At 71.5% G+C, this 54,150-nt stretch carries 63 protein-coding genes and 1 tRNA gene (2 of these 64 only partly in view); 37 read left to right on the top strand and 27 right to left on the bottom strand.

The annotated features are described in order from the left end of the window. Nucleotides 1-347: the 3' portion of a phosphomannose isomerase type II C-terminal cupin domain gene (locus EXU32_RS13835; RefSeq protein WP_130630428.1), read on the top strand. It extends 19 nt beyond the left edge of the window; only the last 347 of its 366 coding nucleotides appear in the window; its start codon lies off the left edge, out of view; its stop codon occupies nt 345-347. Here EXU32_RS13835 and EXU32_RS13830 read toward each other — a convergent pair. Beyond that, on the bottom strand, nt 335-1,156 hold the full coding sequence (locus EXU32_RS13830; RefSeq protein ID WP_130630427.1) for a class I SAM-dependent methyltransferase: 822 nt from the start codon (nt 1,154-1,156) through the stop codon (nt 335-337). The genes EXU32_RS13835 and EXU32_RS13830 overlap by 13 nt on opposite strands. 39 nt (nt 1,157-1,195) lie before the next feature. On the opposite strand from EXU32_RS13830, the gene EXU32_RS13825 reads away from it, so the two are divergent. From EXU32_RS13825 to EXU32_RS13810, 4 genes are read left to right on the top strand one after another with little or no spacing between them, the layout of a single operon-like run. Then, nucleotides 1,196-1,969 (top strand): hypothetical protein, encoded by a 774-nt coding sequence (locus EXU32_RS13825; protein WP_130630426.1) that lies wholly within the window; start codon nt 1,196-1,198, stop codon nt 1,967-1,969. Then, the gene (gene mshA / locus EXU32_RS13820; protein ID WP_242612795.1) at nt 1,966-3,255 is read left to right on the top strand and encodes a D-inositol-3-phosphate glycosyltransferase; all 1,290 of its coding nucleotides are present in this window, start codon (nt 1,966-1,968) and stop codon (nt 3,253-3,255) included. Before EXU32_RS13825 ends, mshA begins: the two co-directional genes overlap by 4 nt. After that, a complete protein-coding gene (locus EXU32_RS13815) occupies nt 3,255-3,806 on the top strand; it encodes a YbjN domain-containing protein (protein ID WP_130630425.1) in 552 nt (183 codons plus the stop codon). The genes mshA and EXU32_RS13815 overlap by 1 nt, the downstream gene beginning before the upstream one ends. Nucleotides 3,807-3,828: 22 nt before the next feature. Beyond that, the gene (locus EXU32_RS13810) at nt 3,829-4,560 is read left to right on the top strand and encodes a phosphoglyceromutase (protein WP_130630424.1); all 732 of its coding nucleotides are present in this window, start codon (nt 3,829-3,831) and stop codon (nt 4,558-4,560) included. Between the two features lie 79 nt (nt 4,561-4,639). Here the strand turns inward: EXU32_RS13810 and phoU are convergent, their stop codons facing one another. Continuing rightward, complete coding sequence (gene phoU, locus EXU32_RS13805) at nt 4,640-5,314, bottom strand: phosphate signaling complex protein PhoU (RefSeq protein WP_130630423.1); 675 nt, start codon at nt 5,312-5,314, stop codon at nt 4,640-4,642. A 154-nt stretch (nt 5,315-5,468) separates the two neighbouring features. On the opposite strand from phoU, the gene EXU32_RS13800 reads away from it, so the two are divergent. Beyond that, nucleotides 5,469-6,656 (top strand): sensor histidine kinase, encoded by a 1,188-nt coding sequence (locus tag EXU32_RS13800; protein ID WP_130630422.1) that lies wholly within the window; start codon nt 5,469-5,471, stop codon nt 6,654-6,656. Beyond that, on the top strand, nt 6,653-7,333 hold the full coding sequence (locus EXU32_RS13795) for a response regulator transcription factor (RefSeq protein ID WP_130630421.1): 681 nt from the start codon (nt 6,653-6,655) through the stop codon (nt 7,331-7,333). Before EXU32_RS13800 ends, EXU32_RS13795 begins: the two co-directional genes overlap by 4 nt. Nucleotides 7,334-7,407: 74 nt before the next feature. Here the strand turns inward: EXU32_RS13795 and EXU32_RS13790 are convergent, their stop codons facing one another. Next, nucleotides 7,408-7,923, bottom strand: coding sequence for a hypothetical protein (locus EXU32_RS13790; RefSeq protein ID WP_130630420.1), 516 nt, complete (start codon nt 7,921-7,923; stop codon nt 7,408-7,410). A gap of 155 nt (nt 7,924-8,078) precedes the next feature. On the opposite strand from EXU32_RS13790, the gene EXU32_RS13785 reads away from it, so the two are divergent. Both EXU32_RS13785 and ispD read left to right on the top strand, forming a co-directional pair. Further along, nucleotides 8,079-8,561, top strand: coding sequence for a CarD family transcriptional regulator (locus tag EXU32_RS13785; protein WP_130630419.1), 483 nt, complete (start codon nt 8,079-8,081; stop codon nt 8,559-8,561). Between the two features lie 55 nt (nt 8,562-8,616). After that, a complete protein-coding gene (gene ispD, locus EXU32_RS13780) occupies nt 8,617-9,288 on the top strand; it encodes a 2-C-methyl-D-erythritol 4-phosphate cytidylyltransferase (protein WP_130630418.1) in 672 nt (223 codons plus the stop codon). A gap of 89 nt (nt 9,289-9,377) precedes the next feature. Here ispD and EXU32_RS13775 read toward each other — a convergent pair whose 3' ends face one another. Continuing rightward, entirely contained in the window at nt 9,378-10,463 is a 1,086-nt protein-coding gene (locus EXU32_RS13775) for an NAD(P)-binding domain-containing protein (protein WP_242612794.1), read from the bottom strand. A gap of 21 nt (nt 10,464-10,484) precedes the next feature. On the opposite strand from EXU32_RS13775, the gene ispF reads away from it, so the two are divergent. Then, nucleotides 10,485-10,994 carry a 2-C-methyl-D-erythritol 2,4-cyclodiphosphate synthase gene (gene ispF, locus EXU32_RS13770; protein WP_130630417.1) on the top strand — a complete coding sequence of 170 codons (510 nt, stop codon included), beginning with the start codon at nt 10,485-10,487 and terminating at the stop codon, nt 10,992-10,994. A 3-nt stretch (nt 10,995-10,997) separates the two neighbouring features. Here ispF and EXU32_RS13765 read toward each other — a convergent pair whose 3' ends face one another. Genes EXU32_RS13765 through EXU32_RS13755 form a run of 3 tightly spaced genes read right to left on the bottom strand, consistent with a single transcriptional unit; the run spans nt 10,998 to nt 12,359 of the window. Beyond that, on the bottom strand, nt 10,998-11,696 hold the full coding sequence (locus tag EXU32_RS13765; protein ID WP_130630416.1) for a type 1 glutamine amidotransferase: 699 nt from the start codon (nt 11,694-11,696) through the stop codon (nt 10,998-11,000). After that, nucleotides 11,693-12,016, bottom strand: coding sequence for a hypothetical protein (locus EXU32_RS13760; protein WP_130630415.1), 324 nt, complete (start codon nt 12,014-12,016; stop codon nt 11,693-11,695). The genes EXU32_RS13765 and EXU32_RS13760 overlap by 4 nt, the downstream gene beginning before the upstream one ends. A gap of 25 nt (nt 12,017-12,041) precedes the next feature. After that, a complete protein-coding gene (locus EXU32_RS13755; protein ID WP_130630414.1) occupies nt 12,042-12,359 on the bottom strand; it encodes a transcriptional regulator in 318 nt (105 codons plus the stop codon). Between the two features lie 169 nt (nt 12,360-12,528). Between EXU32_RS13755 and EXU32_RS13750 the strand changes: the two genes are divergently transcribed. From EXU32_RS13750 to rlmB, 4 genes are all read left to right on the top strand, one after another. Further along, on the top strand, nt 12,529-13,617 hold the full coding sequence (locus EXU32_RS13750) for an S-(hydroxymethyl)mycothiol dehydrogenase (RefSeq protein ID WP_130630413.1): 1,089 nt from the start codon (nt 12,529-12,531) through the stop codon (nt 13,615-13,617). Beyond that, complete coding sequence (locus EXU32_RS13745) at nt 13,614-14,243, top strand: MBL fold metallo-hydrolase (RefSeq protein ID WP_130630412.1); 630 nt, start codon at nt 13,614-13,616, stop codon at nt 14,241-14,243. Before EXU32_RS13750 ends, EXU32_RS13745 begins: the two co-directional genes overlap by 4 nt. Before the next feature lie 112 nt (nt 14,244-14,355). Continuing rightward, nucleotides 14,356-15,789: a cysteine--tRNA ligase gene (gene cysS / locus EXU32_RS13740; RefSeq protein WP_130630411.1), complete on the top strand. Its 1,434-nt coding sequence runs from the start codon at nt 14,356-14,358 to the stop codon at nt 15,787-15,789. Beyond that, nucleotides 15,789-16,736, top strand: a complete 948-nt coding sequence (rlmB, locus tag EXU32_RS13735; RefSeq protein ID WP_130630410.1) for a 23S rRNA (guanosine(2251)-2'-O)-methyltransferase RlmB — start codon at nt 15,789-15,791, stop codon at nt 16,734-16,736. Before cysS ends, rlmB begins: the two co-directional genes overlap by 1 nt. 115 nt (nt 16,737-16,851) lie before the next feature. Here the strand turns inward: rlmB and EXU32_RS13730 are convergent, their stop codons facing one another. The 4 genes from EXU32_RS13730 to EXU32_RS13715 are packed head-to-tail and all read right to left on the bottom strand — an operon-like array spanning nt 16,852 to nt 20,916. Beyond that, entirely contained in the window at nt 16,852-17,430 is a 579-nt protein-coding gene (locus tag EXU32_RS13730; protein WP_130630409.1) for an RDD family protein, read from the bottom strand. Continuing rightward, nucleotides 17,427-18,674, bottom strand: a complete 1,248-nt coding sequence (locus tag EXU32_RS13725; protein WP_130630408.1) for a DUF4032 domain-containing protein — start codon at nt 18,672-18,674, stop codon at nt 17,427-17,429. The genes EXU32_RS13730 and EXU32_RS13725 overlap by 4 nt, the downstream gene beginning before the upstream one ends. Before the next feature lie 50 nt (nt 18,675-18,724). Beyond that, nucleotides 18,725-19,477, bottom strand: coding sequence for a trehalose-phosphatase (otsB, locus tag EXU32_RS13720; RefSeq protein WP_130630407.1), 753 nt, complete (start codon nt 19,475-19,477; stop codon nt 18,725-18,727). 2 nt (nt 19,478-19,479) lie between these two features. Further along, nucleotides 19,480-20,916 (bottom strand): alpha,alpha-trehalose-phosphate synthase (UDP-forming), encoded by a 1,437-nt coding sequence (locus EXU32_RS13715; RefSeq protein WP_130630406.1) that lies wholly within the window; start codon nt 20,914-20,916, stop codon nt 19,480-19,482. A gap of 86 nt (nt 20,917-21,002) precedes the next feature. Between EXU32_RS13715 and EXU32_RS13710 the strand changes: the two genes are divergently transcribed. The 7 genes from EXU32_RS13710 (at nt 21,003) to EXU32_RS13680 (ending at nt 27,646) form a co-directional block, all read left to right on the top strand. Continuing rightward, nucleotides 21,003-21,431 carry a CBS domain-containing protein gene (locus tag EXU32_RS13710; protein WP_130630405.1) on the top strand — a complete coding sequence of 143 codons (429 nt, stop codon included), beginning with the start codon at nt 21,003-21,005 and terminating at the stop codon, nt 21,429-21,431. 70 nt (nt 21,432-21,501) lie between these two features. Beyond that, the gene (locus EXU32_RS13705; protein WP_130630404.1) at nt 21,502-23,256 is read left to right on the top strand and encodes a serine/threonine-protein kinase; all 1,755 of its coding nucleotides are present in this window, start codon (nt 21,502-21,504) and stop codon (nt 23,254-23,256) included. Then, entirely contained in the window at nt 23,253-24,902 is a 1,650-nt protein-coding gene (locus EXU32_RS13700; RefSeq protein WP_130630403.1) for a threonine/serine ThrE exporter family protein, read from the top strand. Before EXU32_RS13705 ends, EXU32_RS13700 begins: the two co-directional genes overlap by 4 nt. A gap of 167 nt (nt 24,903-25,069) precedes the next feature. Continuing rightward, nucleotides 25,070-25,840, top strand: coding sequence for a transglycosylase family protein (locus EXU32_RS13695; RefSeq protein ID WP_347400278.1), 771 nt, complete (start codon nt 25,070-25,072; stop codon nt 25,838-25,840). Nucleotides 25,841-26,095: 255 nt separating this feature from the next. After that, nucleotides 26,096-26,821, top strand: a complete 726-nt coding sequence (locus EXU32_RS13690) for a transglycosylase family protein (RefSeq protein ID WP_130630401.1) — start codon at nt 26,096-26,098, stop codon at nt 26,819-26,821. Nucleotides 26,822-26,895: 74 nt separating this feature from the next. Next, nucleotides 26,896-26,968, top strand: a tRNA-Thr gene (locus EXU32_RS13685). A 240-nt stretch (nt 26,969-27,208) separates the two neighbouring features. Next, nucleotides 27,209-27,646, top strand: coding sequence for a hypothetical protein (locus tag EXU32_RS13680; RefSeq protein WP_130630400.1), 438 nt, complete (start codon nt 27,209-27,211; stop codon nt 27,644-27,646). A gap of 40 nt (nt 27,647-27,686) precedes the next feature. Here the strand turns inward: EXU32_RS13680 and EXU32_RS17220 are convergent, their stop codons facing one another. Then, on the bottom strand, nt 27,687-27,845 hold the full coding sequence (locus tag EXU32_RS17220; RefSeq protein ID WP_165399682.1) for a hypothetical protein: 159 nt from the start codon (nt 27,843-27,845) through the stop codon (nt 27,687-27,689). A 308-nt stretch (nt 27,846-28,153) separates the two neighbouring features. Here EXU32_RS17220 and EXU32_RS13675 point away from each other — a divergent pair, with 308 nt between their 5' ends. Further along, complete coding sequence (locus tag EXU32_RS13675; RefSeq protein ID WP_130630399.1) at nt 28,154-28,345, top strand: type II toxin-antitoxin system HicA family toxin; 192 nt, start codon at nt 28,154-28,156, stop codon at nt 28,343-28,345. Next, complete coding sequence (locus EXU32_RS13670; RefSeq protein WP_207233804.1) at nt 28,342-28,716, top strand: XRE family transcriptional regulator; 375 nt, start codon at nt 28,342-28,344, stop codon at nt 28,714-28,716. Before EXU32_RS13675 ends, EXU32_RS13670 begins: the two co-directional genes overlap by 4 nt. A 212-nt stretch (nt 28,717-28,928) precedes the next feature. On the opposite strand, the gene EXU32_RS13665 is transcribed toward EXU32_RS13670, so the two are convergent. From EXU32_RS13665 to EXU32_RS13655, 3 genes are all read right to left on the bottom strand, one after another. Further along, nucleotides 28,929-29,951 (bottom strand): hypothetical protein, encoded by a 1,023-nt coding sequence (locus EXU32_RS13665; RefSeq protein WP_130630397.1) that lies wholly within the window; start codon nt 29,949-29,951, stop codon nt 28,929-28,931. Next, nucleotides 29,948-30,463: a SigE family RNA polymerase sigma factor gene (locus tag EXU32_RS13660; protein ID WP_130630396.1), complete on the bottom strand. Its 516-nt coding sequence runs from the start codon at nt 30,461-30,463 to the stop codon at nt 29,948-29,950. Before EXU32_RS13660 ends, EXU32_RS13665 begins: the two co-directional genes overlap by 4 nt. A 127-nt stretch (nt 30,464-30,590) precedes the next feature. Then, nucleotides 30,591-31,007 (bottom strand): transporter substrate-binding domain-containing protein, encoded by a 417-nt coding sequence (locus tag EXU32_RS13655; protein ID WP_165399681.1) that lies wholly within the window; start codon nt 31,005-31,007, stop codon nt 30,591-30,593. 70 nt (nt 31,008-31,077) lie between these two features. Between EXU32_RS13655 and EXU32_RS13650 the strand changes: the two genes are divergently transcribed. From EXU32_RS13650 to EXU32_RS13640, 3 genes are read left to right on the top strand one after another with little or no spacing between them, the layout of a single operon-like run. Then, complete coding sequence (locus EXU32_RS13650; RefSeq protein WP_130630394.1) at nt 31,078-32,034, top strand: glucosyl-3-phosphoglycerate synthase; 957 nt, start codon at nt 31,078-31,080, stop codon at nt 32,032-32,034. Next, nucleotides 32,031-32,891, top strand: a complete 861-nt coding sequence (folP, locus tag EXU32_RS13645; protein WP_130630393.1) for a dihydropteroate synthase — start codon at nt 32,031-32,033, stop codon at nt 32,889-32,891. The genes EXU32_RS13650 and folP overlap by 4 nt, the downstream gene beginning before the upstream one ends. Next, nucleotides 32,888-33,550 carry a hypothetical protein gene (locus EXU32_RS13640; RefSeq protein ID WP_130630392.1) on the top strand — a complete coding sequence of 221 codons (663 nt, stop codon included), beginning with the start codon at nt 32,888-32,890 and terminating at the stop codon, nt 33,548-33,550. The genes folP and EXU32_RS13640 overlap by 4 nt, the downstream gene beginning before the upstream one ends. Nucleotides 33,551-33,622: 72 nt before the next feature. On the opposite strand, the gene EXU32_RS13635 is transcribed toward EXU32_RS13640, so the two are convergent. From EXU32_RS13635 to EXU32_RS13620, 4 genes are all read right to left on the bottom strand, one after another. Further along, the gene (locus tag EXU32_RS13635) at nt 33,623-34,000 is read right to left on the bottom strand and encodes a GntR family transcriptional regulator (protein ID WP_130630391.1); all 378 of its coding nucleotides are present in this window, start codon (nt 33,998-34,000) and stop codon (nt 33,623-33,625) included. Continuing rightward, nucleotides 33,997-34,923: a hypothetical protein gene (locus EXU32_RS13630; RefSeq protein ID WP_130630390.1), complete on the bottom strand. Its 927-nt coding sequence runs from the start codon at nt 34,921-34,923 to the stop codon at nt 33,997-33,999. The genes EXU32_RS13635 and EXU32_RS13630 overlap by 4 nt, the downstream gene beginning before the upstream one ends. A gap of 82 nt (nt 34,924-35,005) precedes the next feature. Continuing rightward, on the bottom strand, nt 35,006-35,500 hold the full coding sequence (locus EXU32_RS13625) for a GNAT family N-acetyltransferase (protein WP_242612793.1): 495 nt from the start codon (nt 35,498-35,500) through the stop codon (nt 35,006-35,008). Further along, a complete protein-coding gene (locus EXU32_RS13620; RefSeq protein ID WP_165399680.1) occupies nt 35,497-36,570 on the bottom strand; it encodes a thermonuclease family protein in 1,074 nt (357 codons plus the stop codon). Before EXU32_RS13620 ends, EXU32_RS13625 begins: the two co-directional genes overlap by 4 nt. A gap of 119 nt (nt 36,571-36,689) precedes the next feature. Here EXU32_RS13620 and EXU32_RS13615 point away from each other — a divergent pair, with 119 nt between their 5' ends. Continuing rightward, a complete protein-coding gene (locus EXU32_RS13615) occupies nt 36,690-38,030 on the top strand; it encodes an MFS transporter (RefSeq protein ID WP_130630388.1) in 1,341 nt (446 codons plus the stop codon). 9 nt (nt 38,031-38,039) lie between these two features. Here EXU32_RS13615 and EXU32_RS13610 read toward each other — a convergent pair whose 3' ends face one another. Further along, the gene (locus EXU32_RS13610; protein WP_130630387.1) at nt 38,040-39,200 is read right to left on the bottom strand and encodes an acyl-CoA dehydrogenase family protein; all 1,161 of its coding nucleotides are present in this window, start codon (nt 39,198-39,200) and stop codon (nt 38,040-38,042) included. A gap of 148 nt (nt 39,201-39,348) precedes the next feature. Here EXU32_RS13610 and EXU32_RS13605 point away from each other — a divergent pair, with 148 nt between their 5' ends. Together EXU32_RS13605 and EXU32_RS13600 are read left to right on the top strand one after the other, a co-directional pair. Further along, nucleotides 39,349-39,963, top strand: a complete 615-nt coding sequence (locus EXU32_RS13605) for a PepSY domain-containing protein (protein WP_130630386.1) — start codon at nt 39,349-39,351, stop codon at nt 39,961-39,963. 20 nt (nt 39,964-39,983) lie between these two features. Then, a complete protein-coding gene (locus tag EXU32_RS13600; protein ID WP_130630385.1) occupies nt 39,984-41,117 on the top strand; it encodes an LCP family protein in 1,134 nt (377 codons plus the stop codon). On the opposite strand, the gene EXU32_RS13595 is transcribed toward EXU32_RS13600, so the two are convergent. The 7 genes from EXU32_RS13595 to EXU32_RS13565 all read right to left on the bottom strand — a co-directional run bounded on the left by EXU32_RS13595 (nt 41,110) and on the right by EXU32_RS13565 (nt 45,959). Continuing rightward, nucleotides 41,110-42,156 (bottom strand): sulfate/molybdate ABC transporter ATP-binding protein, encoded by a 1,047-nt coding sequence (locus EXU32_RS13595; RefSeq protein ID WP_130630384.1) that lies wholly within the window; start codon nt 42,154-42,156, stop codon nt 41,110-41,112. The two genes, EXU32_RS13600 and EXU32_RS13595, sit on opposite strands and share 8 nt — an antisense overlap. After that, entirely contained in the window at nt 42,153-42,929 is a 777-nt protein-coding gene (locus tag EXU32_RS13590; protein ID WP_130630383.1) for an ABC transporter permease, read from the bottom strand. Before EXU32_RS13590 ends, EXU32_RS13595 begins: the two co-directional genes overlap by 4 nt. Continuing rightward, the gene (modA, locus tag EXU32_RS13585) at nt 42,926-43,678 is read right to left on the bottom strand and encodes a molybdate ABC transporter substrate-binding protein (RefSeq protein WP_130630382.1); all 753 of its coding nucleotides are present in this window, start codon (nt 43,676-43,678) and stop codon (nt 42,926-42,928) included. Before modA ends, EXU32_RS13590 begins: the two co-directional genes overlap by 4 nt. After that, on the bottom strand, nt 43,675-44,076 hold the full coding sequence (locus tag EXU32_RS13580) for a TOBE domain-containing protein (RefSeq protein WP_130630381.1): 402 nt from the start codon (nt 44,074-44,076) through the stop codon (nt 43,675-43,677). The genes modA and EXU32_RS13580 overlap by 4 nt, the downstream gene beginning before the upstream one ends. Nucleotides 44,077-44,167: 91 nt before the next feature. Next, the gene (locus EXU32_RS13575; protein WP_431603029.1) at nt 44,168-44,977 is read right to left on the bottom strand and encodes an SGNH/GDSL hydrolase family protein; all 810 of its coding nucleotides are present in this window, start codon (nt 44,975-44,977) and stop codon (nt 44,168-44,170) included. Then, nucleotides 44,974-45,651 carry a uracil-DNA glycosylase gene (locus EXU32_RS13570; RefSeq protein WP_130630380.1) on the bottom strand — a complete coding sequence of 226 codons (678 nt, stop codon included), beginning with the start codon at nt 45,649-45,651 and terminating at the stop codon, nt 44,974-44,976. Before EXU32_RS13570 ends, EXU32_RS13575 begins: the two co-directional genes overlap by 4 nt. A 74-nt stretch (nt 45,652-45,725) precedes the next feature. Then, nucleotides 45,726-45,959, bottom strand: coding sequence for a three-helix bundle dimerization domain-containing protein (locus EXU32_RS13565; RefSeq protein WP_130630379.1), 234 nt, complete (start codon nt 45,957-45,959; stop codon nt 45,726-45,728). Nucleotides 45,960-46,135: 176 nt separating this feature from the next. Between EXU32_RS13565 and EXU32_RS13560 the strand changes: the two genes are divergently transcribed. From EXU32_RS13560 to EXU32_RS13525, 8 genes are all read left to right on the top strand, one after another. Further along, nucleotides 46,136-47,494, top strand: a complete 1,359-nt coding sequence (locus EXU32_RS13560) for a pyridoxal phosphate-dependent decarboxylase family protein (protein ID WP_130630378.1) — start codon at nt 46,136-46,138, stop codon at nt 47,492-47,494. Nucleotides 47,495-47,890: 396 nt separating this feature from the next. Then, nucleotides 47,891-48,190, top strand: a complete 300-nt coding sequence (locus EXU32_RS13555) for a DUF3263 domain-containing protein (RefSeq protein ID WP_130630377.1) — start codon at nt 47,891-47,893, stop codon at nt 48,188-48,190. 147 nt (nt 48,191-48,337) lie between these two features. Beyond that, a complete protein-coding gene (locus EXU32_RS13550) occupies nt 48,338-48,802 on the top strand; it encodes a hypothetical protein (protein ID WP_130630376.1) in 465 nt (154 codons plus the stop codon). Between the two features lie 184 nt (nt 48,803-48,986). Further along, the gene (gene groL, locus EXU32_RS13545; RefSeq protein WP_130630375.1) at nt 48,987-50,621 is read left to right on the top strand and encodes a chaperonin GroEL; all 1,635 of its coding nucleotides are present in this window, start codon (nt 48,987-48,989) and stop codon (nt 50,619-50,621) included. A gap of 78 nt (nt 50,622-50,699) precedes the next feature. Continuing rightward, complete coding sequence (locus tag EXU32_RS13540) at nt 50,700-51,572, top strand: AAA family ATPase (RefSeq protein WP_130630374.1); 873 nt, start codon at nt 50,700-50,702, stop codon at nt 51,570-51,572. Beyond that, entirely contained in the window at nt 51,569-52,732 is a 1,164-nt protein-coding gene (locus EXU32_RS13535) for a vWA domain-containing protein (protein WP_130630373.1), read from the top strand. The genes EXU32_RS13540 and EXU32_RS13535 overlap by 4 nt, the downstream gene beginning before the upstream one ends. Then, nucleotides 52,725-53,855, top strand: coding sequence for an XdhC family protein (locus EXU32_RS13530; protein ID WP_130630372.1), 1,131 nt, complete (start codon nt 52,725-52,727; stop codon nt 53,853-53,855). Before EXU32_RS13535 ends, EXU32_RS13530 begins: the two co-directional genes overlap by 8 nt. A gap of 80 nt (nt 53,856-53,935) precedes the next feature. After that, a protein-coding gene (locus EXU32_RS13525) for a (2Fe-2S)-binding protein (RefSeq protein WP_130630371.1) crosses the window boundary here: on the top strand, nt 53,936-54,150 show its 5' portion. It continues 295 nt past the right edge of the window; only the first 215 of its 510 coding nucleotides appear in the window; the start codon lies at nt 53,936-53,938; its stop codon lies beyond the right edge, outside the window.

The raw sequence follows: 54,150 nt of genomic DNA, 5'->3' as shown, positions 1-54,150 counted from the left end.
CCCGTGAGGGCATGTTCGTCTCGAACCGTCCGTGGGGCGGCTTCGAGCAGTTCACCCTCAACGAGCCGACGACCGTCAAGATCATCACGGTCGACCCGGGCCACCGGCTGTCGCTGCAGACCCACGAGCGCCGGGCGGAGTTCTGGCAGGTCCTCGACGGCCCGATCGACGTGACCGTCGGTGACGAGACGTGGAGCGCCCAGCCGGGCGAGCGGGTGTGGGTCGAGCAGGGCGCCGTGCACCGCATGGGCAACTCCACCGACCGTCCCGGCCGCGTCCTCGAGATCGGCTACGGCACCTTCGACGAGGACGACATCGTCCGGCTCGAGGACGACTACCAGCGCTGAGCCAGCGGACCGCTGCGGGGCGCGACGACGCTCCACGGCACGGTCAGCTCACCCAGCCGCCAGCGCTCCGCCCTGCCGATGACGGCGACCTGCGTGGCCACCTCGCCGAATGCCGCGACCGCCTGCTGGCGGGCCCCGTACGGCGCGAAGGGGGTGGCCCGCCGCCACGCGTCGTCCAGGAGCCGGAGCAGGTCGTGGACCGGCTCACCCGGGACATTGCGGTGGATGAGCGCCTTGGGCAGGCGCTCGGCCACGACGGAGGGCAGGCGGGAGGCGTCGAGGTCGCGCAGCCGCCACGAGAGGGTCAGGGTCTGCGGCCCGTGGGCGTCCAGCGTGAGCCAGCTGCCGAGCCGGCCCAGCTCGTCGCAGGTGCCCTCGACGAGGACGCCGTGCTCCTCGAGACGCCCGGTCATCCGCCGCCACGGCTCCTCGACCTCGGCCTCGTCGTACTGGCGCAGGACGTTGAAGGCGCGGATCACCCGCGCCGCTCGCCCCTGCGGCAGGGGGACCTCGAAGCCGCCGAGCGCGAAGTCGACCCCCGGCCGGGCCCAGGCCTGAGCGGTCGCGACCCGCTCCGGGTCGATCTCCAGGCCGGTGACGTGGACGTCGGGCCGCACCGCGCGCACCCGGTCGGCCCACTCGACCGTGGTCACCCCGGAGGCGCCGTGGCCGAGATCGACGAGGTGCGGCAGCTCCCCCTTCGTCAGGCGGTCGCGGTGGGTCGCCACGAGCCACCGGTCGCATCGGCGCAGGCGGTTGGGGTTGGTCGTCCCTCGGGTGATGTTGCCGAGGGGGCGCGGGCTGGGCACCCCGGCAGCGTAGGTCCTGCCGCGAACTAGGCTGGCACCGTGTGGCGCACTGACCGACGGGTGAGCTGGAGCATGGTGTCCCTGCTCCTCTCGCTGACCGGTGCCCTGGTGCTGGCCGCGATCATCTGGGTGCCCCCGGCGCTCGGCCGCGACTCCGGCATCCGCCCGGTGCAGCCCGGTCTGCTCGTCGTCGCCCCCGAGGCGCGGGGCGTCGTCACGCTGGGGGCCGGCCGCGCGGTCCAGCTGGACGAGACGGGCCTGCGCGTGACCAACGGCTCGACCCTGCTCTTCCGCACCGTGCGAGGCGGATCGCCCATGTCCGCGCTCCTCGGCGAGGTCGAGGGCAGCGGCGGCGACCGCGTCGAGCAGATCTCGGCCGTCATGAGCAACCTCGACATCGACCGGTTGTCGATCAAGCCCGGTGAGGTCACCTGGTCGGGTCGCCTCACCAGCTCCGAAGGGAGCCTGCCCGCCACGATCGTCGTGCGTCTCGAGGGGGCCCGCCTGGTCGTGACCGCCGAGGCGAAGGGAGCCGACGCCGTCGTCGTGCACTCGGCCCAGGAGCTGGGCACCCGTGGCCGTGCGCCCGGTCTGCCCGACCGGCTGCTGCGCAAGCGCGCGTGGTGGGTCGGTGGCGGCGCCCCGCCGGTGACCGACGCCTACACGACGGAGCTGGGTGTCATCGTGGGGGTTGGGCCGCAGGGCAGCCACCGCGGGGTCGACCTGCGACGGATGGGCCACACCGACCTGCACGCGTGGTCCCCGAGAGAGACTGTGACGATGACGAGCTATCGCAGGACGGTGCAGGAGTGATCGAGCAGCGCATCCGACGGGTGGCGATGATCAGCGTGCACACCTCACCGCTGGCGCAGCCCGGCACCGGTGACGCCGGAGGGCTCAACGTCTACGTCGTCGAGTCGGCCCGCGAGATGGCCCGCCGGGGCATCGAGGTGGAGATCTTCACCCGACGTACCGCGGCGGACCTGCCCGACGTCGTCGAGCTCTTCCCCGGTGTCCTGGTGCGGCACATCGACGCGGGCCCCTACGAGGGCCTGGTCAAGGAGGACCTGCCGGGGCAGCTGTGCGCCTTCGCCGCCGGCGTCATGCGCGAGATCGCCCGCGTCCCGGCCGGGCACTACGACGTCGCCCACTCGCACTACTGGCTCTCCGGGCAGGTGGGCTGGTTGGTCGCCGAGCGGTGGCAGGTCCCGCTCGTGCACACGATGCACACCATGGCCCGGGTCAAGAACCGCCAGCTTGCCCAGGACGACGTCCCCGAGCCGCCCGGTCGGGAGATCGGTGAGGCCCAGGTCGTCGAGATCGCCGACCGGCTCATCGCCAACACCGACCAGGAGGCCTTCGAGCTCGTCGAGTACTACGACGCGGACCCGGGCACGGTCGTCGTCGTCCCCCCGGGCGTGGACCTCGAGCGCTTCGTCCCGGGCGACCGGTCCGCGGCCCGGGCGAGCGTGGGCCTGCCCGACGACGCCGTGGTGCTGCTCTTCGTCGGGCGGATCCAGCCGCTCAAGGCCCCGGACGTCCTCGTCCGGGCGGCCGCGCGCCTGCTCGAGCGTCGGCCCGAGCTGCGCGACCGGCTCGTGGTCGCCGTCCTGGGTGGCGCCTCCGGTCGCGGTCTGGCCGCGCCCGACCGGCTCGGGCAGCTGGGGGAGGAACTCGGGGTGGCCGACGTGCTGCACCTGGCCGCCCCGGTGTCCCGCACCGAGCTGGCCGACTGGTACCGCGCCGCCGACATCGTCACCGTCCCGTCCTACACCGAGTCCTTCGGCCTCGTGGCCGTGGAGGCGCAGGCGTCCGGCGCGGTCGTCCTCGCCGCCGAGGTCGGTGGCCTGCCGACCGCCGTCGGCGACGCGGGGGTCCTCGTCCAGGGGCACGATCCCGACGTCTGGGCCGACGAGCTCCTCGCCGTGCTCGACGACCCCGCGCGCGCGGACGACCTGCGGGCACGGGCCCGCCGCCACGCCGAGGGGTTCGGGTGGTCCGCGACCGTGGACCGTCTGCTCGACGTCTACACCGGTGCGGTCGCCGACCGCGCCGGCCTGACCGATCCCACCGCCCGCCAACCCATGGAGGTGGCTTGATGACCGACCGGACCGACCGGACCGACCGGACCGACCGGACCGAGACGACGCGTGCCCTCGAGGTGGTGACCCGCGTGGTCACCGAGGCCGAGCTCGAGCACGAGCTCGGCGCCCGCGACGGCGAGCTCGTCGTCACCCTGCCGGGGGAGAAGAAGCTCAAGACGGTGGTCTCGCTCGTCGTGGGCGACAAGGCCCTGTCGGTGTCGGCCTTCGTCATCCGCAACGCGGACGAGAACCACGAGGAGTTCTACCGCCACCTGCTGCGGCGCAACCTGCGCATGCCGCTGCTGTCCTACTCCGTCGACGCCTCGGGTGACGTCTACGTCGGGGGGAGGATCCCCCTTCGTGCCGTGACCGACGACGTCGTCGACCAGGTGCTGGGGGTCGTCCTCGACGCGGCCGACGCGCCCTTCAACGAGCTGCTGCTGCTGGGCTTCCGCTCCTCGATGCACAAGGAGTGGGACTGGCGCGTCTCGCGGGGCGAGTCCCTGCGCAACCTCGAGGCCTTCCGCTCGGTGCTCGAGCGGCCGGGCGACCAGCCCGCCGAGTGAGTGCCGTCGTTATCCTGTGCCCATGTCGACACTGATCCTGCTCCGTCACGGCCGCTCCGACTGGAACGAGAAGAACCTCTTCACCGGGTGGGTCGACGTCGACCTCATCGACAAGGGCCGTGCCGAGGCGGTGCGCGGTGGTGAGCTGATCAAGGAGTCCGGGCTCCTGCCGGATGTCGTGCACACCTCGCTGCTGCGCCGCGCGATCACCACCGCCAACATCGCGCTCGACACCGCCGACCGCCACTGGATCCCGGTGCGCCGCGACTGGCGGCTCAACGAGCGCCACTACGGAGCGCTGCAGGGCCTGGACAAGGCCACGACCCGGGACACCTACGGCGAGGAGCAGTTCATGCTCTGGCGCCGCAGCTTCGACACCCCGCCGCCGGCCATCGAGCCGGACGACGAGTACGCCCAGACCGACGACCCGCGGTACGCCGGCATCGAGGTCCCGCGCACCGAGTGCCTCAAGGACGTCATCGAGCGGCTGATGCCCTACTGGGAGGGGCCCATCCGCGAGGACCTCGCGGCCGGCCGCACGGTGCTGGTGACCGCACACGGCAACTCGCTGCGCGCGCTCGTCAAGCACCTCGACGGGATCAGCGACGAGGACATCACGGGGCTCAACATCCCGACCGGCATGCCGCTCGTCTACGACCTCGGCGAGGACTTCATGCCGACCCGCCCGGCGGTCTACCTCGACCCGGAGGCCGCTGCCGCAGAGGCGTCCGCGGTCGCCAACCAGGGCAAGTAGTCCACGTCCGACATCCCGCGCCCACGCAGCAGGCCCGCCGACATCGCGTCGACGGGCCTGCTGCGTGGACGGGCGCCGCTCAGCGGAGGTCGGTGTCCTCGTGGGGCTCCATCGAGCCGGCCTCGCCGGTGACGAGGAAGACGACGCGGCGAGCGACCGTCACCGCGTGGTCGCCGAAGCGCTCGAAGTAGCGGCTGAGCAGCGCGACGTCGACGGCGCTCGTCGTCCCGTGCTGCCACGAGCCCTCGGCGAGCGTGGTGAACATCTCCCGGTGGAGCGCGTCCAGCTCGTCGTCGATCTGCTCGATGTCGCGGGCCGCGTCGAGGTCCTGGGTGGTGATGACCTCGACGATGTGGTCGATGATCCGCCCAGCGATCCCGCCCATCCGCTCGAAGGTCGCGCTCAGGTCCTCGGGGACGGCGTGCTCGGGGTAGCGCATGCGCGCGATTTGGGCGACGTGCCGGGCGAGGTCACCCATGCGCTCGAGGTCACCCGACATGCGCATCGACGCGACGACGGTGCGCAGGTCGCTGGCCACGGGTGCCTGACGGGCCAGCAGGTCGATCGAACGGGCGTCGATGTCGTTGCGCCGCAGGTCGATCGCCTGGTCCTGCTCGATGACGCGGTCGGCCAGCTGGACGTCGGCCTCGAGGAGTGCCGTCGTGGCCTGCCGGATGGCGGTGCTGACGAGCTCGGCGATCGAGACGAGATCGGTGGCGACCTGCTCGAGCTCGTCGTGGAAAATCTGACGCATGGCGCCCCCTTCGGTGGTGGTCGGGCTGAGTCCCAGCGCAGTCAACGCGACCCTTGTGAACACCTTGCAGAGCACAGGTGAACATCGCGGGACCGCGCCGTCGTAGGTGCATCCCGGTCCCAGCATGCCTCGTGGGAGAAGTACTCTCGGTGACGTGCAGCCAACGACCGCGGCAATTCTCGGTGGCGCCGCCGGTCTGCTCATCGGCTTCCTCGTGTGGGCGGCAATCGCCATGAGCGACCGGGAGCGCGCCGTCCCACCCGAGCCCGAACCCGAGATCCCTCGTGGTGTCGGTGACGTCCTGGCGGTACTGAGGTCCTCAGGGGTCGTGCTCGATCGCGACGGTGGCGTCGTCACGACCTCACCCGCAGCCATCACCTACGGCCTCGTGCGCGGCTCCCGCCTCGTCGAGCCCGAGCTGTTGCGCATGGTCGCGCAGGTCGTCCGTGACGGGGTGATCCGCGAGACCCACCTCGAGCTGTCCCGGCCCGGGATCTCGTCCGTCATCTACGTCGCCGCGCGGATCGCTCCGCTCGGCGCCAAGCACCTGCTCCTGCTCGTCGACGACCAGACCCAGGGGCGCCGCGTCGAGGAGACCCGACGTGACTTCGTCGCCAACGTCAGCCACGAGCTCAAGACGCCCGTCGGGGGCATCTCCCTGCTCGCCGAGGCCGTCATGGACGCCAAGGACGACCCCGAGGCCGTCGACCGCTTCGCGCGTCGGATGCAGGGCGAGGCCGTCCGCCTGTCGAGCCTGATCAAGGAGATCGTCGAGCTCTCCCGGCTGCAGGGCACCCCCGTGCTCCAGGACCCGCAGATCGTCGAGGTCGAGGACGTCGTGGCGCTGGCGCTGGAGCACCTGCGCATCGCGGCCGAGGCGAAGAACATCACGCTGACCGACAAGGTCGCCGAGGACCTCTACGTGCGCGGCGACGAGGACATGCTCATCACCGCGGTGCGCAACCTCGTCGGCAACGCCATCTCCTACTCCGACCCCGACACGGCGGTCGGGGTCGGGGCGCGACTGCACGAGGGCACCGTCGAGATCGCCGTGACCGACCAGGGCCCGGGCATCCCCGAGCACGAGCAGACACGCATCTTCGAGCGCTTCTACCGTCTGGACATGGCCCGCTCCCGGTCGACCGGGGGGACCGGGCTCGGCCTGTCGATCGTCAAGCACATCTGCGCCAACCACGGCGGCGACGTCCAGGTGTGGAGCGACGGCGCCCACGGCTCCACCTTCACCATCCGCCTGCCCGTCGCGGTCGACCCGCTGGAGCCCGACGGCCCCATGACCACCATCCCCGCCATCCCCGTCACCCCCAAGGAGTCCCGCTCATGACCCGCATCCTCGTGGTCGAGGACGAGGTGTCCTTCTCCGACCCGTTGTCCTACCTGCTCAACAAGGAGGGGTACGACGTCGCCGTCGCCGAGACCGGCCCCGACGCCATCACCGCCTTCGACGCGGACGGCGCGGACCTCGTCCTGCTCGACCTCATGCTCCCCGGGCTGTCGGGCATCGACGTCTGCCGGGCGATCCGCCAGCGCTCCAACGTCCCGGTCATCATGCTCACGGCCAAGGACGGCGAGATCGACAAGGTCGTGGGGCTGGAGATCGGCGCGGACGACTACGTCACCAAGCCCTACAGCTCGCGTGAGCTCCTGGCGCGCATCAAGGCGGTGCTGCGCCGCAACAGTGAGCCGGAGGAGCTGCTCCCGGCCACCATCGAGGGGGGGCCGGTGCGCATGGACATCGACCGCCACGTCGTCTCCGTCGCGGGGACGCAGATCTCGTTGCCGCTCAAGGAGTTCGAGCTGCTCGAGATGCTCCTGCGCAATGTCGGTCGGGTACTCACCCGGGTACAGCTCATCGACCGCGTGTGGGGCAGTGACTACGTCGGCGACACCAAGACGCTCGATGTGCACATCAAGCGGCTGCGCGCCAAGATCGAGCCCGACCCGGCCAAGCCCGTGCACATCGTCACCGTGCGGGGGCTGGGCTACAAGTTCGAGAGCTGAGCTCCTGCCCAAGAGCACGCAAGAGGCCGACACCCGTCAGGGTGCCGGCCTCTTGGCGACGAAGGGGGAGTGGCTCAGTGGCCCTCGCCCTCGCCCTCAGAGGCGCTGGGCGTCGGGGTGGGGGTCCAGCCCTTGGGGGCGAAGTCCTCGTAGTAGCCGGTCGGGTCCAGCACCGGGGTGAGCACCGGGGTGGACTCGGTGCCGTCGCTGACCTCGAGCGTGATCATGTCGCCCGGTGGGACGTCGACCTTGGTCAGCGTCACCTTGGTGTCCTCGCTGAGGGAGACGGTGGCGTTGGCCGGGACCTTGGTCTCGGCCTTGCTGCCGCCCGGGATCGCGACGGTGAGGGTCAGCTCCTTGCCGCTGACGTTCTCGACGGCGCCGATGACGGTGGCGTCGCCCCCCTTCTCACCGCTGACCAGGGCGAAGTTGCGCACCTGGGCGGAGTCGAGGTCGACGGGGACGCCGTCGCCGAGGGAGGCGGTCTCGGCCGTCTGGAAGGGGGAGGTGACCGTGCAGCCAGCCGTGCCGGCCGCCAGGGCCGCGGCCAGAGCGATGACAGGGGTGCGGGTGAGGAGGTTGCGCTTCACGGGGCACAGCCTAGCCGGAGCCCGGGGCCGCTTCGTCGTGAGTGTGCGCATGTTCTCCCCGCGCGCACGCGACGGGGCATTCTGGCCCGTCGGGCGACTGTGCGACGTACGACACGCCGTGGTAATCTGGAGGTCGCGAAAGGGGAAATCTCCACATGGTTTTCAAGGTCGGCGAGACGGTCGTGTACCCCCACCATGGGGCTGCTCTGATCGAAGAGATCAAGATGCGCAAGATCAAGGGTGAGGAAAAGCAGTACCTCAAGCTGAAGGTGGCCCAGGGAGACCTGACCATCGAGGTGCCCGCCGAGAACTGCGACCTCGTGGGCGTCCGCGATGTCGTGGGCAAGGAGGGGCTGGACCGAGTCTTCGAGGTGCTGCGCATGCCGCACGCCGAGGAGCCGACCAACTGGTCGCGGCGCTACAAGGCCAACCTCGAGAAGCTGGCCTCCGGCGATGTCATCAAGGTGTCAGAGGTCGTGCGCGACCTGTGGCGCCGCGAGAAGGACCGCGGCCTGTCCGCCGGTGAGAAGAGGATGCTGGCCAAGGCGCGCCAGATCCTCGTCTCCGAGCTCGCGCTCGCCGAGAAGACCGACGAGGACAAGGCCGAGGTCATCCTCGACGAGGTCCTCGCATCGTGAGGACGCTGTCCTGACGAGCACGACCACCATCGACGACGCCCACACCGATCACGGTGTGGGCGTCGTCGTCGTCGCTGCCGGGTCGGGCACGCGGTTGGGAGCCGAGCGACCCAAGGCCTTCGTCGAGCTGGCGGGGGTGACGATCCTCGAGCATGCGCTGCGCGGGGTGCTCGCCGCCAGGCCCGGTGAGGTCGTCGTGGTCGTCCCGCGGGAGCTGGTCGACGAGGCGCGCTCGATCGTGGCGGGCCTCGACCTGTCGGGCGCCCGGGCCGTGGTCGTGCCGGGAGGGGCCAAACGCTCCGAGTCGGTCTCGGCAGGTCTGGCCGCGCTGTCCGACCGGGTCGAGCGGGTGCTCGTCCACGACGCGGCCCGGTGCCTGACACCCGTCGCGGTCTTCGAGCGGGTGCTCGCAGCCCTGGCCGCTGGCGTGGCCGGTGCGGTGCCCGGGGTCGCGGTCGTCGACACCGTCAAGGTCGTCGACGCGGGCGGGCTCATCGTCGACACCCCGCTGCGGGAGTCGCTGCGGGCGGTGCAGACCCCGCAGGGCTTCGTCCGATCGGTGCTCACGGCCGCACACGCCGCCGGCGCCGCAGCCACCGACGACGCAGCGCTCGTCGAGGCACTGGGGCACGACGTGCTCGTGGTCGAGGGCGATCACCGGGCGCTCAAGGTGACGACGCCGGACGACCTGGCCCGGGCCGAGCGACTCCTGACCGCATCTCCTTAAGGTCGTGCGCAGGCCAGCCGCATCTCCTTAAGGTCGTGCGCAGGCCAGCCGCATCTCCTTAAGGTCGTGCGCAGGCCAGCCGCATCTCCTTAAGGTCGTGCGGCCAGGTGGTGGCGCACGGCCAAGGCTGCGGCGCGGCCGGCCCGGTTGCCACCGATCGTGCTCGCCGACGGGCCGTAGCCCACGAGCTGGACCCGAGGGTCGAGAGCGCTCGTGACGGAGGTCTGCACGTCCCGAGTGCCCGGGAGCAGCGCGATCCCGCCCTGCGGGCTGCGCAGTCCCAGGGGCGCGAGATGGCGCACGGCCGGGCGGAAGCCGGTCGCCCAGAGGATCGCGTCGGCCCGCTCGACACTGCCGTCGGCCCAGCGCACGGCGTCCCTCTCGATCCGCTCGAACATCGCACGCCGCCGCTCGTAGACCCCGGTGCGCGCCGCGGCCATCTCCTGCGGCCGCAGGCGCAGGCCGGTGACCGAGACGACGCTGGCGGGGGGTCTCCCTTCGCGCACGCGGCGCTCGACGAGCTCGATCGCCTCCCTGCCGGAGAACTCCTCGCTCCACACCGGCGGCCGCCGGGTCACCCAGGTGACGTTGGCGATGGGTGCGATCTCCCCGATGAGCTGGACCGCCGAGGCCCCGCCGCCGACCACGACGACGCGCTTGCCGCGGAAGTGCTCCGCTCCCGGGTAGGCGACCGTGTGCCACTGCTCCCCGGTGAAGTCGCGCTGGCCCGGGTAGGTCGGGACGAAGGGATGGGTCCACGTCCCCGTCGCATTGACCAGTGTCCGCGTGGTCCAGGTGCGCGACCCCGAGTGCACGACGAGCAGGCCGTCGTCGTTCGTGACCGAGTCCACGCGCACGGGTCGCAGGACCGGCAGGTCGTGGGTCTCCTCGTAGTCGTCGAACCAGCAGGCGATGACCTCGCTGGCGCGGTCGTGCGACCCGCCGGGCGCCGCGGCATCGGGCAGGTCCGCGACGCCGTGGACATCGGCCATGGTCAACGAGTCCCATCGGTGCTGCCACGCGCCACCCGGGCCCTCATTCGCGTCGAGCACGACGTGCCCGATCCCGAGGCGCCGTAGGTGGAAGGACGTGGACAGCCCTGCCTGCCCGGCGCCGATGACGATCGAGTCGAGAGCCTCCACGGTGGGTGCAACGCCGACGCGCCCGGACTCCATCCCGGCTGGGAGACTGTCGCCATGACTGTGAATGACGCCGGCAGGGTCGACCGGCTGCCGCGGACCGGGATCGGTGTCGACGTCCATGCCTTCGCTGCGGCCGACTCGGGGCGTGAGCTCTGGGTCGGCGGCCTGCTCTGGCCCGGCGAGGTCGGGCTCGAGGGGCACTCGGATGCCGACGTCGCCTGCCACGCCGCCTGTGACGCGCTCTTCGCGGCGGCGGGGATCGGCGACCTGGGGCAGCACTTCGGGACCGGTCGGCCGGAGCTCTCCGGCGCCTCGGGAGTCACCCTGCTCACCGAGGCCGCCCGGCTGGTGCGCGAGGCCGGGTACGAGATCGGCAACATCGCGGTGCAAGTCATCGGCAACCGCCCGAAGATCGGGACCCGGCGTGATGAGGCCCAGCAGGTGATGTCCAGCGCGTGCGGTGCCCCCGTCAGCGTCAGCGGGACGACGACCGACGGGCTGGGTCTGACGGGTCGGGGTGAGGGCGCGGCCGCGATCGCCACCGCCCTCGTCGTGGCCGACTGAGCGTCAGAGCAGCGCGGCGAAGGCCTGCGCCACCGGGCGCCAGGTCGCGTCCACCTGCGGCTGCGCGTCCGCGACCGCACCGAGGACTGCCGGCAGGTCGAGGTCGGCGACGGCCGGGGTCCCCGAGTCCTTGACCGTCCAGCCGGTGACGATGGTCAGGTCGGCCTCGGGGTGACCCTGCACGCCCCAGACGGTCGGGGCGAGGCGGGCCAGCAGCAGGTCGCCGCGCTCGTTGTCGGCCAGGCGCACGGCGCCGTCGGGCAGGCGCGTGACGGCGTCGTTGTTCCACTGGACGACGGGTCCGCCGTGCGTCGTGGCGAAGAGGGAGTCCTGGGCCAGGTCCGACGTGGGCTCGACGGTCAGGACGCCGACGGTGCGGCCCCGTGGGTTGACGGCGACCTCGCCGCCGAGGGCGAGCGACGCGAGCTGGTGACCCAGGCAGATGCCCAGCGTGGGGGTCGCCCCCTTCGCCGCGGTGCGGATGAGCTTACGCACGGCAGGCAGCCACGGGGCGAGCTCGTCGTCGCGACAGCTCATCTCGCCGCCGAGGACGAGCAGGCCGTCGTGGCCCGTCAGGTCGTGCGGCAGCTGGTCGCCGGCGTAGGGCCGGCGGATGTCGAGCTCGACGCCGGCCTCGGTCAGCCACTGGCCGATCCGACCCGGCGGGCAGGAGTCCTGGTGCTGGACGACGAGGAGGCTCATCGCGGGGTGGGCGCGCGGCGCCCGCTGATCGCGCCGGCGGCGAGCAGCCCGAGGCCAGCGAGGTTGAGCAGGAGGGCCGGGAGGGACGCCACCCAGGAGTAGCGATATCCGCCGTCCAGGCCGGAGACCGCGAAGAACCCGAAGGTGCCCACCAGCTGGCCGGCAGCGATCGCGACGAGACCCGCGAGGGCGAGCTTCCACCACGGCCCGCCGTCACGGCGCAGCACGACGACCACGCCGGCGGCCACGGTGATGACGAGCACCGGCAGGTCCCACGCGAGCTGTTGGAGGAGGAAGGTGAGTCGATGGTCCAGGCCCATGGCATCGAAGCCTATGTGCCGCGGCTCAGGAGAAGCGCACGCGCGGACGCGGGGACACGAGGCGGGCGAGTCGCTGCAGCTCCGACACGTGGCCGCACAGCGCCTCACGGCCGGCGTGGGTCAGGGTCACGTGGGTGGTGCGCCGGCCCTGCGTGAGCTGGCGCGCGATCGAGACGTAACCCTCCGCCTCGAGCGAGCGCAGGTGCTTGCTCAGCGCGGAGTCCGACAGGCCCACCTCGTCACGCACCTCGGCGAAGGGGAGCCCGCGCGTCGGGGCCAGCAGGGCGCAGATCTGCAACCGCTGCGGCTGGTGCACCACGGGGTCGAAGATCGGGCGAGGCATGCCCTCAGGGTAGGCGACTTGCCTCAGCGGAAAGCGGTCGGTCGCGCGGAGGACCGGGGCCGTGGGCGACCACGGGGAGGCCTGGGCTGTCCTCCCTTCGTCTCGTGCGCCACGATGGCACCACACAGTGCACCGGGCCGGCCGGCCCACCACCGAAGGGAGTCGCGTCATGTCGCAGACCGTCAAGGCAGTCATCGCTCGCTCGAAGGGGGCCGATGTCGAGGTCGTCGACATCGTCGTCCCCGCGCCGGGGCCGGGGGAGGCCGTCGTCCAGGTGCACTCCTGCGGGGTCTGCCACACCGACCTGCACTACCGCGAGGGCGGGATCAACGACGAGTTCCCCTTCCTCCTCGGGCACGAGGCGGCCGGCGTCGTCGAGTCCGTCGGTGAGGGGGTCACCGACGTCGAGCCGGGCGACTTCGTCATCCTCAACTGGCGCGCGGTGTGCGGTCAGTGCCGGGCGTGCCTGAAGGGCAAGCCGCAGTACTGCTTCGACACGCACAACGCCACGCAGAAGATGACCCTCGCCGACACCGGCGAGGAGCTGACCCCGGCCCTGGGCATCGGGGCCTTCGCGGAGAAGACGCTCGTCGCCGCCGGTCAGTGCACCAAGGTCGACGGCGAGGCCGACGCGGCCGCCGTGGGCCTGCTGGGCTGCGGCGTCATGGCCGGCTTCGGTGCCGCGGTCAACACCGGTGAGATCACCCGCGGCGAGTCGATCGCCGTCATCGGCTGCGGTGGCGTCGGCAACGCCGCCATCGCGGGGGCCAAGGTCGCCGGCGCGACGACGATCATCGCCGTCGACCGCGACCAGCGGAAGCTCGAGATCGCCAAGGGCTTCGGCGCCACGCACACCGTCGACGCGAGCAGCGAGGACACCGTCGAGCGCATCCGTGAGCTCACCGGCGGCTTCGGCGCGGACGTCGTCGTCGAGGCGGTCGGCCTGCCCGAGACCTACGAGCAGGCCTTCTACGCAAGGGATCTCGCTGGTCGGGTCGTCCTCGTCGGCGTCCCCACGCCGGACAAGGAGGTCACCCTGCCGATGATCGAGATCTTCGGTCGCGGCGGTGCCCTGAAGTCCAGCTGGTACGGCGACTGCCTGCCCAGCCGCGACTTCCCGATGCTCGTCGACCTCTACCGCCAGGGACGCTTCGACCTCGACGCCTTCGTCACCGAGCGGATCGGCCTGGGTGACATCGAGTCGGCCTTCGACAAGATGCACGGCGGCGAGGTCCTGCGCTCGGTCGTGGTCCTGTGACCGCCCGCATCGACAAGGTCATCACCTCCGGCACCTTCGAGCTCGACGGCGGCTCGTGGGAGGTCGACAACAACGTCTGGGTCGTCGGTGACGACAGCGAGTGCATCGTCATCGACGCGGGCCACGAGGCCGCCCCGATCCTCGAGGCGATCGGTGAGCGCGCGCTGCTGGCGGTCGTGAGCACGCACGCCCACAACGACCACGTCAACGCGGCCGCCGATGTCGCCGACGCCAAGCGGGCCCCGATCTGGCTGCACCCCGACGAGGCCCCGCTGTGGCAGATGACCTACCCGGACCGCGCCCCCGACGGTGCGCTCGCCCACGGGCAGATCATCACCGTCGCCGGTACCGACCTGCAGGTGCTGCACACCCCGGGCCACGCGCCGGGCGCCTGCTGCCTGTACGCGCCCGAGCTGGGCGTCGTCTTCTCCGGTGACACCCTCTTCAACGGTGGGCCCGGCGCGACCGGGCGGTCGTACTCCGACTACCCGACGATCGTGGCGTCGATCAGCGACAAGCTGTTGACCCTCCCTTCGCAGACCGTTGTGCACACCGGGCACGGCGACGACACGACGATCGCGGCCGAGGCGCCCCACCTGCAGGAGTGGCTCGACCGGGGCGAGTGAGCCGCCTCGGACCAGCAGCGCGATCACCACGGCGCCGACCAAGAGCGTCACCTCGGCCGTGTGCGGCGTCACGGGGCACGGGGTATGCCGCCCGCCCGTTAGCCTTGACCCCGTGACCCTGCAGCTCTTCGACACCGCCACGCGCGCCCAGCGCGACTTCGTCCCCGTGACCCCCGGCCGGGTGGGGATGTACATCTGCGGGCTCACGACGCAGGGCGCGCCGCACATCGGGCACCTGCGATTCGCCGTCTCCTTCGACGTCCTGCGGCGCTGGTTGGTGCGTGGCCACGGCTACGACGTCACCCTCGTGCGCAATGTGACCGACATCGACGACAAGATCCTGCGCAAGGCCGGCGAGGCCGACGAGGAGTGGTGGGCGCTCAGCTACCGCAACGAGCGCTACACCACAGAGGCCCTCGACCTGCTCGGCGTGCTGCCCCCCACCTACGAGCCGCGCGCGACCGGCCACATCACCGAGATGGTCGACCTCGTCGAGACGCTCGTCGAGCGCGGCCACGCCTATGCAGCGGCCGACGGCAGCGGCGACGTCTACTTCGACGTCAAGAGCTGGGCCGACTACGGCGAGCTGTCCAACCAGGGCCTGGACGACATGGTCGCGGCCGACGACGCGGACCCGCGCGGCAAGCGCGACCCTCGTGACTTCGCCCTGTGGAAGGGCCGCAAGCCCGAGGAGCCCGCGACCGCCAACTGGCCCACCCCCTACGGCGAGGGCCGCCCCGGCTGGCACCTCGAGTGCTCCGCGATGGCCCGCAAGTACCTCGGCGACACCTTCGACATCCACGGCGGCGGCATCGACCTGCGCTTCCCCCACCACGAGAACGAGCAGGCCCAGTCCCGCGCGGCCGGTCTCGGTTTCGCCGGCTACTGGCTGCACAACGGCTGGGTGACGGTCAAGGGCGAGAAGATGGGCAAGTCCCTCGGCAACGCCCTCGAGGTCCAGCACCTCGTGCAGGAGTACGACCCGCTGACCGTGCGCTACTTCCTCACCGCGGCCCACTACCGCTCGATGATCGAGTACCACCCGGGCTCGCTGGAGGAGGCCGGCGCCGCGATCGAGCGGATCGAGGGCTTCCTACGCCGGGCGCTGCCGGGCCAGGGCGCCGTCGAGGCCGACCCGGGCGTCGAGCTGCCGGCGGCCTTCGCCGCGTCGATGGACGACGACCTGGGTGTCGCGGGCGCGCTCGCGGTCATCCACGACACCGTCCGCGAGGGCAACACGGCGCTGGACGAAGGGGGCCGGGACGAGGCTGCCGAGATCGCCGCCACGGTCATCGCCATGACCGACGTCCTGGGCATCAACCCGCTGTCCGCGACGTGGGGTGGGGCCGGTGGTAGCCGTGAGGACGAGCTCACCCAGGCCCTCGACGCCCTCGTGCAGCTCCAGGTCGAGTCCCGCGCCAAGGCCCGTGCCGCGCGCGACTTCGAGACCGCAGACCAGATCCGTGACGCGCTCGTCGCCGCGGGAATCACCATCGAGGACACGCCGCGCGGTGCGCGGTGGAGCCTCACCAGGAAGGACCACTGATGGCTGGCAACAGCTCACGCCGCGGAGCGGTGCGCAACTCGTCCAAGAAGGGGCCGCAGGTCGGCTCCGGGGGCCAGCGTCGCCGTGGGCTCGAGGGCAAGGGCCCGACGCCCAAGGCCGCCGAGCGCCCCAACCACAAGGCCTACGACAAGTCCGCCGGCGCCAAGCGGGGGACCAACCGGCCGACCGGGGGCCGCAAGAAGGCGTCGACCGAGATGATCGCCGGACGCAACTCCGTCGTCGAGGCGCTGCGCACCGAGGTGCCCATCACGACGATGTTCATCGCCAACCGCATCGACAGCGACGACCGCGTCCGTGAGTCGCTGACGATCGCGGCCGAGGCGGGCATCCCGATCATGGAGACCCCCCGCAGCGAGCTCGACCGACTGACCGACGGGGCCGTGCACCAGGGACTGGCGGCGCAGGTACCGGCCTACCAGTACGCGCACCCCTCGGACCTCGTGGACTCCCAGATCCCCGGTGTCCCGCTGGTCGTGGCGCTGGACGGCATCACCGACCCGCGCAACCTCGGCGCCATCGTGCGCTCGGTGGGGGCCTTCGGCGGTCACGGTGTCGTCGTGCCGCAGCGGCGCAGTGCCGGGATGACGGCGTCCGCGTGGAAGACCTCGGCAGGCGCCGCCGCGCGCATCCCGGTCGCCCAGGCGGCCAACCTCGTGCGCGCACTGGAGGACTACCGCAAGGCCGGGTTCTTCGTCATCGGCCTCGACATGGAGGGCGACGTGGAGCTGCCGGGCCTCGACCTGGCCACCTCACCGCTCGTCGTCGTCATCGGGTCCGAGGGCAAGGGCCTCTCACGCCTGGTCCGCGAGACCTGCGACCAGATCGTCTCGATCCCGATGAGCAGCGCCACCGAGTCGCTCAACGCCGGCATCGCCGCGGGCGTCACGCTCTACGAGATCGCTCGTCTGCGCGCCGAGCAGCGCTGACGTCTGGCTCGGCAGCTCGACAAGAGAAACCTCGCCTTTGCAAGAGTTTGATACTCGTGCGAAGGCGAGGTTTATCGGGTGACCCGAGAATCCTGAGTCGGGTGGGGCGCCCGCCTCAGTCCTTGGGGACCTGGATGACGTGCGTCTTGCCCACGATGTCGGCGAGGGTGCGGTCGTCGTCGTCGACGAGCATCCAGATCCAGCTGATGATGCCGGCGAACTGGTGGACGAGCTCACGCAGCGCGGCCGGGCCGAGCTGGGGGTTGGCGCCCGACTCGGCGTCGATGACCTTGAGCCCGGTGACCTTCTTGCCGAGGCTCTGACCGGTCCGGGTCACGCGCCACACGCGGTTCCACGCGACGACGGCGAGGCTGGCGACGACGCTGAGGAGGACGAGCAGGATGCCCAGGCCGATCAGGACGCCGGAGCCGGACCCGGGGACACTGCAGGTCTCGTCGTAGTACGCGCCGCAGGCGTAGCTGTCGGGGACCCCCGCCACGATGCTGATGATCCCCAGCACCAGGGGGATGAAGCCAGCGGCGGAGGGGAGCAGCCCGTCGAGGATCCCCGGGAGGATCCGGTCGGCGAAGGCCGCGGAGCGGCCGTACCGCTGCTCCACCCACGCCCGTGAGCCCGGCCTGCTCGGGTCGCTGCCGCTCGGGGGCAGGGGCGCGCTCGGCACGGCCTCGGTCATCTCGTCTCCTCGTCGGTGGTGGGCAGCATCTGGGTGTCGGTCCCGAGGACCGCCTGCTCGTCCGGCTTGCTCGGCAGGACCTCGCGCAGGTAGTCCCTGATCGCGTCCCTGATGTGGACATCGTGCCCGACCCGCTCGGCCATGTACCAACGGTGCTCGAGGATCTCGTGGAAGATCTCCGCCGGCTCGAGCTTGGCGCGCAGCTCGCTGGGGATGGCCGCGGCCGTCGGCTGGTAGACCCGCGTGAGCCAGTCGTGGGCGACGAGCGACTCGTCGTCGCCCTGCCGGTCGGTGGCCGCACGGTAGGAGTCGAGGTCGTTGAGCAGGCGGCGGGCCTGGTTTTCCTCCACGTCGAGGCCGGTGAGGCGCAGCAGCCGGCGGCTGTGGTGCCCGGCGTCGACGACCTTGGGCTGGATCCGCAGGTGCGTGCCGTCGAGGTCGGTGGTGATGGCCAGCTCGTCGACGTCGAAGCCGAGCAGGTTGAGCCGCCGGATCCGCTCGTCGACCCGCCAGCGCTCGCCGGAGTCGAACCACTCGTCGCCGGTGAGCTCCTGCCACAGGCCCCGGTAGCGGTCGATGAGGTCGGCGGAGACGTCGATCGGGTCGAGCCCCTCGGGGAGGTAGCCGCCGGCGGCGAGGTCCATCAGCTCGCCGGCGATGTTGGTCTGGGCCAGGTCGAGGTCGTGCTCGCGCTGCCCGTCGCTCAGGCTGTCGTGCAGCTCGCCCGTCTCGGCGTCGACGAGATAGGCGGAGAAGGCGCCCGCGTCGCGGCGGAAGAGGGTGTTGGACAGCGACACGTCACCCCAGAAGAAGCCGGTCATGTGCAGCCGGACGAGGAGCGCGGCGAGGGCGTCGGCGAGGCGGATCGCGGTGTCCTCGCGCAGGTGCTGGCCGAAGACGACGCGGTAGGGGAGGGAGAACTGCAGGTGCCGGGTGACGAGGCAGGCGTCCAGGGGCTGCCCGTCGGCGTCGGTGCGGCCGGTCACGACGGCGAGCGGGATGACGCACGGCAGGTCGAGGCGGCGCAGCTGGCGCAGCAGCCGGTACTCGTTGCGCGCGATGTCGGCCTTGATCTCCTTGACCGCGACGATCCCGCCGGACAGGTGGGCGAAGCGCACGACGTGGCGGGAGATGCCGCGTGGCAGGGCCGCCAGCAGGTCGGCGGGCCAGTCCTCCAGCGGGGTCGACCACGGCAGGTCGAGCAGTGCCGGATCGGGCTGGGCAGCGGAGATGTCCAGGGGCATGGCTCCTCCCTCCGGGCCCGACGGGCCCATCCGCCCAGTGTGGCCCAACCTCAGGAGCGAAGGGAGGACAGCGCGGCCAGCACCTCGGGCACGTGCGTGCAGTCGTCCACGCGCAGCCGGGCGGCGCTCTCGCCGGGCCCGACCTTGATCCCCACGTCGTCGGGGCCCAGCACGGTGAAGACGTGCTCGTCGGTCACGTCGTCGCCGAGGTAGACGGTGGCGTCCACCTCGAGGGTGGCGGCCAGGGCGCGCAGCGCGGTGCCCTTGTCGGCGCGCACCACGCTCAGCTCGTGGACCCCCTTGCCCGCGAGGTGGGTGACGCCCTCCTGGGTCGCCGCCTCGGTGGCGATCGCCGCAGCGACCGGCAGGACCTCGGCGGGCAGGCCCCGGGTGTGCAGCACCACGGCCGTCGGCTTGTGCTCTAGGCGGATCCTCGGGTCGCGGTCGGCGACCGCCCGCTCGACCCGCTCGCGCAGCCCGGCGACGGCCTCGGCGGTGCCCTCGGGCAGGACGGTCCCCGCGCTGGACTCGCCGCCGTGGCTGCCGATGCGGGTGACGGCCGAGCCGGCCAGTCCCGTCAGCTGCTCGAGGGTGGCCAGGTCGCGCCCCGACACGACGGCTGCCCAGGTGCCTTGTGCCGCAGCGAGGTCGGTGAGTGCCTCGATGGTGCCCGGCTGGGCCCGGGAGTCCATCGGGTCGAGGACGAAGGGAGCGAGCACCCCGTCGAAGTCCGTCGCCACGAGCAGCCGCGGCAGGGCCGCGACGGCGGCCAGGGCGGAGGTGACCTCCTGGGGGACGGGCACCGTCAGGCCCCCTTCGCCGGGGGTCGCTCGGGTGCCATCTCGAGGTTGGTGAGGAAGCGGTCGGCCCACCGCTGCACGTCGTGCTCGGCCACGCGACGGCGGGAGGCGCGCATGAGGCGACGCTTGTCCTTGGGGTCGGTGCTGATGGCGCGCAGCATGGTCTGCTTCAGCCCCTCGATGTCGTGCGGGTTGCACACGAAGGCCTGCTGCAGCTCGTGCCAGGCTCCGGTGAACTCGCTGAGCACCAGCGCGCCGCCCAGGTCGTGCCGGCAGGTGACGTACTCCTTGGCCACGAGGTTCATGCCATCGCGCAGCGGGGTGACGAGCATGACGTCCGCCACCTGGAAGAGCGCGGCCATCTCGTCACGCGGGTAGCTCTGGTGCAGGTAGTGCACGGCGGGGGAGCCGAGCGCGGAGTAGGTGCCGTTGATCCGCCCGACCGTCGCCTCGACCTCGGAGCGCAGGTCCTTGTAGGCCCCCACGCGCTCACGGCTCGGGGTCGCCACCTGCACGAAGGTCACCTCGGGCGGCCGGAAGGTGTCCTGCGCCAGCAGCTCCTCGTAGGCCTTGAGGCGGTGGCGGATGCCCTTGGTGTAGTCGAGGCGGTCGATCCCCAGCAGGACGATGTCGGGGTCGCCCAGGGAGGTGCGGATCTCCGCGGCGCGGGCCTGGACGGCGTCGCTCTTGGCCAGCTCCTCGAGGCCCACGTAGTCGATGCTGATGGGGACCGCCGAGGCGCGCACCACCCGGTCCGTGCCGTCGGCGTCCTGGGTCGTCACGGTGTCGCCGCGCGTCGCGCGGCCGTCGAGCTGGCGGGCGGCCCGGACGAAGTTCTGCGCGTCCGTGGCCCGCTGGAAGCCCAGGTAGTCGGCACCGAGGAGCCCGTCGATGATCCGCGAGCGCCACGGCAGCTGGGCGAAGAGCTCGACCGGGGGGAAGGGGATGTGGTTGAACCAGCCGATGCGCAGGTCGGGCCGCAGCGCGCGCACCATCGCCGGGACGAGCTGGAGCTGGTAGTCGTGGATCCAGACCTTCGCCCCCTTCGCCGCGACCTTGCACACGGCCTCGGCGAAGCGCTCGTTGACCCGCTCGTAGTCCTGCCACCACTCACGGTGGAAGTGGGCCGGCACGATGACGTCGTGGTAGATCGGCCACAGGGTGTCGTTGCTGAAGCCCTCGTAGAAGGTCGTGAGCTCCTCCTCCGAGAGGGGCACGGGGTGCAGCCACATGCCCGACTCCTCGAAGGGAGCGGGAGCCTCACCTGCCTCGCCCGCCCACCCGACCCAGGCGCCCTCGCGTCCCCGCATCACCGAGTCCATGGCGGTGACCAGACCGCCGGGGGAGCGGTGCCACTCGCTGCGCCCATCGGGGGTGACGACGCGGTCGACCGGCAGTCTGTTGGCGGCGATGACGAGGTCGAATGTGCGTTGGCGTGGCACGGGTGTGCACCTCCGGAGGTTGTTGGGTCCACCCTATGTACCCGTCAACCCTTCCCCTGATGCTCCCGGACGACTAACGTCGATACATGAAGATCTCGGATGTGCTGCGCAACAAGGGCACCGACGTCGTGACCGTGACGCCGGACTCCTCCGTCGGCGAGCTCCTCGCCCTGCTGGCGGAGCACCGCATCGGTGCCGTGGTGGTCTCCTCTGGTGAGGGCAGCGTCGACGGCATCGTCTCCGAGCGCGACGTGGTGCGGGGTATCCATCGTGACGGCGTCTCGGTCCTCGAGGGCCCGGTGAGCGCGATCATGACGGCTCAGGTCCACACCTGCGGCGAGCACGACGAGGTCAGGGACCTCGCGACCCAGATGACCGAGCGCCGCATCCGGCACGTCCCCGTGGTGCGGGAGGGCAAGCTCGTGGCCATCGTGAGCATCGGTGACGTCGTGGCGCACCGCATCCGCGACCTGGCGGCCGAGCGCGACCAGCTCGAGGCCTACATCACCCAGTAGGTCGATCCCTCAGGAGGCATACAGGCGATGCTCCGACACCTCCCATGCGAAGCCTTCTACTCTTGGGGGCATGACGACTCAGCTCCTCGGGGACGACCCCGCCCCTGACGGGCGTGGGGATGTGGGTGTGGCCGACTTCGACACCATCGGTCCCTACCGGGTGCTCCAGCAGCTGGGGCAGGGCGGGATGGGCATCGTCCACCTCGCCCTGGACGCCCGGGGCCGGGCAGTGGCGATCAAGGTCCTGCGCTCCCACGTGGCCCACGACGAGGACGCGCGAGCGCGACTGGCTCGCGAGGTCGACACTCTGGCGCGGGTGCGCTCCCAGCGGATCGCCCCCGTCTTCGACGCCGACCTCGAGACCGAGCAGCCCTACATCGTCACCCGCTACGTGCCCGGACCCAGCCTCGAGCAGCGCGTCCGGGAGGACGGCCCCCTCGGTGCGCAGAGCCTGCTGACCCTCGCGCGCGGCCTGACCGAGGCCCTGCGCGCCATCCACGACGTCGACGTCATCCACCGCGACCTCAAGCCCGGCAACGTCCTCATGCTCGACGACGACCCGGTCGTCATCGACTTCGGCATCGCCCACGTCGCCGACACCTCGCGGATGACGATGACCGGTCTCGTGATGGGCACTCCCGGCTACCTCTCGCCCGAGCTGGTCGAGGGCGGCGACGTCACCCCTGCCACTGACTGGTGGGGCTGGGCGGCGACCCTCGTCTTCGCCGCCACCGGCCGCTCTCCCTTCGGTCGTGGGGGGATGGAGGCCGTCCTGGCCCGCGTGTGCCGCGGCGACGCCGACCTGCGCGATGTCGACCCGCAGCTGGCGCCGCTGCTCCACGCCGCGCTCGCCCCCGACCCGACCCGCCGGCCCGACGCCGACGAGGTCCTCATGGCCCTCGAGGCGTGGGCGCACGGCCGGCCCGTCACCGAGGTGCTCCCGCAGCGCACCCGGGTCCTGCGTCCCGACGCGACGCGGGCATTGCCGCCGGTCGCTGCACCGGCCGTCGAGCCGCCCGCCCCGTGGGGGCAGGGCGACTGGACCGACCCGGCTCCGGCTCCGGCCCCCGCACCTCGCGCGCCGGTACCGGCCGCGCGTGGGCGCGAGCCGTGGCCCGGGACGCAGCCCGCTCCGCAACCCGCCGCCCAGGTGGGGCACGGCCCCCAGGTGGGGCACGGCCCCCAGGCCGGGCAGCTCGACCGCCCGGGTGACCCACGCATCGGCAAGGCCCGACGCAGCGATGTCCTGGCCGCGCTCCTCGTGGCCGGCGTGGCGCTGACGACCGCACTGCCGTGGGTGGGTCTGGCCGTTGCCGTCTGCTGGTCGTGGGCAGCGAGGACCGTCGACCGCTCGATGACCGCGACCGTGCGTCGGCGTCACCGCTACGGTCGCCGCCGCAGCGACGGGGTCGCCGCGGTCGCCTCGGCACCGCTCCAGCTCGTCGGCGCCGCGCTGACGACCGTCGTGGCCGCGCTGCTCCCGCTGGCCGTGGGTGCTGCCGGGGTCCTCGCGACCGCGCTCGCCCAGAGCACCGTGGACGGACTCGGGGTGCGCCTGGACTCTGCCGTGCCGCTCGCCGTGGGTGCCCTCCTCGCCCTGCTCATCGGCTGGTGGGGGCCCGGCGGCCCCAGCCTGCGCCGCGGCAGCCGCAGCATGGCGCGCAGCGTCACGGGCCCGCCCGCGCTGCGTCTGGTCGTCGTGGCTGCTCTCCTGATCTTCGCCGTCGGGGTGCTCGGTGCGCTCGCCGTCGGAGCGCTCGACATCTCGTGGTGGCCCTCTCTCGGGTCCCCGCTGCCCAGCGCGGACCAGCTGCCCGGCCGATGACCACGCCGCCTCCGCCCCCTCCCCACGGCTCGAGGCCGAGGCGCCGGCCGGCGCAACGCGTCGAGGGCGACGCCGGTGCCCAGCCCCAGGGTCCGTCCCCGAAGCCGCGCCGCCGACCAGAGCGGCGCAGCGAGCCGCAGACCGGTGCGATCCCCCAGCACCCGCAGCCCAAGCCCAGGCGGCGTCCGACGCTGCGCGGCGAGCAGCCGACCGAGACGATCCCGCTGCGTGGCTCCTTGCGCGGCACTCCCTACCGCGACCCGCGTGTCACCCGAGCCGTCGCCGAGGAGCGTGCCGCCGCCCACGCGATGGAGTTGGCCCTGCGGGTGGCCGAGCTGATGCTGCGCTCCGGGTCCAGCGCGGCCGGCGTGGAGTCCGCGACCATCGCGGTCTGCGTGGCCGCCGGTCTGGAGGACCTCGACGTCGACCTGACGATGCAGTCGATGCACCTGCAGTGCCGCACGACGTCGGGCCAGACGATCTCGAGGTTGCGGGTCGTGCGCCAGCCACGACTGGACTACGCGCGACTGGCCATGACGCACGCCCTCGTCGACGACCTGGTCTCCGGCGAGATCGACGTCGAGCAGGCCGACACCCAGCTGCGCGAGATCTCCCGCGCCCCCCGCATGTGGTCGCACTGGTTCGTCACCCTCGCCGAGGGTGGTGTCGCCGGTGGTGTCGCGCTGATCCTCGGCGCGAGCCTGCCGGGTGTCGTCGTGGCCGCGGTCGCGGCCTGCGTGACGATCCTGCTGGCCGGGCTCGTCCACCGGCTCAACCTGCCCGACTTCTACCTCGGGGCGCTCGGTGGGGCCACGGCCACGCTGATCGCCTTCAGCTCCTACATCCTGGGCACCTACGACCTGATACCGATCTCACCGGCGGACTTCGCCTTCATCGTCGCCGGTGGGATCGTCGCCCTGCTGCCCTCGCGCACCCTGATCTCCGCGATGGAGGACGTGCTGTCGGGCTTCCCCGTCACGGGCACGGCCCGACTCTTCGCCGTGCTGCTGCACACCTTCGGCCTGATCGTCGGTGTCGCGGGTGGGCTGGGACTGTCGCTCCAGCTCGGCGAGCTGCTCGACCTGGGGCTCACCCCACCGCCGCTGGACAAGCTCGCCTGGGCCTCGGCCAGCCTGCCGCTGGTCCTCGGTGGGTCGGCGCTCATCGGCCTCGCGGGCTCGATCACCCTGCAGGGGAGCCGGCGCATGATGCTCCCCTCGGCGGTCCTGTGCACCATCGGTGTCGCGACCGCGGCCGGTCTCGTGCACCTGGGTATCGGCCGGGTCACCGCGACCGGTGTCGCAGCCGTGGCCATCGGCTTCCTCGCGCGCTACGTCGCGCTGCGGATGGACGCGCCAGCACTGACGCTGTCCGTGCCGGCATCCTTCGGCCTCTACCCCGGTCTGGCGATCTTCATCGGGCTCTATCACATGAGCAGCCAGTCGACCGTCGCCGACGGGGCCAACTCGACGGCCGGCCTCTTCAGCGTGCTCGGCGCCTTCGGCGTGATCATGGCCGTGGCCACGGGCAACACCTTGGGTGATCGGCTCGCCGCCCCACTGGATGCCCCTGTGGCACAACGGCGCCGGGCCACGGTGGCGCAGGACGGCGTGGGTCGGGACGACGATGGCTGGGACATCGTCTGACTCCGCGCAGGGGTCCTGCTGACCTCTGTTTGACTCGTTAGGTCACGGGAAGGTAACGTTCCCGCCGTCCGCGAATGACGCCAGACCTTCTGGCAGCTTCACCACGAAGCCCCCCTGAACCTCGTGGAAGGAATCACCACCGAATGTTCTACTCCCCCAAGCACTCCATGGTTGAGAAGTCCTCGCCGGCCCGCCGCCGCATCGCCGGCGTGGCCGTGGCCGGCGCGTCGGTCGCTCTCGGCTCGATGGCGACCGCGCAGAGCGCGTCCGCCTCCACCAACTCCAACGTCTGGGATGCCGTCGCCGCGTGCGAGAGCGGTGGCAACTGGTCGATCAACACCGGCAACGGCTTCTACGGCGGCCTGCAGTTCACCACGCAGACGTGGCAGGGCTTCGGTGGTGGCAAGTACGCGGCCAACGCCAACCAGGCCAGCAAGGCCCAGCAGATCGAGATCGCGCAGAAGGTGCTGCAGACGCAGGGTCCCGGCGCGTGGCCCGTCTGCTCGCAGAAGGCCGGCCTGACCAAGGCCAACGGCATGACCGGTGGCGGCTCGACCGCACCGGCGCCGGCCCCGGCCCCCAAGCCGGCCCCGGCCCCCGCCCCCAAGGCGCAGGCTCCGGCCCCGCAGGCCGCTCCGGCCCCGCAGGCCCCCTCGCGCTCCGAGGTCCGCACCCCGGCCGCTGGCGCGCTCGTCGTCGACGGGATCCGTGGTCCCAAGACCAACGCCGGCATCGAGAGCTGGGTCGGCACCGCCCAGGACGGCGTCCTGAGCGCCACCGACGTCAAGGCCCTCCAGGCCAAGGTCGGCACGATCCAGGACGGCATCATCGGCCCGAAGACCACCACTGCGCTGCAGTCGGTCGTCGGCGCCACCCAGGACGGCATCTGGGGCCCGCAGACCACCAAGGCCCTCCAGAACCACCTCAACGCTCGCTGAGCGACGCACGGCTGACCGGCTGGTCCACCAGCCCATCACCTGCTCGAAGGGGGGTTCGCACCATACGGTGCGGACCCCCCTTCGACGTGCGTGGAGGGGGTTGTGGAGCCGGTGCGCGAGGTGACGAAGGGTCTTGAGTTACAGGTATGTATTTACGTGGCAGGTGTTGTCTGTGTGACTGCTGAGTCCTTAGCGTCGCTCTCGGACCTGCACGGGGGACCCCCTGCCCGTGCTTCGCCGACACGAGGACTCTTCATGTTCAGCACCAATGACTTCCCGGACCAGCCCGTCTCCAGACGTGGCCGCCGCCTGCGCATCGCCGGCGGCGCCGTCGTTGCCGGCTCCCTGGTGGCCGGTGGCTTCGTGGTCGCCTCCACCGCGGGTGCGGCCGACACGGTCTGGGACCGCGTCGCCACCTGCGAGTCCACGAACAACTGGTCGATCAACACCGGCAACGGCTACTACGGCGGACTGCAGTTCTCCTTCCAGACGTGGAAGGGCTTCGGCGGGCAGAAGTACGCCTACACCGCTGACCGCGCCTCTCGGGCGCAGCAGATCGAGATCGCGCAGGAAGTGCTCAAGGTGCAGGGCCCCGGCGCGTGGCCGGTGTGCTCCGTCCGTGCCGGGCTGACCGTCGCCAACGGTCTGGCTGTCGACCCCTACACCGGCACCGAGCGGCCCTCGCGGGACACGACCCGTCCGCCGGTCACCTCCACGGACGGCAAGCTCGTCGTCGACGGTGTCCAGGGCCCCAAGACCAACGCCGGCATCGAGAAGTGGGGCGGTCGCCCCATGAACGGCTACCTCGACTCGGCCGACAAGCGGGCCCTGCAGCGCCGGGTCGGAGCCTCGCCCGACGGGATCATCGGCCCGATGACGACCAAGGCGCTGCAGCGCAAGGTCGGCGCCGACGTCGACGGCGCCTGGGGCCCGCAGACCACCACCCGACTGCAGACCTATCTCAACAACAACGTGCTCTGAGTCGACCACCGACTCGATCGCGACCGGGACCGCGGGCTACGATGCCGCGGTCCCGGTCTTCGTGTCCGGGCCTCGCTGGCGTGGCGCAATTGGTAGCGCACCTGTCTTGTAAACAGGGGGTTGAGGGTTCAAGTCCCTTCGCCAGCTCAGTCTGTCTCTCGTCCACAAGATCGTGGTGTCTTGAGGCCCTGTCCACAACTGACCCAGGTCTCCGAAACAGGCGATCGCACGCAGCATGCTGGCCGAATCAGAGAAGCGCGTGCATCGTCTTCAAGTCCGCACTTGCCTTGTCCGTAGGTTGACTAGGCTGATGAAGCGCGCCGCGGTGCTGAAGAAGATCGCCAAGGCGGCGAAGGCCCATGGTCTCGACCATGGGACGCATACGAGGTGACCGCCCGCAAGTTCTTCGACCAGTTCGCGGACGAGTTCGGGAAGGGGTGGGTGGCGATGACGACGTATCGGGTCACTGCAGAGCACACGAGGTCCGGGTGGTGGGCGCTCGAGGCGTCCGAGGTCGGCGCCGTGAGTCAGACGCGTCGTCTGGACCGGGCCGAGGCCGAGATGCGTGAGGCCATTGCTTTCTTGGCCGATGTCCCCGAGAGCGAGGTCGAGATCGAGGTCATCCCGGTGATCCCTGACGAAGTGCGTGAGGCCATGCGCAACTCTGAGGAGCTCCGGAGCGAGGCGCAGAAGGCCAACCGAGATGCCGCGGCGGAGGCCCGTAGGGCTGCGCGCACGCTCCACGCTGCCAAGTACACCTACCGCGACATCGGCACGGTATTGGGCGTCTCCCACCAGCGGGCCGAGCAACTCGTGAAGTCCTAGACGGACCCTCCCCACTCCGCTGATCGGGGTCGCCCTGTGTTCAGCCCTGGTCCGCCAACCACGCATTGATCGAGTCCTTGAGCGGCTGCTCCTGCTCACCCACGAGCACGACGCCGCCGTCCGCGGACGATGAGGTGGCGGTGACCCCCTTCGTCGGGCCGTCCGCTCCGATGATCACGTCGACCTCGCCACGGTCCACCGCCGTCAGGACAAGTCCTCATCTGGTCGGGCCCACTCAGGCGGGCACTTCGCCGCACAGGTGCAGTCGAGGGTCGGCGCTGCGGGCGAGGGCGGCACCCAGCGCCCCCCTGATGTCCTGAGCCCGCACGTCTTGGCCGGCTTTCGTCGTTCCACAGCGAGCAGCCCGTGCCGAAGAGTTTCCACAGGTGGGCCGGGTGCCCGTCGACGGAGGTCGTGCGAAGGCAGAGTGAGGTGACCGAGGAAGGTGTCGGACACTGCCGTCTATCTCCCTTGTCTTGAACTGTCTAGCGAACTGGAAGTACGCTGATGAAGCGTAGAGATCTCCTCAAGGCGCTGCGTGCAGAGGCGCGACGTCAGGGCTTCGATTTGGTCATCCGCGAGGGCGGCAGCCACACCAAGGTGGAGATTGGCGAGCGATCGAGCGTGGTTCCGCGCCATGCCGAGATCAACGAGATGACTGCGCGATCGATCCTCAAACAGATGGGAGCACGCCAGTGAAGGTCACCGCTCAGGTTGTTCGATCCGGGGACTGGTGGGCCATCGAGGTCCCGGAGTTCCCTGGTGTCTTTACCCAGGTCAAGCGTCTCGACCAGGCGGCGGTCATGGTCGCTGACGCTGTCGCGACCATGACCGGTGTCGATCCGAGCGAGGTCGAGGTGTCGGTCCGTGCGTCGCTGCGACCGGAGCTCCAGCACGATGTGGACGAGGCAATCCGGCTTCGACACGAGGCCGAGGAGGCCCGTGCGACAGCGACCCGGCAGCTGGCTCAAGCTGTCACCGACGTCCTCGGCGCGGGCCTGACGGTCCGTGACGCAGCGACGCTGCTGGAGATCTCACCCCAGCGGGTGTCGCAGGTGGCTCGGGCCTGAGCAGCCTCAGCCCTGGCCTGCCAACCACGTGTTGATCGAGTCCTTCATCGGCTCCTCCTGCTCGCCCACCAGCACGACGCCGTCGTCCGCGGGCGACGACGTGACGGTGACCCCGCCAGCTCGGGTGGGAGTCGATCGAGTCGGCGTACTCCGTGATCGGGGCAGCGGGCTTCCCACTCTGGACCCAGCCTGGTCGGCGACGGCCCGAACGATCACGGGGTGTTGATCATGGAGTGCGCCTTCCCGCCAACCGTCCAGTGGACTCCGCTGCTGTAGCTACGGACGTCGGCGATGACGGCCACCTCGTCCCCGATGGGGCTGGTCCACGTGGGGGCGTTGCGCTCCCCGTCGATGACGCGGATGTCTTGGGCGCCCGCGGGGATGATGGCGACGAGGAGCTTGTCTGGCCGGCCGGGTGTGTCTGCGCTCTCCATGACGAGGATCGGCTCCTGAGGGCTCGAGTTGTCATACCCACCACCGGCTGTTCCGTCCGAGTTGTCCCACTCCAAGATCTTCAGATCAGGCGACCACGTCAGGTTGTAGCCGGAGAACGCACCGCTGGTGAACTGTGTGTGCTCGAAGCGTGCGCCGGCATCCGTGGACCCGGCCTCTGGGCCGGTCCAGTAGAGGACCGGAGCCTTGCCCCCACCCTTGTCCTCGGAGCTGTTGATAGCCACGACCTGGAGGTCCGACCCCGGCAGCTTCACCTCGCCGACGCGCTGGCCGGGCCCGGTCGTGACGCTGACGGGCGCGACCTGGTCGGGGACGACGGCCAGCCACATCCCGTCGTCGGCCCGGCTGGGCTTGGGCGCGATCCCGGCGAGGGCCTGCGAGGGGGATGCGGTGAAGGTGGCGGCGGTGTCGCCTGAGTTCGGGTCGCTGACCGTCACCTTGGTCAGACCGCCGCCCATGGACTCGCCGGTGACGGTGTAGGCCGTGACAGGGGACTCGGTGCCGGGATGGATCGACAGCGTCGTCTCGCCTCCGCCCGCGGCCAAGGTGAGGATGCTGCTGTCGCCCGGCAACCACGAGGCGGAGGCGGCGACACCACCGACGAGGATGAGCGCGCTGGCCGAGCCGACCAAGAGCCGGGTCGCGATCCGGGCGCGCCGACGCCGCAGACCCGCGCCGCGAATCGCGTCGGCGGCGAAGTGATGGGACTCAGGGGCTGCCGCCCTCAGCAGCTCTGCGACCCGCGTGTCGTGCTCCTGCTCGTGCTCCTGCTGGATGCTCATGACTGCTCCTTCTCCATGACGAGGGTCGTTCGGAGTGCGGCCATGCCCCGGGACAGGTGGGACTTGACGGTTCCTTCGGCGATCCCGAGCGTGGCCGCGACCTCCTTCTCGGGCATGCCGCAGTAGTGCCGCAGGACCACGACCTCTCGCTGCCGCGTCGGTAGGTCGGCCAAGAGGCGCACGACGAGATCACGGCTGTCGACCGCGTCCATCGGCGAGGAGCCCGGCTGGATGTCGTCGAAGAAGGAATCGACACCGACCTCGCGACTGCCCCGACGCCAGGTGTCGTGGGCATGATTGACCAGCACCCTCCTCGCGTATGCCACGGAAGTGCCCGGGTCCACTCGGGACCAGGCCATGTACGTCTTGACCAAGGCGGCCTGCACCAGCTCGACGCTGGCGTGGTGGTTGCCCGTCAGGAGCCAGGCGGTGTGCAAGAGCCCCGGCGATGCGATGTCGACGAACTCGGCGAAGCGCTCATCATCGGCTCGACGGTCACGTCGCAACGCCATCACGCCTCCTCGCATCGGTCATCGGTCATGGATAAGACCGTCCAGAGCCCCCATCCGTTGTCACCGACGTCCACATTTCCCGAAGCCGACGTGTCGAGACAGGAAGGTGCGTGGCCCGCGACGCAGCTCAGCCCTGGTCCGCCAACCACGCACTGATCGAGTCCTTCAGCGGCTCCTCCTGCTCACCCACGAGCACGACGCCGCCGGTGGCGGACGAGGCGGTGGCGGTGACCCCCTTCGTCGGGCTATTGGCGCCGATGATCACGTCCACCTCGCCGCGGTCCACGGCGGCGGCCAACGCGTCGAGTTCACCGACCTGCCAGCTCGGGTGGGCGCCGATCGAGTCGGCGTAGCCGGTGATCATGTCCGCGGCCGGACCGCTGACGTCGCCGCCACCGTCCGGCACGGTCAGCGGCGGGTTGTCGACGACCCCGACATTGAGGATCCCCGTGCTCTCCGCGCGGGAGAGCGCCGACCCGGGGTCCGAGCAGCCGCTCGCCACGAGCAGTAGCGGCAGCAGGGCCATCGCGAGGAGTCGGCGCATGGCCACCATGATGCCTGCCTACGATGGGCTGGGGCCGCCACGGCCCCGTCCCGTCGAGAGGTTGTCCTGCATGCGCGCTCCGACCCGTGACTGGCTCGCCAGGCACAGTCATGTCCATGGGGACTTCGACGCAGCAGACCTCGTCGAGCGCCTGGAGGCGAAGGGGGAGCGGGTCACCGTCGTCATCCCGGCCCGCAACGAGGCCGCCACCGTCGGCGAGGTCGTCACCGGCCTGCGTCACGAGCTCGTCGAGCGCGTGCCGCTCGTCAGCGAGCTCGTCGTCATCGACTCCGACTCCGACGACGACACCTCGGCCGTGGCCGCCGACGCGGGCGCCACGGTCCACCGGTCCGACGAGATTGCCGCCCACCTCGGTAGCCACCCCGGCAAGGGCGAAGCGCTGTGGAAGTCGCTCTTCGTCACCTCTGGCGACCTCCTCGTCTTCGTCGACGCAGATCTCACCGAGTGGGGACCACACTTCGTCACCGGCCTGGTCGGCGCGCTGACCGCGGACCCGGCGACGATGCTCGTCAAGGGCTGGTACGACCGCGTGCTCGACGTGCCGGGACAGTCCCCGAGCACCGAAGGGGGCCGCGTCACCGAGCTCGTCGCCCGCCCGGTCCTCGACCTGTGGTGGCCCGATCTGGCTGGGGTCGTCCAGCCGCTCGCCGGCGAGTGGGCGGCCCGCCGCGCCCTCATGGAGTCGTTGACCGTGCCCACCGGCTACGGCGTCGAGATCGCCTCCCTCATCGACACCCACCGACGACTCGGACTCGGCGCGATAGCCCAGGTCGACCTCGGCGCTCGCGCCCACCGCCACCAGAAGGACCACGACCTCGCGGTCATGGCCGCCGAGCTGCTCGCGGTCGTCCACGCCCGCCGCGACGGCGAGCCCCGCGAGGTCGAGGTCGTCGCGGACGAGCTGGAGCAGTTCACCCGGGACGGGGGCTGGCGCACCCGACCGGTCCCGCTCGTCCAGCGGCCCCCGGCCGTGACCCAGACCGGCTACTCCGAGGGACTCGCATGAGGCTCGGCCGACACACCTTCGCCGACGACGCGATGCTCGTCATGGCGATCGTCAACCGCACCCCCGACTCCTTCTACGACAAGGGGGCGACCTTCGCCGAGGACAAGGCGATGGAGCGCGTCGACCTCGTCGTCGAGCAGGGCGCTGACATCGTCGACATCGGCGGGGTCAAGGCTGCTCCCGGTGGCGAGGTCGACGTCGCCGAGGAGATCGACCGCGTCGTCGGGCTCGTCGCGCGCGTGCACGAGGCGCACCCGCAGCTCGTCATCTCTGTCGACACCTGGCGGGCAGAGGTCGGCGAAGCCGTCTGTGCCGCAGGCGCGGACGTCCTCAACGACGCCTGGGGCGGCGCCGACCCCACCCTCGTCGACGTCGCGGCCCGCCACGACGCGGCCATCATCTGCACCCACACCGGCGGGGTGGAGCCGCGCACCCGACCCTTCCGCACCGGCTTCGAGCGGGACGTCATGGCCGAGGTCCTCGACGGCGTCCTCGGGTACGCCGAGCGGGCCCTCGCGGCCGGCGTCGCGCGCGAGTCGATCGTCATCGACCCGGCTCACGACTTCGGCAAGAACACCCACCACACCCTCGAGGTGACCCGCCGTCTCGACGAGATGGTCGACACCGGCTGGCCGGTCCTGGTCTCGTTGTCCAACAAGGACTTCGTCGGCGAGACCCTCGACAAGCCGGTCGACCAGCGCCTCATCGGCACGCTGGCCACGACCGCGGTCTCCGCTTGGCTCGGTGCGCGGATCTACCGCGTGCACGAGGCTGCCGAGACCCGGCAGGTCCTCGACATGGTGGCCACGCTGCGCGGCGAACGTCCGCCGGCCCGCACGATCCGAGGACTCGCATGAGCGTCATCGCCGCAGTCGTCGTCCCGGCCGCCCCGGCCCTGCTGCCCGGGATCGGGGGCGCCGCCGACCCGCTGGCGGACCTGCGGGAGCAGGCTGCCGCACTCGTCGACGCGACCGCCACGGCGAAGGGAGCCTCCCGGGTCGTCGTGATCGGCGCGGGGCAGTCCACCCGCACCTGGCCGACCGATGCGCCGTCCGGTGCGGCCCGCTTCACCACCGGCCTCGTCCCCGACGGCGCCCTGCCCACGGACGTCGAGATCGGCCGCCTCTTCGCCCCCTCTGGAGGGGGCGAGCTGGTCCTGCACTCCATCGCGAGCGACGCGACCCCCCAGGAGTGCGCGCAGCTGGGCCGCGAGCTGGCCGACGGCCCGTCGACGCTCCTCGTCTGCGTCGCCGACGGGCCGGCGACGCTCACCGACAAGGCGCCGGGGCATCTCCAGCCGGACGCCGCTCCCTTCGCCCGCGAGCTGGCCGACGCGCTCGCCGCCGGGGACACCCCCGCGCTCGCTGCGCTCGACCCCGCGACCTGTGACCGGCTGTGGATGCGCGGCCGGCCCGCGCTGCAGGTGCTCGCTGCTGCCGCCCCAGGTCTGCTGGGCGATCTCGTCTCCGAGGAAGCCCCCTTCGGCGTGCAGTACTTGCTGGTCCGCTGGGTCTGAGCCCGTCGTCGTCCTGCGCACCCGGATGACCGGAGAAGGGCAACCGGGCGCGCGCCACGACGTCAGGTGGCGCTACCGCCGCCGGGTCACCCGCTCCAGGGCCAGCGCCGCCTGCTCGGGCGTCGCCCCGAGGGTGGCTGCCCGCGCGAGGTAGGACTCCGCGGCGTCGTCGAGGAGCGTGACGGCGGCCGGGCTCGCCGACTCCGGTCGGGGTGCGACGCGGGTGCCGGCGCCGCGGCGGGTCGTGACGAGGCCGGACCCCTCCAACTCCTTGTACGCCCGGGCGACCGTGCCTGCGGCCAGGCCGAGGTCGCTCGCGAGCTGCCGGACCGAAGGGAGCCGATCGCCCGGCTGCAGCTGTCCCGTCTCGATGAAGGTCGTCAGCTGGCGACGCACCTGCTCGTACGGCGGAGTCGGATCGACGAGGTTGATGGTGACGGCCGCGCTCACAGCGGCACCCCCACCGGCGCAGTGTCGCCGCGCTGAGGGGGCGGGACATCGTCCACGCGCACGCCCGGCCCGCTGCACAGGCCCACGAGGGCGGCGGTCCCGAGCACCGCGGCCACGCCAGCGCCGATGAGCGAGACGGTCGCGAGCAGCCCGTACTCGCCGGGCGCGCAGTCGGCCGATCGGGCGCCCATCGCCATGATGAGCAGCACGGGCACGAGGGTCAGACAGGCCCCGAGGGTCAGTGACTGCAGCACCGCCGCGAGCGACCACCGGCGCAGTCCGGTGTCGAGCGCAGCGCTCTCGGCCGCGGGGCTGGGCCGTCGGGCGATGACGACGCAGGTCGCCACCGCGAGGGCCACGCTGACCGCGGTGGCGAGCGCGATCGGGGTGCCGTAGTGGCTGCCGGGCCACGGGCTGCGCGTGTGCGTCACGTCGCCGCAGACGACCGTGAGGGCACGCCCTGCCCTGCCGAGATCGTCGGGGCTGCCCGTGATCCACCCGACGGTGAGGGCGGCCGTCAGGGCGGCGAGGGCACCGGTCGCCAGGAGCAGCCAGCCCCGGGGCACGAGGCCGCGGACGCTGCGTGGCTGCAGGGCGGCGCTACGGGTGAGGGTCATCGGCCGGCGGAAGGTGGCCTCACCCAGGCAGATCACCGCGACGACCAGGGTCCCCGCGAAGGCCGGGGCGATGGCCGACGCCGTGTCGCCCCCGGTGAGCCCGAGCACCGGCACGGCGAAGCACACGAGCACGGCCACGGCCAGCGCCGCGAGCCGCCAGAAGCGCGCGCGGCGAGCCAGTCGGACGAGATCGACGTGCTCGTTGATGCCGACGACCGAGGCGCGACGGCTGGTGATCAGGGACGCGACGACGGCGATGAGCAGCCCGACGAGGAGGACGAAGGGGAGGAGGAGAACCAAGCTCATGGCTGCACCTTTGTGTCAGGCGGTTGGGACAAGACGAAGCGTCCTCCTCCACCTCGATTGTGTCAAGCAGGTGACACAACGGTCAGAGGTCGAGCTTGAACCCCTCGTGCGTCGCCTCGTAGCCCAGCCGCTCGTAGAAGCGGTGTGCGTCGGTCCGCCGCTTGTCACTCGTGAGCTGCACCAGCGTCGCCCCGCGCGATCGCCCCTGCTCCTGCGCCCACTCCATGAGCGCCGCGCCCAGGCCGCTGCCGCGGGTGCTGGAGTGGACGCGCACACCCTCGACGACCAGGCGCTTGGCGCCTCCGCGGGAGAGGCCGGGGATGAAGGTGAGCTGGAGGGTGCCGGCGGCAGCACCCCCTTCGTCCCGGACGATCGCCAGGAGTTGCTGCGGGTCGACGTCGACCTCGTCGAAGGCTGCGAGGTAGGGCGCGAGGTCGACGCCTTCGCGACCCGCACCGATCTCGTCGTCGTGCAACAGGGCCACGATGTCGGCGACGTCCTCGCGGGTGGCGCGGGCGACGGTGTAGTCGGCGCCCTCGGTCCCTATGTGTTGGGCGCGGAAGGGTGAGGTGGTCACAGTGGCTGCCGGGTGTCGCAATCGATGTAGGTGAAGGTCTTACCGCCCGGAGCATAGCTACGGCACGGGGCAGCGTTGTTGGGCCGGGTGCTGGCCGGAGGTGGCGGCGCTGGCGTGCTCGTCGTCCGTGGAGCAGGCGCCGGCGGCGGGGTGTGGGTGGTCGGCGGAGCCGGAGGGGGCGAGGACTGTGTCCGCGGCGGCGGAGGCCTCGTGGTTCGCGTCGCAGTGGTCGCCCTCGGTGTCGACGTCGGCTTCGCAGTGGGCTTGGTCGTCAACGTCGGCTTGGGTGAAGGTGGCGTGCTTGAGCGCTTGGACGTCGTGGAGTGGTCGGGAGTTGACGTCCTGGTCCGTGAGGGCGCCGGCTTCGATGTCTTCTTGGCGGCCGATCTGGCTGGCTTGTTGACGACATCCATGAGGTGCTGGATGGCCGTGGCCCGGCCGGAGTGGCTCAGGGCGCGAGCAGTGAAACTGTCGGGGTCGCCGAGCAGAGCGAGCAGGCCCGCAGCTTCATGCTGTGCGGTCCTCGTGTTGCCTGCCGCGGCCGCCGAGTCCACCCGCTCGGTCCTGGCGGCGAGGGTGCACTCCTGCAAGGGATCGAAAAATCCTCGGTTGTTTGCCGATGCTTCTGCGAAGGCCTCGTCGATGTCATCCTTGTATCTGTCATTGGGGTCGATGTGCATCGGCACGGCCAGACCGTTGCGAACGATGTCGGCGTTGACGAGACCGTTGCTGAACACCCCGCGCAACTGGCGGCCATACGGGTCGTCGTGGTCGCGGTCCCACATGAGTCGGACACTCGACCCAACCGGGATCCGCTCCTGCACGTATCGCTTTGCCTCGGTCGCGAGACACTCGGTGTCCTTGGCCGCGCCGCCGATCTCTGGTGTGTCGATGTTGAGCAGGCGCACGCGGTGCTCCGCACCTTCGTACTGCACGTCGATGGTGTCGCCGTCGACGATCTTGACCACCGTTGCCCTGTCGCCCGCGGTGACTCCGATGGCGACGAGTCCGGAGACGCCGACGGCGGCCGTCGCGACTGACGCGATGATGACACTTGTGAGGCTGGGCATGGCCGAAAGATAGCGCTCCACCGAAAGCATTGGGCTGGCAGGCACGCCAGAGCCGACGCTGGTCCGTTGCGTGGAACGGCGATTGTCTGTTCCCTGCAGAGATTCGTATCATCTATCCAGTGACCGGGACCGTCCAGCTGCACAACATCGGGCGCCGCCGCGCCTACGCCATCTGGGGCATGGGCTTGGCGGTCTATGTCCTCGCCGTCTTCCACCGCACCTCGCTGGGCGTCGCGGGCCTGCTCGCCGCCGACCGGTTCGGGATCAACGCCAGCCAGCTGGCCACCTTCACCGTGCTGCAGCTGGCCGTCTACGCGGGCATGCAGGTCCCCGTCGGGGTGCTGCTCGACCGCTACGGCTCCAAGGTCCTCATCGCCAGCGGCCTGGTCTGCATGACGGCGGGCCAGCTGTGGTTCTCCTACGCCGAGAGCTTCCAGAGCGGCCTCGCGGCCCGCGCCCTCATCGGTGCCGGCGACGCGATGGTCTTCACCTCGCTGCTGCGGCTCGTCGCCCTGTGGTTCCTCGTGCGGCAGGCTCCGGTCGTCACCCAGGTCACCGGGATGATCGGGCAGATGGGCGCCGTCGCCGCGGCGGTCCCGCTGAGCGCCGCGCTGCACAGCTGGGGCTGGACCCGCACCTACACGATCGCCGCCTCGCTGGGCCTCTTCCTGCTCATCGGCGTGGTCCTCTTCATCAAGGACTCGCCCTACGAGCGGGCCGCGGTCGAGCGGATCAAGATCCGCGCCCTGCGGGAGAGCCTCACCGAGGTCTGGCGAGACCCGGGCACCCGGCTGGGGCTCTCGGTGCACTTCACCGCCCAGTTCGCCCCGACGGTCTTCGCGCTGCTGTGGGGCTACCCCTTCCTCGTCTCGGGGCAGGGGCTGAGCCCGACGCAGGCGTCCACGCTGCTCACGCTGATGACCTTCGTCGCGCTCATCGCCGGGCCCACCATCGGCCGCTGGACCGGCCGTCACCCCTACTACCGCTCCGTCATGGCGCTCGCCGTCGTGGGCGCGATCGCCCTCGTCTGGGCGATCGTCCTGGCCATGCCGGGCCCGTCCCCGCTGTGGCTGCTCGTCATCCTCGTCGCGGTCACCGCCGTCGGCGGCCCCGGCTCGATGATCGCCTTCGACCTCGCGCGCAGCTTCCACCGCAGCGAGCGCTACGGGCGCGCGTCCGGTGTGGTCAACATGGGCGGTTTCGTCGCGTCCCTCGTGACGATGGCCCTCATCGGTCTGGTCCTCGACCGGCTGGCGCCGGGCGGCCCCGAGACCTACACACTCAACGACTTCCGGATCGCGATGAGCGTGCAGTTCCTCATGTGGGGCTTCGGCGCGTGGATGATCCTGCGCTACCGCCAGCGCAGCCTCGCGCGCGTGTCCCGCAGCCCCGGCGCCATGGAGGCGCTGCGGGACGGCGACGCACTGCTGCCCGGGATCTCCCGGGACCACGAGGACTGACGAAGGGGGTCAGAGTCCAGCGAGCAGGTGGCGCGAGATCACCAACCGCTGGATCTGGTTGGTCCCCTCGAAGATCTGGGTCACCTTGGCCTCGCGGAAGTAGCGCTCCACGGGGAAGTCCTGCGTGTAGCCGGCCCCGCCGAGCACCTGGATCGCGTCGGTCGTCACCCGCATCGAGGCATCGGTGGCGATGAGCTTGGCGACCGCGGCCTCCTTGCCGTAGGGGCGCCCCGCGTCCCGCAGCCGAGCGGCGTGCAGGTAGGTCGCCCGGGCGCTCGTCACGGCCGCCTCCATGTCGGCCAGGAGGAAGGCCAGGCCCTGGTTGCTCGCGATCGTCCGACCGAACTGCTCGCGCTCGTTGGCGTACCTGGCGGCGACGTCGAGCGCGGCCTGGGCGAGCCCGGTGGCGACGGCGGCGATGCCGAGGCGGCCCGTGTCGAGCCCGGCGAGGGCCATCGGCACCCCGCGCCCCAGGTCGCCGATCTGCCGGTCGTCGGTCACCGGGACGTCGTCGTAGATGACCTCGCGCACGGTGTCGCCGTGCAGGCCCATCTTCCTCTCCGGCGCACCGTAGGACAGGCCCGGGGCGTCGCCGGGCACGACGAAGCAGCTGACCCCGCGGCCGCCGTCGTCGCTCGTGCGCACGAAGCTCGTGTAGTAGTCGGCGTGACCGGCGTGCGAGATCCACGCCTTGCGCCCACGGATGCGCCAGGCGTCGCCGTCGCGGGTGGCGCGGGTCGTCATCGCGCCGATGTCCGAGCCGGCGAGCGGCTCGGAGAGGGCGTAGGCGCCGAGGGTCTCGCCGGAGAGCATGTCCGGCAGCAGCGCCTCCTGCTGCTCCTGGCTGCCGAAGGTGTGCACCGCGTAGGCGGTGAGGGAGTGCACCGAGACGCCGACGCCGACCGCGCCCCACGCCGAGGCGATCTCCTCGACGACCTGCAGGTAGACCTCGTAGGGCTGGCCCCCGCCGCCGAGCTCCTCGGGGTAGGGCAGCGACAGCAGGCCGGCGCGGCCGAGGGTGCGGAAGACCTCGCCGGGGAAGACCTCCTCCGTCGCGGCGCGCGCCTCGACCTCGTCGACCTGGGGTCGCAGGGACTTGTCGCAGATCGATCGGGTGAGCTCGATGAGGTCGTCGCCGATCTCGGTGGGCATGAGCCTGGTTGCTGGCATGTCGAGCACTCTACGAGCCCGAGGGGGAGGTCGTCATCGCCCCCGGGAGGGACCCGCCGGGTGAAGCGCTGGTGAGGACTGCGTGAGGGTTCCTTCACGACTGCCGATTCTGATGGTGATCCGCGCGGGAAGTGGGTAGACCAGAGGCATGAAGACCACACGCAGCGCACTCATCGCCCTCACGACCGCAGCCCTGCTGGGCCTGAGCGCCTGCGGCAACGCGGACGACCCGGCCGGCCCCGCCGAGTCGCGCACCCAGCGGCCCGGCGACACGCCGTCCGCGTCGTCGAGCGTCGCGTCCAGCACCTCCAGCACGTCTGGCTCCGCGTCCCGGACGTCGTCGACGTCCTCGGCCACCACGCCCACCGACCCGGTCCTGGCGGCCATCGCCGCCGCGGAGAAGGAGGCCGGGGGCACCGCCTACGAGGTCGACGACCAGGACGGCGACGGCACCTGGGCGGTCGACGTCGCGAAGGGGGCGACGAGCATCGAGGTCGACGTCGCCAAGGGCGGCGCAGCGAGCGCCGGCGAGGAGGGGGACCTCGACAGCGACGACCGGGCGGGGCTGAAGGCGGCCACGGTCGACCTGCCCGAGGCGATCGAGACGGCGCTGAAGGAGGTCGACGGCACCTTCGACGGGGCCGAGCTCGAGGAGGAGGGCGGCAAGCACTCCTGGAAGATCAGCATCGACGTCTCCGGTGACGACACCGATGTCCTCGTCGACGTCAGGACCGGCAAGGCGACCGTCGAGCGCGACGGCTGAGCCGCACCTACGGTGGAGGGGTGAGACGTCTCTTCGCCATCCGCACCGCCGCGACCACCACCGCGATCACGCTGGCGCTCGCCGCCTGCTCCGCGACCCCTGACGAAGGGGAGGACGCACCCTCGTCGTCGTCCTCCACGTCGTCGTCGGCCGGCTCGTCGTCGACCACGAGCACGGCCACGAGCACGGCCACGATCTCGGGGGCGCCCGCTGCCCTGACCTCTGTCGTCGCCAAGAAGTACGGCGACCACGAGCTGGACGGCACGGCGAAGCTCGGCACCTGGCGCGGGGCCAAGGTCGCCGTCGTCACCGCCGATGACGACGTCACCCTCGCCGTGCGACCCAAGGGCCGCACCGCGTGGAAGGTCGTCGGTGGGTGGTGGCCCAGCCTCGGCAGCGCGGGCAAGGCCGACCTCGGGGGCAGCCGCCACGTCCTCGTGCTCGGCTCCGACGCCCGTCCCGGCCAGGACGTCGAGCACTCCCGCGCCGACGCGATCCAGCTGCTCGGCGTCGACGGCAAGGGCGGCGCCGGGCTGATGGGCTTCGCCCGTGACCTGTGGGTGCCGATCCCGGGCCATGGCCACGGCAAGCTCAACTCCTCGATGGTCTTCGCCGGTCCGGGCGGGCAGGCGACGTCGGTCGAGAGCATCAGCGGTATCGACGTCGACGGCTACCTCGTGACGAGCATGAAGGGCTTCTCCGCGATGGTCGACGAGCTGGGCGGGCTGGGCTTCGTCGCGCCCAAGGCGCTCGACTCCCACCTGCCCGGCGGCAAGATCGCCAAGGGCCGTCACCGCCTCTCCGGGGACAGCGCGCTGGCCTGGGCGCGCGAGCGCAAGACCCTGCCCGACGGCGACTTCGGCCGCTCGCGCAACCAGGGCCTGCTCCTCGCGGCGGCCGCGGTCCAGGCGAGGGTCAAGGGGCCGGGTGTGGTGCCCGGGGCGCTCACCGTCATCGACGAGCACGCGAGCAGCGACCTGTCCGCGCAGGAGATGCTGCTCTTCGCCGCGTCCTTCTACCGGGTCAACCCGACGGCGGTCGGCCACGCCGTGGCCAAGGGCCCCACCGCCATGCAGTCGGGCCAGTCGATCGTGCGTCTCGACGAGGAGTCCAAGGCCGCCTTCCGCGACTTCCGGGACGGTCGCCTCAGCTGACCCCGGCCGGGTGGACGCGCACCTGGCTCGCCTTGACCGCGACCCACACGGCGTCGCCGGGCCGGAGGGGGAGCGCGGCCAGCGCCGCGGGCGTCACCTCCGCGCTCATGGCGAAGGGGGTCTCCAGCCACACGCGGACCCGCCCGGCGTGCGCCTCCACCCGGGAGACCCGCCCGTGCCAGACATTGCGCGGCGACCCCTCGGGATGGTCGTGGTGCAGCGAGACCGCGTCGGGCGCGAAGGTCACCCAGCACGGCCCGGTCACCGCGTGCGGGCCGGTCGCGATGTCGAGGTCCCCGGCCCGCGCCCCGCCTCCCGGCAGCGCCTCGGCCCGCAGCAGGTTGACCCCGGCGAGCCCCGCGGTGAAGTCGCTGCGCGGGTGCTCCAGCACCCGACGGACCGGTCCGTGCTCGACGGGTCGGCCGAGGACGGTGAGGGTGTCGGTGGGGCCGTCGGCGACGGTCAGGACGTCGAGGACGTCATGGGTGACGAGCACGACCACGAGGTCTGCCCGCTCGTGGGTCACCCGCGAGAGCACCGCGCGCATCGCGGGAGTCGCCTCGACGTCCAGGGCGGCGAGCGGCTCGTCGAGCAGGAGCGCCGCCGGCTCGGCCGCCAGTGCCCGGGCGAGGGCGACGCGCGCGGCCTGCCCGCCCGAGAGCTGGGAGGGTCGACGATCGGCGAAGTCGCTCATGCCCACGACCTCCAGCCAGTGGTCCGCGCAGGCGCGGGACTCCCTTCGTCCCCTGCCGTGGCTCCGCGGTCCGAAGGCGACGTTGTCGCGCACGGCCAGGTGGGGGAAGAGCTGCCCGGCCTGCGACATGAGCACCACGCGGCGGCGGTGCGGGGGGAGCCCGTCGAGGGGGCGGCCGTCGAGGACGAGGCGGCTGGAGTCCGCCCGCTCCAGACCGGCGATGACCGCGAGCAGCGAGGACTTGCCGGCGCCGTTGGGCCCGGTGATCGCATGCCGACCGGGGGGCAGGTCGAGGTCGACGTCGAGACCGCGCTCGGCCCACCGGGCACGCACCTGCAGGCTCATGCGGCGGCCCTCGTCGTGCGCGCGTAGACGGACCCGACGATCACCGTGGCGAGCACGACGAGCACGAGGGACAACGCGATCGCGGCGTCCGGGTCGACCTCGCGCTGCAGGTAGATCTCCAGCGGGAGCGTGCGGGTGCGGCCCTGCGCGGACCCGGCGAAGGTGAGCGTCGCGCCGAACTCGCCGAGCGCCCGGGCGAAGGCGAGCACCGAGCCCGACAGCAGCCCGGGTGCCACGAGCGGCAGGGTGACCCGGGTCAGCCGCCGCCACGGACCGGCGCCGAGGGTGGCGGCCGCCTCCTCCTGACGCCGGTCGAGACCGCGTACCGCCCCCTCGAGCGACAGGACGAGGAAGGGGAGCGCGACGAAGGTCTGCGCGAGGACGACCGCGGTGGTCGAGTAGGAGATCGACAGGCCCGCGGCGACCAGGTGCTCACCGAGCAGGCCGCGCCGACCGAAGGTCGTGAGCAGCGCCAGACCACCGACGACCGGAGGCAGCACGAGGGGGACGAGGACCAGCGCCCGCAGGGCCGACTGCCCCCGCCAGCGACCCCGTGCCAGCAGCAGCGCGAGCGGTGCGCCGAGGAGGATGCACAGCGTCGTCGCGATGACCGAGGTGCGCAGCGACAGCAGGAGCGCGGTCACGGACGCCTCGGAGGTGAGCAGCGGCCAGAGAGTGGCGACGTCGACGGACGAGATGAGCCCGAGCAGCGGGACCACGACGACGAGGATGGCCACCGCCGCGGGGATCCACAGCCATACGGGAGGTCTCACGGGGCGCCGAAGCCCTTGTCCTTCAGCACCTTCTGGCCCTCCGGGCCGGTGACGAAGTCGACGAAGGCCTGGGCCTTGTCGGCCCGCGGGCTGCCGTCGAGGGTCGCGATCGGGTAGGAGTTGACGACCTGACCGGCCCCCTTGGCCGGGACGGTCGCGACCTTGTCGCCGGCCCCGGTCGCGTCGGTGACGTAGACGAGCCCGGCGTCGGCCTCGCCCGCGGTGACCTTGGTGAGGACGTCGGTCACCTTGGACTCCTCGCTGGCCGCGTCGACGGTGACGTGCTGCCGCTGCAGCAGCGTCTGGGTGGCCGCGCCGCAGGGGACCTGCGGGGCACACACGACGACGGCCAGGTCCTTGTTCGCCAGGTTCGTCAGGCCGGTGATCCTCTTGGGGTTGCCCGGCTCGGTGATGATCGTCAGGGTGTTGGTGGCGAAGATCGTCGGCTCACCGTCCACGGCGTCCTTGACCTTGTCCATGTTCTTCTCGTCGGCAGAGGCGAAGACGTCGATCTGTGCGCCGTTGGTGATCTGCGTGGCGAGGTCGGAGGACCCGGCGAACTGCAGATCGACCTTCACGCCGTCGTGCTCGGCCTCGTAGGCCATGGCGATCTCCTCGAAGGACGAGGTGAGGGAGGCGGCCGCCGCGACGTGCAGGGTGGTCCCGTCGCCGGAGTCCGTCCCCGACCCGCAGGCGGCCAGGGCCAGGGCGAGCGCGGTGACCGCGGTCGTGGCGATGAGGCGCCTCACGATGCGCTGCCCGGGGTGCCGATGACGACATTGGTCGACTTGATCGATGCGACGGCGACGACGCCCGGCTCCAGCCCCAGCTCGTCGGCGGCCTCGCGGGACATCAGGGAGACCACGCGGAAGGGCCCCGCCTGCAGGCTCACCTGGGCCATCACCCCGTCGCGCAGGACCTCGGTGACGATGCCGCGCATCCGGTTGCGGGCGGACTCGTCGGTGACCGGTCCGACCGGCGCGGGATGGGCGATCTCCTGGGCGAGGCGGGCGAGGTCGGCGCCGTCGACGAGGACGGGACCACCCCCCTTCGTCGCGGTGAGGCGACCACCGTCGATCCAACGTCGGACGGTGTCGGGAGAGACCGCGAGCAGCTCCGCCGCGTCTGAAACTCGCATCTGCGCCATGGCGGTCACGATATCAGCGCATCTGCGCCAATAATCCGCACGACCTCAAGGACGTGCGGGTTCGTCGGGTCGACCTCAAGGACGTGCGGGCTCAGGCGTCGGGCAGGTCCGCGGGGCCGAAGGGGGTCGGCTCGGCGATCTTGGCCGTCACCGAGTCGCCGGACGAGCGGCCGGTGAGCCGGCGGTGCACCCACGGCGCGGCATAGGCGCGGGCCCAGCGGGCCGTCTCGGCGACCTGCTCGCGGCGGGCGACGGCCGGCGCGGGGTCCAGTGGCGCGCGCCAGTCGGGGTCGCTCACCGGCTGGGCGAGGGCGGACAGCGCCTCCTGCGCCACGCGTCGGTGGCCCTCCGTGCTCAGGTGGATCCGGTCGGTCGACCACAGCCGCCAATCGCGTAGCGCGCGCAGGCCCCACAGGTTGAGCACGTGCGCGCCCTGGCGCTGGGCGATGGAGAAGACATTAGCGCTGTGCACCGCGTGCCGGGAGCGAAGGGAGGACAGCAGCCCCGCGTCGGCGGGGTCGGCCGGCGTGGCCATGAGGACGTCGGCGCCGGTGGCGCGGAGGGTCACCACGGCCTGCTCGAGGCGGTCGGCGATCTCGTCGAGGTCGACCCGCGGGCGCAGGATGTCGTTGCCGCCTCCGACGATCGAGACGAGGTCCGGGCCGGCGTCGAGCGCGGCGTCGAGCTGCGGGCCGATGACGTCGTCGAGCTTGCGGCCGCGGACGGCGAGGTTGGCGTAGTGGAACTCGCCCTCGGGGACTTGGGTCGACAGCGCGGCGGCCAGCCGGTCGGCCCAGCCGACATAGCGGCCCTCGGCGCGCGGGTCCGCGTCGGACATGCCCTCGGTGAAGGAGTCGCCGATCGCGATGTAGCGGCGCCAGGGGTGGACGGTCTCGGTCACGGCAGTCTCCAGTCGATCGGGTCGGCGCCCTGCTGGGCGAGCAGGGCGTTGGCGGCGCTGAAGGGCCGCGAGCCGAAGAAGCCGTGGCGCGCGGACAGCGGCGAGGGGTGGGCGCTCTCGACGCGGGGCACGTCGCCGAGAGCCGGCGCGAGGTTGCGCGCCTTGCGGCCCCAGAGGATCGCCACGAGCGGACCGCCGCGCGCGGCGAGCACCTCGATCGCGCGGTCGGTCACGGCCTCCCAGCCCTTGCCCTGGTGGCTGTCGGGGGCGCCGGAGCGCACCGTGAGGCAGCGGTTGAGCAGCATGACGCCCTGCTGCGCCCACGGGGTGAGGTCACCGGTGCTCGGCGCCGGGACCGCGAGGTCGTCGACGAGCTCGCGGTGGATGTTGACCAGCGACCGGGGGAGGGGGCGCACGTCCGGCGCCACGGCGAAGGACAGGCCGATCGCGTGCCCGGGCGTGGGGTAGGGGTCCTGGCCGACGACCAGGACCCGGACCTCGTCGAGGGGGATGGTGAAGGCGCGCAGCACGTGCTCGCCCGCGGGCAGGTAGCCGTGCCCCGCGGCGATCTCCTCACGCAGGAAGTCGCCCATCGCAGCGATGGTGGGAGCCACCGGCTGCAGCGCCTGCGCCCACGAGGGGTGGATGAGGTCGGTCAGCAGCTGGGTGGGCACCGGTCAAACCTACGACGTACCGATCCCCCCGACGCAGGGGCATCAGGGGGATCGGACGACGTGGGACCGGCTCGTCAGCAGGTCGCGCTGGTGGGCGGCACGGGAGCGCCGGCCAGGTCGTGCAGCTCGATGCGCACGGCGTGCTCGATGAGCGGCGCGAGGAACTCCGGGTGGGTGTTGGTCGCCTCCATGCGCTCGCGTGCGGTGGCGACCATCGCCTCGATGCGCTCGCAGGCCACCTGCGGGTAGCGCACGCAGAGGTCTGCGGCGATGTTGGTGACGACGTGATCGACATTGATCGTGAACATGTGGGCCTCCCCGGTCCGTGTCCGCCCGTGCGGTCAAGATGAACGCAAGGTTAACAGAAGGTGTATTCGACGACGTTCCCGCCCTCGTGGCGTGTCCGTGGGGAGCGCCCGGCGAGCGCGGGGAGAGCTCGGGGCGAAGGGCTGGGCCGGTGCCGGATCGGCCCTAGAGTGCCCTCGTGCATGGATTCGCTGATGACAACACCTCCCTGGCGGAGCTGGCCCAGATCGTCCTCGACTACTCCAAGGAGCGGCTCGAGCTCGACCCGGTGCCGCTGGACCGACCGCTGACGCCGGCACAGCTGCAGGAGGAGGCCGGTCAGACGATCACCGCCGAGGGTCTGGGTGGTCACCGGGCGATGGACCTCTTCGCCGAGGTCCTCGCGCCTGCGTGCCTGTCGGTCGACCACCCGCGCTACCTCTCCTTCATCCCGTGCGCTCCCACCGAGGCGGCCGCGATGTTCGACCTCGTCGTCGGGGCGAGCTCGATCTATGCCGGGTCATGGCTCGAGGGGTCGGGCGCCGTCTACGCGGAGAACCAGGCGCTGCGGTGGATCGCCGACCTCGTCGGCCTCCCCGAGTCGTCGGGCGGGGTCTTCGTCCCGGGCGGCACGATCGGCAACCTGTCGGCCCTCGTCGCGGCCCGCACCGAGGCGCGGCGCACGGCACCTGCCGGCCAGCGGCCCTTCCGCGTGGCGACCACCCGCGGCGCGCACTCGTCGATCCAGTCGGCGTGCGACGTCATGGACGCCGAGCTGACGGCCGTCGAGCCCGACGAGCGCGGCCGACTCACGGGTGAGCGGCTGCGTGAGGTCCTGCTCGCCAACGGTCCCGAGACCTACTTCGCCGTGGTCGCGACGGCCGGCACGACCAACTTCGGCATCATCGACGACCTGACCTCCGTCGCCGAGGTCTGCCGCGAGCTCGGCATCTGGTTCCACGTCGACGGCGCCTACGGCGGCGCCGGCCTGGCCGCGCCGTCGGTGCGCCATCTCTACGCGGGCATCGAGCACTGCGACTCCTTCATCGTCGACCCGCACAAGTGGCTCTTCGCCCCCTTCGACTGCTGCGCGCTGCTCTACCGCGACCCGGCCGCCGCTCGCAACGCGCACACCCAGCGGGCCGGCTACCTCGACGTGCTCACCGACGCGCCGGACTGGAACCCCACCGACTACTCCGTCGGCCTGACCCGCCGGGCGCGCGGGCTGCCCTTCTGGTTCTCCCTCTCGACCCACGGCACGCAGGCCTACACCACCGCGGTGGAGAAGACGCTCGAGGTGGCGGCCTTCGCCGAGGCGGAGATCCACCGCCGCGACGAGCTCGAGCTCGTCGGCGAGCGCTTCCTGTCCGTCGTCGTCTTCCGACGCACCGGGTGGAGCGCGGCCGACTACGCCGCGTGGTCGGACCGGATGCTCGACGAGGAGTTCGCCTTCATCGTGCCCACCGTGCACGAGGGGGAGACCCTCGCCCGCTTCGCCATCGTCAACCCGCAGACGACCACGCAGGACATCAGCGACATCCTCGACTCGATGGGCTGACCCCCACGACAGGCCGCGGCCCCGGGCGGGCTGCCCGGGGCTGCGGTGGGTGAGTCACTCCTCGACGAGGGTGCTCACTCCCCTGCGAAGACCAGGTTGCCGCGGCAGGATCCTGCGCCGGCCAGCAGCAGGCCTGCCGCCATGACGCAGGTGATGAGTGTCCTCTTCATGATGCTTCGTCCTTCCGAGACGAGGGTCCCGGCCCCTGCCCCCCGGGTGGTGGCGCCATTGCCGCCACCCACCGAATTTGCTCTTTGCTGACCATTGCGGCCCAGGCGTGCGCCGAGCGGTCATCGCTGTGACGGATGGGACGAAGGGGGCGTGAGGGACTCCCTTCGTCGTCGCTGTCCAGCCGACACGCCGAGGTAATGACAAGCATGTGATTCCGCCGGTACAGTGCGTCGCGTGAACCTCGCCGACCAGTCCGCCCAGCCGACCCCCTCGGTCCCGCTCACGGACCGCGACCGGGAGATCCTGGCCTTCGAGCGCCAGTGGTGGAAGTACGCCGGCTCAAAGGAGCAGGCGATCAAGGAGCTCTTCGACATGAGCTCCACCCGCTATTACCAGGTGCTCAACGGCCTGATCAACAACCCGGCCGCCCTGTCCGAGGACCCGATGCTCATCAAGCGGCTGCGCCGCCTGCGCGACCAGCGCCAGCGCACCCGCAGCGCCCGCCGCCTCGGCATCGAGGTCTGAGCGCCCGGCAGATCACGGATCTGTCACGGATCGCCCACCGGGGCAACCGCTCCACGCCCGGTGACGTCTCAACGCACGAGAGGTCGTCGGGGTGGTTCCGGTGCGCAGGGGGTACCGGAGCCACCCCCGCCTTGGCATGGTGGACCCATGGCTGAGATGGACTGGAGCACCCCCGCCGGGCTCGCGGCGATCAAGGACCACCTGACCGGGCGCATCGACGGGTGGCGGCAGCCGGTCGCCTGGGCGGTCGGCATCACCTCGGCGAGCAGCGACCCGAGCTGGCAGCTGCCCCACGTCAACACCCCCGGCGGCCGCCACGGTCTGGCCGCCGTGGTCCTCGCCTCCGTGCTCAGGCATGACGGCTCCACCGCGACGCTCGCCCTGTCGCCGGAGCAGCTGGGTGCCGCTGTCGAGGGCCTGGCGCCGGCCGAGGCGTGCGCCGAGGTCCACCACGCCAACCTCGGCGTCTGGCGCGGTCTGCTGGCCGAGGTCGAGGGCAACCCGGCCCGCGAGCTGGTCGCGATCTTCGTCGCCGACCTCGCCGACCCGATCACCTCGGACGCCGACGGTGCGATGCGCGCCACCTTCGAGGACCTCCACCCGCGGACGTGACGCGTGTGCACTCGACCACCGAGAGTGCCAATAATGGCGTTAGCACTCTCCCCGTGAGAGTGATAATCCTTGACCGGTCAGGTGAGGGGTTCGACCGCACGGTGACGTGAGCCGGGTGGTCGCTCTCCGTCCGTCGCGGGCGCCCCCGGTCATGACCCTTCGATTCGCGTGGAGGACCACCCGAATGGCAAAGCTCATTGCTTTTGACGAGGAGGCCCGACGCGGCCTCGAGCGGGGAATGAACACCCTCGCCGACGCCGTCAAGGTCACCCTTGGCCCCAAGGGCCGCAATGTCGTCCTGGAGAAGAAGTGGGGAGCCCCCACGATCACCAATGACGGCGTGTCCATCGCCAAGGAGATCGAGCTCGACGACCCGTACGAGAAGATCGGCGCCGAGCTCGTCAAGGAAGTTGCGAAGAAGACCGACGACGTCGCCGGTGACGGCACGACGACGGCCACCGTGCTCGCCCAGGCGCTCGTGCGCGAGGGCCTGCGCAATGTCGCCGCCGGCGCCAACCCGATGGCCCTCAAGCGCGGCATCGAGAAGGCCACCGCGGCCGTCTCGGACGAGCTGCTCGCGATGGCCAAGGAGATCGAGACCAAGCAGCAGATCGCTGCCACGGCCTCCATCTCTGCTGCTGACCCCGAGATCGGCGCCAAGATCGCCGAGGCGATGGACAAGGTCGGCAAGGAAGGTGTCATCACCGTCGAGGAGAGCAACACCTTCGGTCTCGAGCTCGAGCTCACCGAGGGCATGCGCTTCGACAAGGGCTACATCTCCGGCTACTTCGTCACCGACACCGAGCGCATGGAGACCGTGCTCGAGGACCCCTACGTCCTCATCGCCAATTCCAAGATCGGCTCGATCAAGGACCTGCTCCCCGTCCTCGAGAAGGTCATGCAGGCCGGCAAGCCGCTGCTGATCATCGCCGAGGACCTCGAGGGCGAGGCCCTGTCGACGCTGGTCGTCAACAAGCTCAAGGGCACCTTCAAGTCCGTCGCCGTCAAGGCCCCGGGCTTCGGTGACCGCCGCAAGGCCATGCTGGCCGACATCGCCATCCTCACCGGTGGCCAGGTCATCTCCGAGGAGGTCGGCCTCTCGCTCGAGACCGCCGAGCTCGACCTGCTGGGTCGCGCTCGCAAGGTCGTCGTCACCAAGGACGAGACGACCATCGTCGAGGGCGCTGGCGACCAGGACCAGATCTCCGGTCGCGTCAACCAGATCAAGGCCGAGATCGAGAACAGCGACTCGGACTACGACCGCGAGAAGCTCCAGGAGCGCCTCGCCAAGCTCGCCGGCGGCGTCGCCGTCATCCGCGCGGGTGCGGCCACCGAGGTCGAGCTCAAGGAGCGCAAGCACCGCATCGAGGACGCCGTCCGCAATGCGAAGGCTGCCGTCGAGGAGGGCATCGTCGCCGGTGGTGGCGTCGCGCTCCTGCAGGCGACCAAGGCTGCCTTCGCGAAGCTCTCGCTCGAGGGTGACGAGGCCACCGGCGCCAACATCGTGCGCGTCGCGGCCTCTGCTCCGCTGAAGCAGATCGCGACCAACGCCGGCCTCAACGGCGGCGTCGTGACCGAGAAGGTCGAGAACCTCCCCGCGGGCGAGGGTCTCAACGCGGCCACCGGCGAGTACGTCGACATGATCGCCGAGGGCATCATCGACCCCGCCAAGGTGACCCGCAGCGCGCTGCAGAACGCCGCCTCCATCGCGGCGCTCTTCCTCACCACCGAGGCCGTCATCGCCGACAAGCCGGAGAAGGCCTCTGCGGCCATGCCCGGTGGCGACGAGATGGGTGGCATGGGCGGCATGGGCTTCTGAGCCCCTCCGCTGCACGCAGCACCTGACGAAGGGCGGTTCCCCCGATGGGGGAGCCGCCCTTCGGCGTAGCCTCCCAGCATGACGTCACCTCAGCAGCTGGCGGATCGGCTGGGAGCCACGGGCTACCTCGCCGACGAGGACCTGGCCACGGTCGCCTTCCTCGCCAGGGAGATGCAGCGCCCGCTGCTGCTCGAGGGAGCGCCGGGCACGGGCAAGACCGCGCTCGCCGAGGCCCTCGCCGAGCTGGAGGGGGTCCCCCTCATCCGCCTGCAGTGCTACGAGGGGATCGACGCCTCGCAGGCCCTCTACGACTGGGACTTCCCGCGGCAGATCCTGCACCTGCGCACCCTCGAGACGTTGACGACGAAGGGGGAGGTCCTCCCCGACGAGGCGGAGCGCTCCCTCTTCGACGAGCGCTTCCTCCTCGAGCGCCCGGTGCTGCGGGCGCTGCGGCACAGCCCGGCGGTGCTGCTCATCGACGAGATCGACCGGGCCGACGACGAGTTCGAGGCCTTCCTGCTCGAGGTGCTCTCGTCGTGGACGGTGAGCATCCCCGAGCTCGGGACGATCAGCGCCACGGTGCCCCCGATGGTCGTCCTGACGTCCAACCGGACCCGTGAGCTGCACGACGCCCTCAAGCGGCGCTGCCTCTACCACTGGATCGACCACCCGGGCCTGGACCGCGAGGTGGCGATCGTCCGCAGCCGGATCCCCGAGGTGACCCGGACGCTGGCCGCCCAGGTGGTCGGTGCCGTCCAGCACCTGCGGGCCCTGGACCTGGTCAAGCCGCCGGGAGTCGCGGAGACCCTCGACTGGGTGGCCGCCCTGCAGCGGCTGGGTGCGCAGGAGCTCGACCTGCAGATCGCCGCTCGGACCCTGGGCGCGGTCATCAAGTACCGCGAGGACGCCGACCGGGTCCGCGATGCCCTGGACCGGGTCCTCGCGAGATGACCGCGACCTCGTCGAGCGCGCCCGGCCGGGACCGCGCGCCCCGCGGGGTCGACGAGGTGCTCCTGGGGCTGGCCCACGCGGCGCGTGCAGCCGGGGTGGGAGTGACGCACGACCGGTCGACCGCCTTCCTCGAGGCAGCGGCGATCGTGGGGGCGGGCGACCGTGAGGGCGTGCGCAGGGCCGGTCGCGCGACCCTCTGTGCCGGGCCGGAGGACCTGGTGCGCTTCGACCAGGTCTTCGCCGAGTGGTTCGGCCAGACCGCCGTGCGCGCGCGGCCGCACATCCGCGAGCAGGAGCGCACCACCACGTCACCGCTGCCCCTCGACGACGTCGCCCCCGCTCCCGGCGAAGGGAGGAGCGAGACCGTCCACGTCGCGGCCAGCGACGTGGAGATCCTGCGCCACCGGGACGTGGCCGCGCTCGAAGCCGCGGACAAGGCGCTGCTGGACTCGCTGCTCGCCGGCCTGAGGGCGCGGCTGCCGGTGCGACGCAGCACCCGACGCACCCCGTGGCGACGTGGCGAGATCGACGTGCGCTCGACCCTGCGCTCGATGCTGCGGCAGATGGGCGAGCCGAGTCGGATCGACCACCGACGTCGGGGGCTGCGAGCGCGCCGGGTGGTCCTGCTCGTCGACGTCTCGGGGTCGATGCGCCCCTACGCGGACGCGCTGCTGAGGCTGGCCCACGTGGTGGTGCACGCCCGCGGCCCCGCCGGTGGCGGACCGACCACCACGGTGGAGGTCTTCACCCTCGGCACCCGGCTGACCCGGATCACCGAGGCCCTGCGCACCCGCGATCCCGAGCGGGCGCTGGTGCGTGCGGGTGAGCAGGTGCCGGACTGGTCGGGCGGGACCCGGCTCGGCGAGGTGCTGCGGGTCTTCCTCTCGGGTGTCGGCACCCGCCACCTGACGCGCGGCGCCGTCGTCGTCATCATCAGCGACGGGTGGGAGCGCGGCGACGGCGGTGAGCTGGGCACGCAGCTCGGCCGGATCCACCGGCTGGCGCACCGCGTCATCTGGGCCAATCCGCACCGCGGCAAGGCGGGGTATCGTCCTGTCCAGACCGGCATCGTGGCTGCTCTGCCACATGTCGACGCCTTCGTCGCCGGTCACTCGTTGAGGGCGTTCGAGGAGCTCCTGGAGGAGATCGCTGATGCGTGAGGTGCTGCCGGAGCTGCTGCGGTGGTGGGAGCAGGGCCACTCGATCGGTGTCGGGACCGTCGTCGCGACCTTCCGGTCCGCGCCTCGTCCGCCCGGTGCCTCGATGCTCGTCGGACCCGACGGCACGGCCGTCGGGTCGGTGTCCGGCGGGTGCGTCGAGGGCGCGGTCTACGAGCTGGCCCAGGAGGTGCTGGACTCCGGCGACCCCGCCTTCCGCAGGTACGGCATCTCCGACGACGACGCGATGGCGGTCGGCCTGACCTGCGGCGGGATCCTCGACGTGTGGGTCGAGCAGATGAGCCGCGAGACCTTCCCCGAGCTCGGCGAGGTCGCCGCCGACATCGAGGCCGGACGGGCGGTGGCCGTCGCGACGATCATCGAGCATCCCGACGTGCAGTGGCTGGGGCGACGGATGATCATCCGCCCCGACGAGGAGCCGCGTGGGTCCCTCGGGTCGCCACGCGTCGACGCGGCGGTGCGCGACGACGCCCTCGGGCAGCTGGCGCTCGGCCACAACGCCACGCTCGGTTACGGAGCCGACGGCGAGCGCCGCGGCGAGGGCATGCGGGTCTTCGTCTGGGCCTTCGCGCCCCCGCCACGCATGCTCGTCTTCGGGGCCATCGACTTCGCGGCGGCGGTGGCCAAGGTGGGGGACTTCCTCGGGTACCGCGTCACCGTGTGCGACGCGCGCCCCGTCTTCGCGACCCACAGCCGATTTCCCGCGGCGGACGACGTCGTCGTCGACTGGCCGCACCGCTACCTGGCCGCCGAGCAGGAGGCGGGCCGGATCGACGGGCGCACGGTGATCACGGTGCTGACCCATGACCCCAAGTTCGACGTACCGCTGCTCGAGGTGGCCCTGCGCCTGCCCGAGGTCGGCTACATCGGGGCGATGGGCTCGCGGCGCACGCACGAGGACCGCGAGGAGCGGTTGCGCGAGGCCGGCGTGACCTCGACGGAGCTGGCGCGGCTGAGCAGCCCGATCGGCCTCGACCTGGGGGCTCGGACGCCGGAGGAGACCGCGATCAGCATCGCCGCCGAGTTCGTCGCCGACCGCTGGGGCGGAACGGGCGAGCGGCTGACCGCCCGCGACGGCCGGATCCACCACACCCTCGAGGGCTGATGTCAAGGGGGTGACCCGGCCGAGGGTGCTCGCTAGCATGAGCCGCATCACACTGTCGTGATCGACCTCAGGAGAGCCCCATGGCCAGGATCGAGCTCGTCGTCGACGGCGCAAGAGTCGCCGATGACGTTGAACCCCGCATGCTTCTCGTGCACTACCTGCGAGAGAGCCTCGGCAAGACCGGCACGGTGATCGGGTGCGACACCTCCAACTGCGGAGCCTGCACCGTCCACCTCGACGGCAAGAGCGTGAAGTCCTGCAACATCCTGGCCGTCCAGGCCGACGGGTGCGAGGT

The sequence above is a fragment of the Janibacter limosus genome (assembly GCF_004295485.1).
GTDB lineage: Bacteria > Actinomycetota > Actinomycetes > Actinomycetales > Dermatophilaceae > Janibacter > Janibacter limosus_A.
The sequence above is the reverse complement of the archived record's forward strand: the minus strand, read 5'-3'. Positions and strand labels throughout refer to the sequence as shown.

Coding starts and splice junctions, on each gene's coding strand:
- EXU32_RS13755 (WP_130630414.1), bottom strand. CDS start 12,359: ATGCCTCGCCCGATCTTCGACCCCGTGGTGCACCAGCCGCAGCGGTTG.
- EXU32_RS13565 (WP_130630379.1), bottom strand. CDS start 45,959: ATGTTCACGATCAATGTCGATCACGTCGTCACCAACATCGCCGCAGAC.
- ispF (WP_130630417.1), top strand. CDS start 10,485: ATGACTGTGAATGACGCCGGCAGGGTCGACCGGCTGCCGCGGACCGGG.
- EXU32_RS13815 (WP_130630425.1), top strand. CDS start 3,255: ATGACCGACCGGACCGACCGGACCGACCGGACCGACCGGACCGAGACG.
- groL (WP_130630375.1), top strand. CDS start 48,987: ATGGCAAAGCTCATTGCTTTTGACGAGGAGGCCCGACGCGGCCTCGAG.
- EXU32_RS13705 (WP_130630404.1), top strand. CDS start 21,502: ATGACGACTCAGCTCCTCGGGGACGACCCCGCCCCTGACGGGCGTGGG.
- EXU32_RS13750 (WP_130630413.1), top strand. CDS start 12,529: ATGTCGCAGACCGTCAAGGCAGTCATCGCTCGCTCGAAGGGGGCCGAT.
- EXU32_RS13710 (WP_130630405.1), top strand. CDS start 21,003: ATGAAGATCTCGGATGTGCTGCGCAACAAGGGCACCGACGTCGTGACC.
- EXU32_RS13765 (WP_130630416.1), bottom strand. CDS start 11,696: ATGAGCCTCCTCGTCGTCCAGCACCAGGACTCCTGCCCGCCGGGTCGG.
- EXU32_RS13700 (WP_130630403.1), top strand. CDS start 23,253: ATGACCACGCCGCCTCCGCCCCCTCCCCACGGCTCGAGGCCGAGGCGC.
- rlmB (WP_130630410.1), top strand. CDS start 15,789: ATGGCTGGCAACAGCTCACGCCGCGGAGCGGTGCGCAACTCGTCCAAG.
- EXU32_RS13795 (WP_130630421.1), top strand. CDS start 6,653: ATGACCCGCATCCTCGTGGTCGAGGACGAGGTGTCCTTCTCCGACCCG.
- EXU32_RS13655 (WP_165399681.1), bottom strand. CDS start 31,007: ATGCGCCGACTCCTCGCGATGGCCCTGCTGCCGCTACTGCTCGTGGCG.
- EXU32_RS13675 (WP_130630399.1), top strand. CDS start 28,154: ATGAAGCGTAGAGATCTCCTCAAGGCGCTGCGTGCAGAGGCGCGACGT.
- EXU32_RS13660 (WP_130630396.1), bottom strand. CDS start 30,463: ATGGCGTTGCGACGTGACCGTCGAGCCGATGATGAGCGCTTCGCCGAG.
- EXU32_RS13630 (WP_130630390.1), bottom strand. CDS start 34,923: ATGAGCTTGGTTCTCCTCCTCCCCTTCGTCCTCCTCGTCGGGCTGCTC.
- EXU32_RS13610 (WP_130630387.1), bottom strand. CDS start 39,200: ATGCCAGCAACCAGGCTCATGCCCACCGAGATCGGCGACGACCTCATC.
- EXU32_RS13620 (WP_165399680.1), bottom strand. CDS start 36,570: ATGCCCAGCCTCACAAGTGTCATCATCGCGTCAGTCGCGACGGCCGCC.
- EXU32_RS13580 (WP_130630381.1), bottom strand. CDS start 44,076: ATGGCGCAGATGCGAGTTTCAGACGCGGCGGAGCTGCTCGCGGTCTCT.
- EXU32_RS13650 (WP_130630394.1), top strand. CDS start 31,078: ATGCGCGCTCCGACCCGTGACTGGCTCGCCAGGCACAGTCATGTCCAT.
- EXU32_RS13595 (WP_130630384.1), bottom strand. CDS start 42,156: ATGAGCCTGCAGGTGCGTGCCCGGTGGGCCGAGCGCGGTCTCGACGTC.
- EXU32_RS13540 (WP_130630374.1), top strand. CDS start 50,700: ATGACGTCACCTCAGCAGCTGGCGGATCGGCTGGGAGCCACGGGCTAC.
- EXU32_RS13550 (WP_130630376.1), top strand. CDS start 48,338: ATGGCTGAGATGGACTGGAGCACCCCCGCCGGGCTCGCGGCGATCAAG.
- EXU32_RS13640 (WP_130630392.1), top strand. CDS start 32,888: ATGAGCGTCATCGCCGCAGTCGTCGTCCCGGCCGCCCCGGCCCTGCTG.
- EXU32_RS13690 (WP_130630401.1), top strand. CDS start 26,096: ATGTTCAGCACCAATGACTTCCCGGACCAGCCCGTCTCCAGACGTGGC.
- phoU (WP_130630423.1), bottom strand. CDS start 5,314: ATGCGTCAGATTTTCCACGACGAGCTCGAGCAGGTCGCCACCGATCTC.
- EXU32_RS13665 (WP_130630397.1), bottom strand. CDS start 29,951: ATGAGCATCCAGCAGGAGCACGAGCAGGAGCACGACACGCGGGTCGCA.
- EXU32_RS13695 (WP_347400278.1), top strand. CDS start 25,070: ATGGTTGAGAAGTCCTCGCCGGCCCGCCGCCGCATCGCCGGCGTGGCC.
- folP (WP_130630393.1), top strand. CDS start 32,031: ATGAGGCTCGGCCGACACACCTTCGCCGACGACGCGATGCTCGTCATG.
- EXU32_RS13725 (WP_130630408.1), bottom strand. CDS start 18,674: ATGCCCCTGGACATCTCCGCTGCCCAGCCCGATCCGGCACTGCTCGAC.
- EXU32_RS13775 (WP_242612794.1), bottom strand. CDS start 10,463: ATGGAGTCCGGGCGCGTCGGCGTTGCACCCACCGTGGAGGCTCTCGAC.
- EXU32_RS13530 (WP_130630372.1), top strand. CDS start 52,725: ATGCGTGAGGTGCTGCCGGAGCTGCTGCGGTGGTGGGAGCAGGGCCAC.
- EXU32_RS13760 (WP_130630415.1), bottom strand. CDS start 12,016: ATGGGCCTGGACCATCGACTCACCTTCCTCCTCCAACAGCTCGCGTGG.
- EXU32_RS13730 (WP_130630409.1), bottom strand. CDS start 17,430: ATGACCGAGGCCGTGCCGAGCGCGCCCCTGCCCCCGAGCGGCAGCGAC.
- EXU32_RS13785 (WP_130630419.1), top strand. CDS start 8,079: ATGGTTTTCAAGGTCGGCGAGACGGTCGTGTACCCCCACCATGGGGCT.
- EXU32_RS13810 (WP_130630424.1), top strand. CDS start 3,829: ATGTCGACACTGATCCTGCTCCGTCACGGCCGCTCCGACTGGAACGAG.
- EXU32_RS13605 (WP_130630386.1), top strand. CDS start 39,349: ATGAAGACCACACGCAGCGCACTCATCGCCCTCACGACCGCAGCCCTG.
- EXU32_RS13535 (WP_130630373.1), top strand. CDS start 51,569: ATGACCGCGACCTCGTCGAGCGCGCCCGGCCGGGACCGCGCGCCCCGC.